47 protein-coding genes, 2 tRNA genes and 4 pseudogenes (1 of these 53 running past the window's edge) are annotated in these 57,671 nt (G+C 57.7%); 30 read left to right on the top strand and 23 right to left on the bottom strand.

All coding sequences use genetic code 11. From position 1 onward, the window contains the following. Positions 1-125 precede the first annotated feature (125 nt). The gene (locus CK911_RS02340; RefSeq protein WP_098968845.1) at positions 126-830 is read right to left on the bottom strand and encodes a tRNA/rRNA methyltransferase; all 705 of its coding nucleotides are present in this window, start codon (positions 828-830) and stop codon (positions 126-128) included. Between the two features lie 206 nt (positions 831-1,036). On the opposite strand from CK911_RS02340, the gene aceK reads away from it, so the two are divergent. Next, positions 1,037-2,764 carry a bifunctional isocitrate dehydrogenase kinase/phosphatase gene (gene aceK, locus CK911_RS02335; protein ID WP_098968844.1) on the top strand — a complete coding sequence of 576 codons (1,728 nt, stop codon included), beginning with the start codon at positions 1,037-1,039 and terminating at the stop codon, positions 2,762-2,764. A gap of 76 nt (positions 2,765-2,840) precedes the next feature. On the opposite strand, the gene tesB is transcribed toward aceK, so the two are convergent. The 6 genes from tesB to CK911_RS02305 all read right to left on the bottom strand — a co-directional run bounded on the left by tesB (position 2,841) and on the right by CK911_RS02305 (position 8,141). Continuing rightward, positions 2,841-3,707, bottom strand: a complete 867-nt coding sequence (gene tesB / locus CK911_RS02330) for an acyl-CoA thioesterase II (protein ID WP_042020670.1) — start codon at positions 3,705-3,707, stop codon at positions 2,841-2,843. Positions 3,708-3,941: 234 nt separating this feature from the next. Beyond that, positions 3,942-4,865, bottom strand: coding sequence for a 23S rRNA pseudouridine(2605) synthase RluB (rluB, locus tag CK911_RS02325; protein ID WP_042020669.1), 924 nt, complete (start codon positions 4,863-4,865; stop codon positions 3,942-3,944). Then, positions 4,858-5,454, bottom strand: a complete 597-nt coding sequence (gene scpB / locus CK911_RS02320) for an SMC-Scp complex subunit ScpB (RefSeq protein WP_068977071.1) — start codon at positions 5,452-5,454, stop codon at positions 4,858-4,860. Before scpB ends, rluB begins: the two co-directional genes overlap by 8 nt. A 35-nt stretch (positions 5,455-5,489) precedes the next feature. Then, positions 5,490-6,344 carry a ScpA family protein gene (locus tag CK911_RS02315; protein ID WP_241658120.1) on the bottom strand — a complete coding sequence of 285 codons (855 nt, stop codon included), beginning with the start codon at positions 6,342-6,344 and terminating at the stop codon, positions 5,490-5,492. Positions 6,345-6,393: 49 nt separating this feature from the next. Beyond that, positions 6,394-7,014 (bottom strand): L-threonylcarbamoyladenylate synthase, encoded by a 621-nt coding sequence (locus CK911_RS02310; RefSeq protein ID WP_042020663.1) that lies wholly within the window; start codon positions 7,012-7,014, stop codon positions 6,394-6,396. A 245-nt stretch (positions 7,015-7,259) separates the two neighbouring features. Continuing rightward, positions 7,260-8,141 carry a PHP domain-containing protein gene (locus tag CK911_RS02305; RefSeq protein WP_098968842.1) on the bottom strand — a complete coding sequence of 294 codons (882 nt, stop codon included), beginning with the start codon at positions 8,139-8,141 and terminating at the stop codon, positions 7,260-7,262. A 438-nt stretch (positions 8,142-8,579) separates the two neighbouring features. Here CK911_RS02305 and CK911_RS02300 point away from each other — a divergent pair, with 438 nt between their 5' ends. The 9 genes from CK911_RS02300 to CK911_RS02260 all read left to right on the top strand — a co-directional run bounded on the left by CK911_RS02300 (position 8,580) and on the right by CK911_RS02260 (position 18,800). Beyond that, on the top strand, positions 8,580-10,214 hold the full coding sequence (locus tag CK911_RS02300; protein WP_098968841.1) for an anthranilate synthase component 1: 1,635 nt from the start codon (positions 8,580-8,582) through the stop codon (positions 10,212-10,214). Beyond that, on the top strand, positions 10,207-10,806 hold the full coding sequence (locus tag CK911_RS02295; RefSeq protein WP_098968840.1) for an aminodeoxychorismate/anthranilate synthase component II: 600 nt from the start codon (positions 10,207-10,209) through the stop codon (positions 10,804-10,806). The genes CK911_RS02300 and CK911_RS02295 overlap by 8 nt, the downstream gene beginning before the upstream one ends. 15 nt (positions 10,807-10,821) lie before the next feature. After that, positions 10,822-11,850: an anthranilate phosphoribosyltransferase gene (trpD, locus tag CK911_RS02290; RefSeq protein WP_098968839.1), complete on the top strand. Its 1,029-nt coding sequence runs from the start codon at positions 10,822-10,824 to the stop codon at positions 11,848-11,850. Beyond that, positions 11,850-13,358: a bifunctional indole-3-glycerol-phosphate synthase TrpC/phosphoribosylanthranilate isomerase TrpF gene (trpCF, locus tag CK911_RS02285; protein ID WP_172953940.1), complete on the top strand. Its 1,509-nt coding sequence runs from the start codon at positions 11,850-11,852 to the stop codon at positions 13,356-13,358. Before trpD ends, trpCF begins: the two co-directional genes overlap by 1 nt. Before the next feature lie 85 nt (positions 13,359-13,443). Continuing rightward, positions 13,444-14,637: a tryptophan synthase subunit beta gene (trpB, locus tag CK911_RS02280; protein WP_068977078.1), complete on the top strand. Its 1,194-nt coding sequence runs from the start codon at positions 13,444-13,446 to the stop codon at positions 14,635-14,637. Further along, on the top strand, positions 14,634-15,440 hold the full coding sequence (gene trpA / locus CK911_RS02275) for a tryptophan synthase subunit alpha (RefSeq protein ID WP_098968838.1): 807 nt from the start codon (positions 14,634-14,636) through the stop codon (positions 15,438-15,440). The genes trpB and trpA overlap by 4 nt, the downstream gene beginning before the upstream one ends. 1,083 nt (positions 15,441-16,523) lie before the next feature. After that, positions 16,524-17,462, top strand: a complete 939-nt coding sequence (locus CK911_RS02270) for a restriction endonuclease (RefSeq protein ID WP_098968837.1) — start codon at positions 16,524-16,526, stop codon at positions 17,460-17,462. Positions 17,463-17,596: 134 nt separating this feature from the next. After that, entirely contained in the window at positions 17,597-18,340 is a 744-nt protein-coding gene (locus CK911_RS02265; RefSeq protein ID WP_098968836.1) for a hypothetical protein, read from the top strand. A 133-nt stretch (positions 18,341-18,473) separates the two neighbouring features. Further along, entirely contained in the window at positions 18,474-18,800 is a 327-nt protein-coding gene (locus CK911_RS02260) for a hypothetical protein (RefSeq protein ID WP_098968835.1), read from the top strand. Here CK911_RS02260 and CK911_RS02255 read toward each other — a convergent pair. The 3 genes and pseudogenes from CK911_RS02255 to CK911_RS02245 all read right to left on the bottom strand — a co-directional run bounded on the left by CK911_RS02255 (position 18,787) and on the right by CK911_RS02245 (position 21,835). Further along, a pseudogene (locus CK911_RS02255) lies at positions 18,787-19,229 on the bottom strand (metal-dependent hydrolase). The gene CK911_RS02260 and the pseudogene CK911_RS02255 sit on opposite strands and share 14 nt — an antisense overlap. A 186-nt stretch (positions 19,230-19,415) precedes the next feature. Further along, on the bottom strand, positions 19,416-20,627 hold the full coding sequence (locus tag CK911_RS02250; protein WP_042020650.1) for a NupC/NupG family nucleoside CNT transporter: 1,212 nt from the start codon (positions 20,625-20,627) through the stop codon (positions 19,416-19,418). Between the two features lie 467 nt (positions 20,628-21,094). Further along, the gene (locus CK911_RS02245; protein WP_042020648.1) at positions 21,095-21,835 is read right to left on the bottom strand and encodes a phosphatase; all 741 of its coding nucleotides are present in this window, start codon (positions 21,833-21,835) and stop codon (positions 21,095-21,097) included. Between the two features lie 466 nt (positions 21,836-22,301). Here CK911_RS02245 and CK911_RS02240 point away from each other — a divergent pair, with 466 nt between their 5' ends. From CK911_RS02240 to ruvC, 3 genes are all read left to right on the top strand, one after another. Then, the gene (locus CK911_RS02240; RefSeq protein WP_042020647.1) at positions 22,302-22,955 is read left to right on the top strand and encodes a TetR/AcrR family transcriptional regulator; all 654 of its coding nucleotides are present in this window, start codon (positions 22,302-22,304) and stop codon (positions 22,953-22,955) included. A gap of 48 nt (positions 22,956-23,003) precedes the next feature. Then, positions 23,004-25,328: an acyl-CoA dehydrogenase gene (locus tag CK911_RS02235; protein ID WP_098968834.1), complete on the top strand. Its 2,325-nt coding sequence runs from the start codon at positions 23,004-23,006 to the stop codon at positions 25,326-25,328. 156 nt (positions 25,329-25,484) lie between these two features. Next, positions 25,485-26,006: a crossover junction endodeoxyribonuclease RuvC gene (gene ruvC / locus CK911_RS02230; protein ID WP_098968833.1), complete on the top strand. Its 522-nt coding sequence runs from the start codon at positions 25,485-25,487 to the stop codon at positions 26,004-26,006. 143 nt (positions 26,007-26,149) lie between these two features. Here the strand turns inward: ruvC and CK911_RS02225 are convergent, their stop codons facing one another. Further along, positions 26,150-27,340: a MalY/PatB family protein gene (locus CK911_RS02225; RefSeq protein WP_098968832.1), complete on the bottom strand. Its 1,191-nt coding sequence runs from the start codon at positions 27,338-27,340 to the stop codon at positions 26,150-26,152. Between the two features lie 88 nt (positions 27,341-27,428). Beyond that, on the bottom strand, positions 27,429-29,000 hold the full coding sequence (gene malX / locus CK911_RS02220) for a maltose/glucose-specific PTS transporter subunit IIBC (protein ID WP_098968831.1): 1,572 nt from the start codon (positions 28,998-29,000) through the stop codon (positions 27,429-27,431). Positions 29,001-29,283: 283 nt separating this feature from the next. On the opposite strand from malX, the gene CK911_RS02215 reads away from it, so the two are divergent. The 5 genes and pseudogenes from CK911_RS02215 to CK911_RS21630 form a co-directional block, all read left to right on the top strand. Beyond that, positions 29,284-30,321, top strand: coding sequence for a Mal regulon transcriptional regulator MalI (locus CK911_RS02215; RefSeq protein ID WP_098968830.1), 1,038 nt, complete (start codon positions 29,284-29,286; stop codon positions 30,319-30,321). Positions 30,322-30,443: 122 nt separating this feature from the next. Then, a complete protein-coding gene (locus tag CK911_RS02210; RefSeq protein WP_098968829.1) occupies positions 30,444-30,707 on the top strand; it encodes a hypothetical protein in 264 nt (87 codons plus the stop codon). Positions 30,708-31,471: 764 nt separating this feature from the next. Further along, complete coding sequence (locus CK911_RS21070; protein ID WP_157774516.1) at positions 31,472-32,935, top strand: hypothetical protein; 1,464 nt, start codon at positions 31,472-31,474, stop codon at positions 32,933-32,935. Between the two features lie 167 nt (positions 32,936-33,102). Further along, positions 33,103-33,639 (top strand): GNAT family N-acetyltransferase, encoded by a 537-nt coding sequence (locus CK911_RS02200; RefSeq protein ID WP_098968827.1) that lies wholly within the window; start codon positions 33,103-33,105, stop codon positions 33,637-33,639. Between the two features lie 36 nt (positions 33,640-33,675). Beyond that, positions 33,676-33,762, top strand: a pseudogene (locus CK911_RS21630) (AAA family ATPase); the annotation flags it as partial. 57 nt (positions 33,763-33,819) lie between these two features. Here the strand turns inward: CK911_RS21630 and CK911_RS02195 are convergent. Beyond that, positions 33,820-34,737, bottom strand: a complete 918-nt coding sequence (locus CK911_RS02195; RefSeq protein WP_098968826.1) for an IS5-like element ISAs4 family transposase — start codon at positions 34,735-34,737, stop codon at positions 33,820-33,822. Here CK911_RS02195 and CK911_RS02190 point away from each other — a divergent pair. Continuing rightward, positions 34,624-35,262, top strand: a complete 639-nt coding sequence (locus tag CK911_RS02190; RefSeq protein WP_253860362.1) for an AAA family ATPase — start codon at positions 34,624-34,626, stop codon at positions 35,260-35,262. The two genes, CK911_RS02195 and CK911_RS02190, sit on opposite strands and share 114 nt — an antisense overlap. Before the next feature lie 217 nt (positions 35,263-35,479). On the opposite strand, the gene CK911_RS02185 is transcribed toward CK911_RS02190, so the two are convergent. Both CK911_RS02185 and CK911_RS02180 read right to left on the bottom strand, forming a co-directional pair. Further along, positions 35,480-35,962 (bottom strand): GNAT family N-acetyltransferase, encoded by a 483-nt coding sequence (locus CK911_RS02185; protein WP_098968825.1) that lies wholly within the window; start codon positions 35,960-35,962, stop codon positions 35,480-35,482. A 320-nt stretch (positions 35,963-36,282) separates the two neighbouring features. After that, a complete protein-coding gene (locus CK911_RS02180) occupies positions 36,283-38,307 on the bottom strand; it encodes a bifunctional 2',3'-cyclic-nucleotide 2'-phosphodiesterase/3'-nucleotidase (RefSeq protein WP_098968824.1) in 2,025 nt (674 codons plus the stop codon). 583 nt (positions 38,308-38,890) lie between these two features. Between CK911_RS02180 and CK911_RS02175 the strand changes: the two are divergent. Next, positions 38,891-39,121 (top strand): annotated as a pseudogene (locus CK911_RS02175) (transposase domain-containing protein); the annotation flags it as partial. Here the strand turns inward: CK911_RS02175 and CK911_RS02170 are convergent. From CK911_RS02170 to CK911_RS02145, 6 genes and pseudogenes are all read right to left on the bottom strand, one after another. Further along, positions 39,121-39,503 (bottom strand): annotated as a pseudogene (locus CK911_RS02170) (N-acetyltransferase family protein); the annotation flags it as partial. The pseudogenes CK911_RS02175 and CK911_RS02170 overlap by 1 nt on opposite strands. 97 nt (positions 39,504-39,600) lie before the next feature. Next, positions 39,601-40,044, bottom strand: a complete 444-nt coding sequence (locus tag CK911_RS02165; RefSeq protein WP_098968823.1) for a DoxX family protein — start codon at positions 40,042-40,044, stop codon at positions 39,601-39,603. Beyond that, a complete protein-coding gene (locus tag CK911_RS02160) occupies positions 40,041-40,793 on the bottom strand; it encodes a DNA-binding domain-containing protein (RefSeq protein WP_098968822.1) in 753 nt (250 codons plus the stop codon). The genes CK911_RS02165 and CK911_RS02160 overlap by 4 nt, the downstream gene beginning before the upstream one ends. Beyond that, on the bottom strand, positions 40,786-41,634 hold the full coding sequence (locus tag CK911_RS02155; RefSeq protein WP_098968821.1) for a DUF692 domain-containing protein: 849 nt from the start codon (positions 41,632-41,634) through the stop codon (positions 40,786-40,788). The genes CK911_RS02160 and CK911_RS02155 overlap by 8 nt, the downstream gene beginning before the upstream one ends. 72 nt (positions 41,635-41,706) lie before the next feature. Further along, the gene (locus CK911_RS02150) at positions 41,707-41,970 is read right to left on the bottom strand and encodes a DUF2282 domain-containing protein (protein WP_005334862.1); all 264 of its coding nucleotides are present in this window, start codon (positions 41,968-41,970) and stop codon (positions 41,707-41,709) included. 441 nt (positions 41,971-42,411) lie between these two features. Further along, positions 42,412-42,612 (bottom strand): YbfA family protein, encoded by a 201-nt coding sequence (locus tag CK911_RS02145; protein ID WP_042020622.1) that lies wholly within the window; start codon positions 42,610-42,612, stop codon positions 42,412-42,414. Positions 42,613-42,822: 210 nt separating this feature from the next. Between CK911_RS02145 and CK911_RS02140 the strand changes: the two genes are divergently transcribed. Further along, the gene (locus CK911_RS02140) at positions 42,823-43,116 is read left to right on the top strand and encodes a hypothetical protein (protein WP_042020621.1); all 294 of its coding nucleotides are present in this window, start codon (positions 42,823-42,825) and stop codon (positions 43,114-43,116) included. Positions 43,117-43,163: 47 nt separating this feature from the next. On the opposite strand, the gene CK911_RS02135 is transcribed toward CK911_RS02140, so the two are convergent. Together CK911_RS02135 and CK911_RS02130 are read right to left on the bottom strand one after the other, a co-directional pair. Then, positions 43,164-43,237: transfer RNA gene (locus CK911_RS02135), tRNA-Cys, on the bottom strand. Positions 43,238-43,294: 57 nt separating this feature from the next. Next, positions 43,295-43,370 (bottom strand) — tRNA-Gly (locus tag CK911_RS02130). 248 nt (positions 43,371-43,618) lie between these two features. On the opposite strand from CK911_RS02130, the gene CK911_RS02125 reads away from it, so the two are divergent. The 9 genes from CK911_RS02125 to CK911_RS02085 all read left to right on the top strand — a co-directional run. Continuing rightward, complete coding sequence (locus CK911_RS02125; RefSeq protein ID WP_172953939.1) at positions 43,619-47,056, top strand: ATP-binding protein; 3,438 nt, start codon at positions 43,619-43,621, stop codon at positions 47,054-47,056. A gap of 416 nt (positions 47,057-47,472) precedes the next feature. After that, complete coding sequence (locus CK911_RS02120; protein ID WP_098968819.1) at positions 47,473-49,158, top strand: ABC transporter substrate-binding protein; 1,686 nt, start codon at positions 47,473-47,475, stop codon at positions 49,156-49,158. A gap of 118 nt (positions 49,159-49,276) precedes the next feature. Further along, positions 49,277-50,260 carry an ABC transporter permease gene (locus CK911_RS02115; protein WP_098968818.1) on the top strand — a complete coding sequence of 328 codons (984 nt, stop codon included), beginning with the start codon at positions 49,277-49,279 and terminating at the stop codon, positions 50,258-50,260. A gap of 1 nt (position 50,261) precedes the next feature. Continuing rightward, positions 50,262-51,182, top strand: coding sequence for an ABC transporter permease (locus tag CK911_RS02110; protein ID WP_042020613.1), 921 nt, complete (start codon positions 50,262-50,264; stop codon positions 51,180-51,182). After that, positions 51,179-52,198, top strand: coding sequence for an ABC transporter ATP-binding protein (locus tag CK911_RS02105; RefSeq protein ID WP_098968817.1), 1,020 nt, complete (start codon positions 51,179-51,181; stop codon positions 52,196-52,198). Before CK911_RS02110 ends, CK911_RS02105 begins: the two co-directional genes overlap by 4 nt. Positions 52,199-52,209: 11 nt before the next feature. Further along, positions 52,210-53,202 carry an ABC transporter ATP-binding protein gene (locus CK911_RS02100; protein ID WP_098968816.1) on the top strand — a complete coding sequence of 331 codons (993 nt, stop codon included), beginning with the start codon at positions 52,210-52,212 and terminating at the stop codon, positions 53,200-53,202. A 114-nt stretch (positions 53,203-53,316) separates the two neighbouring features. After that, the gene (locus tag CK911_RS02095) at positions 53,317-55,074 is read left to right on the top strand and encodes a glycoside hydrolase family 9 protein (protein WP_098968815.1); all 1,758 of its coding nucleotides are present in this window, start codon (positions 53,317-53,319) and stop codon (positions 55,072-55,074) included. Further along, positions 55,067-55,939 carry a BadF/BadG/BcrA/BcrD ATPase family protein gene (locus tag CK911_RS02090; protein ID WP_098968814.1) on the top strand — a complete coding sequence of 291 codons (873 nt, stop codon included), beginning with the start codon at positions 55,067-55,069 and terminating at the stop codon, positions 55,937-55,939. The genes CK911_RS02095 and CK911_RS02090 overlap by 8 nt, the downstream gene beginning before the upstream one ends. After that, a protein-coding gene (locus CK911_RS02085; protein WP_098968813.1) for a beta-N-acetylhexosaminidase crosses the window boundary here: on the top strand, positions 55,924-57,671 show its 5' portion. The gene runs 133 nt beyond the window's last position; 1,748 of the gene's 1,881 nt are visible here — the first part of the coding sequence; it begins with the start codon at positions 55,924-55,926; the stop codon falls past the right edge of the window. Before CK911_RS02090 ends, CK911_RS02085 begins: the two co-directional genes overlap by 16 nt.

The raw sequence follows: 57,671 nt of genomic DNA, 5'->3' as shown, positions 1-57,671 counted from the left end.
GTGGTACCGGTAATAATGGTGGTGGTGATGACGTTGGTGAATAACTGCATGACGAACACTCGTTGACGAAGCTGGCTTTTAGCAATACCGCGGCGGGCGATGGGCTGTCAACTTAAACCTCTTCGCTACTCACGCCCAAAGCGGCGCGCAAGGTCTTTGCAGAGCAGGTGGAGCATGTTCAAATCCCGCTGCGGCAGCATGGGCACCCGGTCCATCACCCATTGATGCAGTTTTTCATCCTGCGAAACTCCGAGTTCACCCAGCAATTCTGCTGTTTTGCTTTTCAGCACCCGAACCTGCCCGGCGTTATCAAAATTTTCTGCTACCGCAGCGGCACCATCGGCGTTCAGCTCATCCATCAGCTGACTCATCTCGTAGGCGTAGAGCATGATCGCCTGCCCCAGATTGAGAGACGGGTAGCTCACCTTGAGGGGCAGATAGCTGATGAGATCGACCTCGGCCAGCTGCTCGTTGGAGAGCCCCGACTCCTCGCAGCCAAAGACGATGGCCACCTTGTTGAGTGAAGGTTTGCTGCGGATCTGCTCGCGGATCTCCCCCGGCGTGAGGTAGTGCTGGTAGCGACCGCGCTCACGGGCAGTGGTGGCGATCACCAGATCCATGTCCGCCAGCGCCTCGGACAGGGTGTCAAACGCCTCGGCCTGGGTCAGGATCTCCTGGGCGCCGTGGGCCACCCAGCTCGCCTCCTCCTCTTCATGTACCCGGCTCGCCACCAGTCGCATGGCATCGAATCCCATGGTTTTCATGGCGCGGGCAGCAGCCCCCACATTCGCAGGACGGGCAGGTGCCACCAGGACAAAATAGAGCTTCATCGGGTTTCCTCACAGGCCAAACGGCCTCTCAAACAGACAGCAAACAGTCGCTAAACCATCAGCAAAACAGGGGCGCAATCTACCGTTTATCCCCGAAAATTGCCACTTGAACAGACGTTTGAATGTTGCGATAGTGGCCAGACGTGTGAACAAATTACACCCAATCCTTCGCGCTATCGGCCCGACAGATCACAAGGAAGAGAGAGATGCAGCAGCCATTGGAACAGGCCGTCGCCGAGACGATTCTGCAACGCTTCGAGTCGTTTTACAGCCGGTTTCTCGAAATCACCCAGGGCAGCAAGAGCCGCTTCGAGAACAGTGACTGGCTGGGGGTGCAGCTCGCCGGACGGGAGCGCATTCGCCTCTATGACCACCATGTGGGGGCCACCGCCAGCTCCATCCGCCAGATGATGGGGGAGCACCACGCCACTCAGGAGCTGCTCAAGCGGGTTAAAAGCGCCTTCAGCGATCTGCTGCCCCGTTGTGACAACTTCGAGGTGGCAGAGTCCTTCTTCAACTCCGTCTATCGCCGGATCTTTCGCCATCGTAATATCCGCGACGAGAACCTCTATATCCACCCCTTTGTCAGCCGTGGCGAAAAACCTGACTTGAGCGCATTGCTGCGGGTCTATCGCACCGATCTGGCTCACTTGCCGCAGACCTTGAGCCAGCTTTTGGGGGACTACAGCTTCACCCTCCCCTACGAGGACAAGCAGCGGGATATTGTCGACATCCACCGTCATCTTGCGGAGAACGGCCCGCAAATCATCCATGACGAGCCGTTTGCCATCGAACTGTTGAAAGAGGTGTTCTACCGCAACAAGGGGGCCTATCTGGTGGGGCTGATCCGGGCTCGGGATCAGGTCTTCCCCTTTATCCTGCCCCTGCTCAGCACCGGCCACAGCATCTACGTGGACACCGTCATCTTCGAGCCGGATCTCGCCTCCATCGTGTTTGGCTTCGCCCGCGCCTACTTCATGGTCTATGCCCGCGAACCGGCGCTGTTTGTCGCCTTCCTGCGCCAAATCATGCCCCACAAGCCCGATTACGAGATCTACAACGCCATCGGCTGCCAGAAGCATGGCAAGACCGAGCTCTATCGCCACTACCGCCACCATCTGGCCCAAAGTCGGGATCAGTTCATCATCGCCCCCGGCATCAAGGGGATGGTGATGAGCGTGTTTACCCTCCCCTCCTATGATGTGGTGTTCAAGGTGATAAAAGACGAGTTCACTCCCCCCAAGGATGTGAGCCACGAGCAGGTGAAGGCGAAGTACCGGCTGGTTAAACAGCACGATCGGGTTGGCCGCATGGCCGATACCCAGGAGTTCACCAACTTCGAGTTTCCACTGGATCGCATCTCGCCGGAACTCCTTGCCGAGCTCAAGACGGTGGCGCCCTCGGCCCTCACCATCAACGACGACAAACTGGTGATCAAGCACCTCTACACCGAGCGCAAGATGATCCCCCTCAACCTCTATCTCGACAAGGCGGACGAGCAGCAGACCCGCCTCGCACTGGAGGAATACGGCAACGCCATCAAGCAGCTGGCGGCGGCCAACATCTTCCCGGGGGACATGCTGTTCAAGAACTTTGGCGTCACCCGTCACGGCCGGGTGGTGTTCTACGACTACGACGAGATCTGCTACATGACGGAGTGCAACTTCCGCCAGATCCCACCGCCGCGCTACCCCGAGGATGAGCTGTGCGCCGAGCCCTGGTACTCGGTGGCCCCCAACGACATCTTCCCCGAGGAGTTCGCCACCTTCCTGCTGCAAAAGCCACTGGTGCGGGAGATCATGTTGCAACTGCACAAGGAGATGTTCGACGCTAACTACTGGAAGATGCTGCAGAGCAACATCAAGGTGGGGGTGTTCGAGGATGTCTATCCCTACCGGCGCAAAAAACGCTTCAAGTACCAGCGCGGCGGCTGACCGGCATCGCCAGCGCAATAGCAAAAATAAAAACGGGGTGGCCCAAGCCACCCCGTTTTGCTATCCGCTTTGCGCCTTAACTGCCGCGACGGCGGATCACTCCTTCCTGCATGGTGCTCGCCACCAGCATGCCATCACGGGTAAAGAACTGGCCGCGCACCAGACCGCGACCGCCGCTGGCGCTCGGGCTGTCTACCACGTAGAGCAGCCAGTCGTCGAAGCGGAAATCCCGGTGGAACCACATGGAGTGGTCGATGGTGGCCACCTGCATCCCCGGCTCCCAGTACGACACCCCGTGGGGCTGCAGGGAGGTGAGCAGGAAGTTGAAGTCGGAGGCATAGGCCAGCAGGTATTTGTGGATCCGCAGATCGTCAGGCATCTGGCCATTGGCCTTGAACCAGACGTGACGCACCGGATCCTGCACCGTCGGCCGAATAGGATCGACCAAAGTGACCGGGCGCATCTCGATGGGCTGCTCGCAGAGGATCTTGTCCCGCAGGGAGGCCGGGATCAGGTTCTCGTAGGGGCGCACCAGCTCCAACTCGCTCTTGAGCTCTTCCGGCGGGGTGATGCCGGTGGGCATCTGCGCCTGATGTTCGAAGCCGTCGGCCGGCACCTGAAACGAGGCGTTGAGATAGAAAATGGGCTTGCCGCCCTGAATCGCCTTGACCCGGCGGGTGGAGACGGTCTGGCCGTCGCGGATATTCTCCACGTCATAGACGATGGGGCGGGTCACATCCCCCGGACGCAGGAAGTAGGAGTGAAAACTGTGAACCTGACGGCCGCTCTCGACCGTCTGCTTGGCGGCTGACAAGGCCTGCCCCATTACCTGTCCGCCAAACACGGCCCGCAGACCGAGATCCTGGCTCTGGCCCCGAAACAGGCCCTCCTCGATTTTTTCCAGCGCCAGCAACGCCAGCAGCTCATCAAGTACCTTACTCATCGTTCACTCCTCTATCAGAGCCGCACAGGCTAGCAAGCCAGCTCGGGCAGGGCAACCACGGCGGCGCCTCTGCGGACGAAGAAGTGACATAAAGGCCACTGCCCCCCTTCCCGACGCACTTGCAAGAGACCGGGTCGTCGTCACAGCTAAAAAAAAGCCCGCACCATAAGGTGCGGGCTTTGATGGCGAGGGTGGCACCGGTTGAGGGTGAACCCACTGCGCAATAACGGCCGCTTACTTGCTGCCGGTACCGGAGTTGCGGGTAGAGGCTTGCGGCTTGCGACGGGCCGTGGTGCTGCGAGCGCGCGGCTCCATGCCTTGCATATCCTTGTGACGCTTGACGGCGCGGCGGATCTGGGCGGCCTGCTTGTGACGGCTGGTTTTGCCATCTTGTTGCAGGTCAACCTTGGATTCGGTCTCCGGCTGCAGATGCACCAGACCACGCAGGTAGTTCACTTCCGGCAGTTTCAGCTCCTGCCAGCCACCACGGGGGATGCCACGATCCAGGGTCACGTCACCGTAACGGATCCGCATCAGGCGGCTCACCTGCACTTCCTGTGATTCCCACAGACGGCGCACTTCACGGTTGCGACCTTCGGTCAGGGTGACGTTGAACCACTGGTTCAGACCTTCGCCGCCAGCCGGTTTGATCTTGTTGAACTTGGCGGTGCCATCTTCCAGCTGCACGCCTTTGCGCAGGCGCTGCAGCATGGCTTCGGTGATTTCGCCAAACACACGTACCGCGTATTCGCGCTCTACCTGGTGGCTCGGGTGCATCAGGCGGTTGGCCAGCTCACCGTCGGTGGTGAACAGCAACAGACCGGAGGTGTTGACGTCAAGGCGGCCAACCGCAATCCAGCGGGCACCTTCCATCTTGGGCAGACGATCAAACACGGTGGGACGACCTTCCGGATCGTGACGGGTACACATCTCCCCTTCCGGCTTGTGATAAGCCAGCACGCGGCAGATGACCTCTTCCGCGGCACGGGTCTTGATCTGGTGACCATCTACCCGGATCACGGCGTTCACTTCGACGCGATCCCCCAGTGTGGCGACCTTGCCATCCACACTGACCCGACCTGCGGTGATCAGGGCCTCCATCTCACGACGGGAGCCGTGACCCGCGCGGGCCAACACTTTTTGCAGTTTTTCACTCATCGGGGTTACCTGATTGTTGATCGCTGCCACCCTCCGCCATTGGCATGGGGGGCAACGGGGGTTGCAGATCCGGATCCAGCTCGGGGAGCTGTTCCAGACTCTGCAGATTAAAATAATCCAGAAACTCTCTGGTGGTGGCGAGCAGCTCGGGGCGGCCTGCTACCTCTTTGTGGCCGATGCTGCGCACCCAACCACGCTCTTTCAAGGTATTCACTATCTGGCTCGACACCGCCACCCCGCGGATCGCTTCGATCTCGGCACGGGTGATGGGCTGGCGATAGGCGATCAACGTCAGCGTCTCCATCACGGCGCGGGAATAGCGGGGCGCCCGCTCGCTCCAGAGCCTTGACAGCTCCTCGGCATACTCCTGACGCGCCTGAAAACGCCAACCGGAGGCGACCTCTTTGAGCTCGACTCCACGCGTACTGTAATCTTGCCTGATCTCGGCCAACAGCAGCTGAACATAGCGGCTGGTCACCGGGTAATCCGCCAGCACGCTGCTTTTCAGCTCGCTGACGTTGAGCGGACGACCGGCCACGAACAACGCCGCCTCGATCAGGGTCTTTAATCGTTCAGCAGGGAGTGCCATTACACGCCCCTCCCTGCATCAGGGTCTTGAGCCGTTCAGTGGGCAGCGCCATGGTTGCCCTCCTCACTCTGGCTGGCCAATGCAAAATAGATTTGGCCCAAAGGTTGGGCTTGCAGGACCCAGATCAGCTGTTCCTTGCACAGCTCCAGCAGGGCCAAAAACGTCACCAACACGCCCATGCGCCCCTCTTCGGCACGCAGCACCTGTTCTAGCCGCAAGGTCTGGCCCAACGAGAGCATGGCGAGGATCTCCGCCATGCGCACCCGGGTCGGGATCTGTTCGCGGCGGATCTGGTGATGTTCGAAATGAGTCGCGCGTTTTACCACACTTTGCATATAAAGAGCGAGCTCAACCAGCGAAACATCGGGCGCCAGTGGTTTGAGAGTGCCAAAATCGGGGGGCAAGGCGGTGGCGATAAAAATCTCCCGCTCCACCCGTGGCAGCTCATTGAGCCGCTCGCCCCCCACTTTGAACCGCTCGTACTCCTGCAGGCGACGAATAAGGGTAACCCGCGGGTCTTCCCCCTCCTCCTCATCTTCCAGCTCCGGCGCTTTGGGCAGCAGCAGGCGGGATTTGATCTCCGCCAGCCAAGCCGCCATCAGCAGATACTCTGCCGCCAGCTCAAGGTTGAGCCCCTGCATCAGCTCCACGTACTCCATGTACTGGGCGGTGATCTGCAGGATCGGCAGGTTGAGGATATCAAGCTGCTGACGCCGGATGAGGTAGAGCAGCAGATCGAGCGGCCCCTCGAAGGTATCGAGGAACACCTCAAGCGCATCGGGCGGGATGAACAAGTCCTGGGGCAGCTCGTGATAGGGCTGCCCCAGTACCCGCGCGATGGGGGATGGGATGGCTTGGGGGAGAACGGACTCCCCCGCTGCCTCCGCGATATGTGCGCCCGCCTGGGGCGTGGCCGTCACGGAGACAGGATCGGCAGACTCACTCAAACGGGGTCGGATCTCCGGCACCGCGACGACGCAGCACCGGCTCGTCGTCAGAGAAATCCACCACTGTGGTGGGCTGCTCGCCCAGATAACCGCCGTTGACCACCAGATCGATCTGCTTGCCCAGCTTGTCGAAGATCTCTTCCGGATCGAACTCGGCCATCTCGGAGTCCGGCAGGATCAGGGTAGTGGAGAGCAGCGGCTCGCCGAGCGCCTCCAGCAATGCTTGGGCAATCAGGTTATCCGGCACCCGAATACCAATGGTCTTCTTCTTCTCGTTCATCAGGCGACGTGGCACCTCTTTGGTCGCCTTGAAGATGAAGGTGTAGGCGCCCGGGGTGTTGTTCTTGATCAGGCGAAACGCGCCGTTGTCCACTTTGGCGTAGGTGGCGATCTCGGAGAGATCACGGCACACCAGGGTGAAGTCGTGGTTGGCATCGAGGCGACGGATGCGGCAGATGCGCTCCAGCGCCCCCTTATCGCCCATCTGACAACCCAGCGCATAGCCGGAATCGGTCGGATAGACGATGACGCCACCGTTCTGGATGATCTGTACCGCCTGACTGATCAGACGGGCCTGGGGATTTTCCGGATGTACGTAAAAATGCTGACTCATAGCTTGTTCTCGCAATGGGGGCAGCAATACCTGCCCGCTCGTATGGCCACGGGTTCCAGACCCATGACACTACCTTAACCTGTTTGTGGCCACTTCACCTGCTTGCGGCCACTTCGCTAGCGTCGTTAGCGGCTCGCCAGCAGCTCTGCGTGTTGCTCGGTGGTAAGCCCAAAGTGGCCGGGATAGGCCAGCCACACTATGGCCATTCCCTCTTGCCCGGTTTGTTCCCTATTTCGCTGACGCCGTTAGCGGCTCGCCAGCAGCTCTGTGTGTTGCTCGGTGGTGAGCCCAAAGTGATCGGGATAGGCCAACCAGACCGGCATGCCCTCTTTGGGCAACCAGAGGTGGCGGCCCAGCTCGGTCCAGTTGGAAGGGAAGTGAAAATCCGATCCCACCGAAATACACAGGTCGTGATCCTTGGCCCACTGACCGAGGTTGGCCCGCTCCTGCGGGCTCTGCTGGGGCAATGACACCTCCATGGCATCACCACCGGCCGCCTTGAAAGCCACCAGCAAACGCTTAATCCACTTGGCGGTGAGACCATAGCGGCTGGGGTGAGCCAGAACCGCCAGCCCGCCAGCGGCGTGAATGGCGCTGATCGCCTCGCTCATCTCTGGCCATTCGGCCGGAACATAGCCTTTATTGCCCCGGCTCAGGTACTTCTTGAATACCTTCTGCATGTTGTCGGCCACCCCGCGCGCCACCAGCACCCGGGCAAAGTGAGCCCGGGTCACGGCGGCCTCACCGGCCAGCGCCTTGGCCTCTTCATAGGTGCCGGGGATCAGGCACTTCTCCAGACGACGCCCAATTTCCAGTGCCCGCGCCTCGCGACGGGCCCGTTGGCCAGCTAAAAATGCCACCAGCAGCGGATTTTTTTCATCCACCCCCAGCGCCACGATATGAATTTCGTGGTGCTCCCAGCCGGTGGAGATCTCGACCCCGCTCACCAGTCGCAGCGGCAGTTGCTCAGCTTCGATGGTGTGGCGCACTTCATCAAGGCCATCAAGGGTGTCGTGGTCAGTGACTGCTAACACCTCGACCTGTTTTTCAGCGGCGCGGCGCACCAGGTCGGCTGGGCTCAGCACCCCGTCGGAGGCAGTAGTATGGCAGTGCAGATCGAATCTCATCAGGTAATTCCGCTCTCGTGGTCAGGTCACCATTCATGGCAAATCGGTGAAAGAAGGCTAAAAAGCGACTTGACTTGGCCGCGGCTTTATCGTTTTCTGTAGGCACTTCATTGCAAACATCTTTTTACAGGATTTTATCATGCAAACGACAATCACCCTGAAAGCAAGCTGGTGGTGGCACACTCCCTGACATGCGGGCGTGTGGTCGTTGCTGTATCTGTAATCTGACAGCAAATTAAGAACCCAAATAAAAAGCCCGCTGACCCCAGCGGGCTTTTTTATTATCCGGCAAATGGACCTGTGATGAAACCGAGAATTCAGACAAGAACACTGACCTGGCGATGGCGCCCCTGATGAAACCGCCTAAACCAATTTAATTTTCAAGGAATTCAATGTCATGAACATCGGTAAAACGCATCACACGCAAGGGAACGCACTATGACAGCCACACATCGCCTTCCTCTGGGTGAATTCGATACCCTCAAGCTCAACGCCCCTTATGTAGCTGACCCGCTGGCGCTCTACACCCGACTCTGCCAAGGGCGCCCCAACAACCTGCTGCTGGAATCAGTCGAGATAGACTCCAAGGCGGGCAAGCAGAGCCTGCTGCTGGTAGATGCCTGCCTGCGCATCGAGTGCCGTGGTCGCACCGTGCGGGTGCGCACCCTCAACGACAACGGCGACCAGCTGCAGAGCCTGCTGGCCGAGCGGCTGCCTGCGGTGGTTGCCCGCTCGCTGGTAGATGGCGAATTGCAGCTCGACTTCCCGGCCTCCGATCGGGAGCAGGATGAAGATTCTCGCCTCAAGGGGAGCAGCGTGCTGGACGTGCTGCGCACCCTGCAACAGGAGCTGCAGTGCCAGCTAGGTAAAGAGGCTCTGTTTATGGCGGGCAGCTTCGCCTACGACCTGATCGCTTCCTTCGAGGATCTGCCAGAGGTGCCGGAGGGGAGTAACAACTGCCCCGACTACTGCTTCTATGTGGCCGAGACCCTGATCACCATCGACCATATCGAGCGCTCTACCCAACTGCTGGCCTGCATCTTCGGCGGCGATAGCGACCAGAGCCAGGTAGACGACAGATACACCCGCTTGAGCGAACGGCTCACCGACTTCAAACAACTTTGCCAGCAACCCCTCTGCGCCGAGCTGGCCACTGCGGCCCTCACCGGCGGCATGAGTGTGGACAAGAGCGACAAGCAGTTCTGCGCCGAGGTGGAGAAGCTCAAGGGCTTTATCCGCCGTGGCGACATCTTTCAGGTGGTGCCGTCCCGCTGCTTCTCCCTGCCCTGCCCAAGCCCGCTGGCCGCCTATCGCCGCCTCAAGCAGACCAACCCCAGCCCCTACATGTTCTACGTGCAGGATGAAAACTTCACCCTGTTTGGCGCCTCGCCGGAAAGCGCGGTGAAATTCTGCGCCGCCAGCCGCGAGGTGGAGATGTACCCCATCGCCGGTACCCGCCGCCGTGGCTTGAACCCGGACGGCAGCATCAACCGGGATCTCGACGGTCGTATCGAGCTGGAGCTGCGTCAGGACGAAAAAGAGGTGGCCGAACACTTGATGCTGGTGGATCTGGGCCGTAACGACATCGCCCGTATCTCTGAACCCGGTACCCGCTACGTCAAGGAGCTGCTCAAGGTGGATCGCTACAGCCACGTGATGCATCTGGTCTCCAAGGTGGTCGGCACCTTGCGCTCGGACCTTGACGCCCTGCACGCCTATCAGGCCTGCATGAACATGGGCACCCTCACCGGCGCCCCCAAGATCCGCGCCAGTGAGCTTATTCGCATGGTGGAAGGCAAACGCCGTGGCAGCTACGGCGGCGCCGTCGGCTATATCAACGGCGCAGGCGAGATGGATACCTGCATCGTGATCCGCTCGGCGTTTGTCAAAGATGGCGTGGCCCATGTGCAGGCCGGTGCCGGGGTGGTCTATGACTCCAAACCCCAGGCCGAAGCGGATGAAACCCGCGCCAAGGCAGCAGCCGTATTGGCCGCCATCGCCGCCAGCCATGGCACCTCACTGCAAGCCCTGAGCGCCCAGCAGGAGCAACATAAGGACGTGAGCCATGACTAACATTTTCCTGCTCGATAACTTCGACTCCTTTACTTACAACCTGGTGGATCAGTTCCGCTCCCTCGGTTATCCGGTGCGGATCTACCGCAACAGCCTGCCGGCCAGCCGCATCATGAGCGAAATCGCTGCCTGCGAAGGGGATGCGGTGCTGGTGCTCTCGCCGGGGCCGGGCGCCCCCCATGAAGCTGGTTGCCTGATTGACCTTATCAAGCTGGCCCGTGGTCAGGTGCCGATCCTCGGTATCTGCCTCGGCCATCAGGCCCTGTGCGAAGCCTACGACGGCACCGTCGGTGCGGCGGGCGAAATCGTCCACGGCAAGCGCTCCCTGATTGAGCACAACGGCCACGGCGCCTTCGCCGGTCTGCCGAGCCCGCTGCCGGTGGCCCGCTACCACTCGCTGGTCGCCACCTATGTGCCGGAAGAGCTGACGGTGATTGCCCACTATCAGGGCATGCCCATGGCCATCGAGCAGCAGGATGAGCGGGTGCTGGGTTTCCAGTTCCACCCGGAATCCATCATGACCTCGGAAGGGGCCCGCCTGCTGACTCAGGCGCTCGCCCATATCACCCGCCCAGAAAGCAGCGTGCGTTAAGGTAAGGAGACCAACATGCATCAACATCTCAACACCCTTTATCAGGGTCAGTCTCTGAGCCGTGAAAGTACCCGCGACGCCTTCGGGCAAGTGGTACGTGGCGAAGTGGATCCCATAGTGCTGGCAAGCCTTTTGACCGCCCTCAAGATCAAGGGAGAGACCCCGGAGGAGATCGCCGGCGCCGCCGAGGCCCTGCTGGCGGAAGCGCGCGACTTCCCGCGTCCAGACTACGAGTTCTGCGACATCGTCGGCACCGGTGGCGATGGCCTCAACACCATCAACGTCTCCACCACCTCGGCGCTGGTCGCCGCCGCCTGCGGCCTAAAAGTGGCCAAGCACGGCAACCGCTCGGTCTCGAGCAAGTCGGGTTCGAGCGACCTGCTGGACAAGATGGGGATCAAGCTCGACATGAGCCCGACGCAGGCGCGCCATTGTCTGGACGAGCTTGGCATCTGCTTCCTGTTCGCCCCCCAGTATCACGCCGGGGTGCGCCACGCCATGCCGGTGCGTCAGGCCCTCAAGACCCGCACCCTGTTCAACGTGCTGGGGCCGCTCATCAACCCCGCCCGCCCCACCTATCAGCTGATGGGGGTCTATGCCCCCGAGCTGGTGCGCCCCATCGCAGAAACCCTGCTGGCACTGGGGCTGAAAACCGGTATGGTGGTTCACGGCGCCGGGCTCGATGAGATTGCCATCCACGGCCCGACCCAGGTGGCCCAGATCCGTGACGGCGAGATCCGCGAATTTATGATCACCCCGGCTGACTTTGGCCTCGAGACCTATCCGGTCAGCGCCATTCAAGGGGGCGAGCCCGAAGAGAACCGCGCCATCACCGCCGCCATTCTGGCAGGACAAGGCACTCCGGCCCACAACGCCGCCATCGCCGCCAACGTGGCGCCGCTGCTGCTGATGGCGGGCAAGGCGGCGGATCTCAAGAGCGCAGCGGCCGAGGTGCTGGCAGTGCTGGCGAGCGGCAAGGCAGCGGATCTGGCCGCCCGGTTGGCCACTTTGAGCCATCAGGAAGCGGGCCATCAGGAGGCATGATGTCAGCCACGACTCTGCACAGCAGTCATTCAGAACGCCCACAGGGCAAGAGCCAGTTTCGCAAGGATAACGAGATGTCAGACCTTATTGCCCCCCATGCTTTTCTGAACATGGGCTCCATCAGCCAGACCATCCTCGGCAAAATCGTGGCGGCCAAGCAGGCGTGGGTTGCCGCCCGCAAGCTGGCCCAGCCGCTGGAGAGCTTCCAGAGCGCGCTGACCCCCAGCGATCGGGATTTCGTCGGCGCCCTCAAGGCCGGTTCCACCCGCTTTATTCTGGAGTGCAAGAAGGCCTCCCCCTCCAAGGGGCTGATCCGCGATGATTTCAGCCCGGAGGCCATCGCCGACATCTATGGCAAATACGCCACCGCCATCTCGGTGCTGACCGACGAGAAATTCTTTCAGGGGGATTTCGCCTTTTTGCCGCGGGTACGCAGCCGCGTCAGCCAGCCGGTGCTCTGCAAGGATTTCATGATTGACCCCTATCAGGTCTATCTGGCCCGCCACTATCAGGCGGATGCCATCCTCTTGATGCTCTCGGTGCTCACCGACGAAGGCTATCGCGTCCTGTTTGCGGTGGCCAAAGAACTGGGCCTTGGCGTGCTCACCGAGGTGAGCAATGAAGAGGAGCTGACCCGCGCCATCGCGCTGGGCGCGCCGGTGATAGGCATCAACAACCGGGATCTGCGGGACTTGAGCGTGGATCTGAACCGCACCAAACAGCTGGCCAACATCTTGTCACAAAAAGCTCCGGGCGATCGGGTAGTGATCAGCGAATCCGGCATCAATCACCGCGCTCAGGTGGCGGATCTGCGCCCCTACGCCAAGGGCTTTCTGGTGGGCTCATCCCTGATGGCCGAGCCGGATCTGGAGGCGGCAGTGCGCAAGCTGGTGTTGGGTCAGAACAAGGTGTGCGGCCTGACCCGCGCCGACGATGCCGCCGCCGCCCATCAGGCTGGCGCCGTATTCGGCGGACTTATCTTTGTGGCGAAGAGCCCGCGCTATGTGGACATTCCCACCGCCCGTACCGTGATGGCAGGTGCGCCGCTCGCCTATGTCGGAGTGTTTCGCAACGCCCAGCCCGCCACCATAGTCCAGACGGTGGAGGCGCTGGGACTGGCCGCGGTGCAACTGCATGGGGATGAGGATGCCGCCTATATCGAGGAGCTGCGTCCGCAACTGCCGACTAGCTGCCAGATCTGGAAGGCAGTCGGCATCACAAGCGGCGAGCCGCTGCCCGCCCTCGACTATCCGGCGGATCGGCTGTTGCTGGATACAAAAGTGGGCAGCCAGAGCGGCGGCACCGGTCAGGCGTTCGACTGGGCCATGCTGGCCACGCTCGACAAGAGCAAACTGATGCTAGCGGGCGGCCTTAACCCCGACAACGCCCTGCAGGCGGCGCAAGTTGGCTGCCTCGGCCTTGATTTCAACTCCGGGGTGGAGAGTGCCCCGGGCCAGAAAGAACCACACAAGCTAGCTGCGGCCTTTAGCGCCCTGCGCGGCGTGTAACAGTGCCCTTCGCCTCTTTGAAAGCGCAGAGCGATAACACCGAATTTAATAATGTCTTTTTGATTCAAGGTATAAGGAAGAAACCATGACCCTGCTTAACCCGTTTTTTGGTGAATTTGGTGGCATGTACGTGCCCCAAATCCTCATCCCCGCCCTGCTTCAGCTGGAAAAAGCCTTTGTCGATGCCCAGGAAGACCCGGCCTTTATCGCCGAATTTCAGGAGCTGCTGACCGAGTATGCCGGTCGCCCGACCCCGCTCACCCTGACTCGCAATCTGACCAAGGGCACCAAGACCCGCCTCTACCTCAAGCGTGAAGACCTGCTGCACGGCGGCGCCCACAAGACCAACCAGGTGCTGGGTCAGGCGCTGCTCGCCAAGCGGATGGGCAAAACCGAGATCATCGCCGAGACCGGCGCCGGTCAACATGGCGTCGCCACCGCACTGGCCTGCGCCCTGCTCGGCCTCAAGTGCCGGGTCTACATGGGGGCCAAGGATTGTGAGCGCCAGAAGCCCAACGTATTTCGCATGAAGTTGATGGGCGCTACCGTGATCCCGGTGCACTCCGGCTCCAGCACCCTGAAAGATGCCTGCAACGAGGCGCTGCGCGACTGGGCTGCCAACTACGACTCCGCCCACTACCTGCTGGGCACAGCCGCCGGTCCGCACCCCTTCCCCACTATCGTGCGGGAGTTCCAGAAGATGATCGGTGAAGAGGCCAAGGCCCAGTGCTTCAAGAAAGAGGAGCGCCTGCCCGATGCGGTGATCGCCTGCGTCGGCGGCGGTTCTAACGCCATCGGCATGTTTGCCGACTTTATCGACAACAAAGAGGTGCGTCTGATCGGGGTCGAGCCGGGTGGTCACGGCATCGAGAGTGGCGAGCACGGTGCGCCGCTGGGTCACGGCAGCAAGGGGGTCTTCTTTGGCATGCACTCCTACCTGATGCAGGACAAGCAGGGCCAGATTCAGGAGTCCTACTCCGTCTCGGCGGGGCTCGACTTCCCCTCCGTCGGCCCGCAGCACGCCCATCTGGCCTCCATCGGCCGCGCCGAGTATGTCTCCATCACCGACAAGGAGGCGCTGGACGCCTTCCAGGAGCTGGCCAAATCCGAAGGGATCATCCCGGCGCTGGAGTCCTCCCACGCCCTGGCTCACGCCCTCAAAATGGCCCGCAGTGAACCGGAAAAAGAGCAGGTGCTCATCGTCAACCTCTCCGGCCGTGGCGACAAAGATATTTTCACCGTGGCAGACATTTTTGAAAAAGAAGGAACCTTGTCATGAACCGTTACGCACAACTTTTCTCCCGTCTGGATGCGGTCAATCAGGGCGCCTTTGTGCCGTTCGTGATGCTGGGTGACCCCACCCCCGAATTGTCACTGGCCATCGTCGATGCGCTGGTCGAAGGGGGCGCCGATGCCCTCGAACTCGGCATTCCCTTCTCCGATCCGGTGGCGGATGGCCCCACCATTCAGGGCGCCGCCCTGCGCGCCTTCGAGAGCCACACCACCCCGGACGACTGCTTCGAACTGCTCGGCCGCATCCGCGCCAAGTACCCGCAGCTGCCCATTGGCCTCTTGGTCTACGCCAACCTGGTCTATGTGCGCCACATCGATGGCTTCTATGAGAAGTGCCAGCAGGCGGGGGTGGATTCGGTGCTGGTCGCCGATGTGCCGGTGCAGATGTGCGCCCCCTACAAGGCGGCGGCCGACAAGTTCGGCATCGACAGCATCTTTATCGCCCCGCCCAATGGCGATGCAGAGACCCTGAAACAGGTGGCGGAGCTCGGCAGTGGTTACACCTACCTAGTGAGCCGCGCCGGTGTGACCGGCGCCGAGACCAAGGCTGGCATGCCGGTGGATGGCCTGATCAATACCCTGCGCGAGTTCAATGCGCCCCCCGCCCTGCTCGGCTTTGGCATCAGCGAACCGGCTCAGGTACGGGAAGCGATCGCCGCTGGCGCTGCCGGTGCCATCTCCGGCTCCGCCGTGGTGAAGATCATCGAGACCCACCACCAGAACCCGGAACATATGCTCACTCGTCTTAAAGAGTTTGTGGAAGGGATGAAGGCGGCGACCCTGCGCTAAGCGTTCAGTCAAACGCCCACCCCCATGACAAGCAAGGGAGCCCAAGCGGGCTCCCTTTTGTTATCCACCATCCCTGGTTGGTGCCACCCTTGTAGGTCTGATTAGCGAAGCGTAATCAGACGTTCGCGGAATTGATGCTGATGCTATGGCGCGGCTTCGCCACGCAGGACACGAGGGCGCCGCCCTCGACGGGGTTTCGCCCGCCCTTCGGGCCTGGGCGAGTGACTTTGGAAAGACCCAAAGTCACCAAAGGTCTTCTCCCCCGCTTATTCGCCCGACTGACGTCGGGTACCTTCGGCTCATCCTCTTGTCCAACGGCACGCGCCGATGGGCCGTCCATGGCCCAGCGCCGCTCGCTCGGCGTCCTGCCTCGCGGCCTGGACAAGAGGACTCGCCTCAGCGAACAAGAGGGGGATCAAAACCGTGCCCGTCTGAGGCTACCGTGCAACAGTGAACAAGCACCCTCTCCCCTTGGGAGAGGGTTGGGGTGAGGGTAACTTTGCATTCCCTGCAAAATCAGTTGCTCACTCAGCGCACGTTTGAATGACTAATTTATTGATCCAACACAGATTCCCGCCAAAACACGCTTCTCAACACGCCACCAGCCCCTTAAGATACCCGAATGACAATCAACCTCTCGGAAGAACGCCATGACAGCGATTGTTGCTATCTCGCAGGTTAACAGCAGCGAACTGGGAGCTGTCACTCAGGGGCGGTAGCGTGGTTTTTTTATTACGCCAACCGGATCGGGATAAACAAGGATGTGGCAGATCCGCAAAACGGAATTACCGATATATTTCGCGGTAAACGTTGGGCTTCACTTCGTTCAGCACTGACCTACGATATTTAGCCAAATATACAATATATGGAGATGGTAGAACGAAAGAGAAAAGCGAACGAATACATTCAGGAATCAGAGTCAGAGTCAGAGTCAGAGTCAGAGTCAGACTGATATTATTCAATTTTATTTTTTCGTGGCAACTATCAGGACAGAACGGAATTATATGGAAAGCTCTGCTATCGGATTAGTACCGCCTTCTATCTAATCACTGTTAGAAGCCAAGCGGTCATTGGAGTCAACCTTTGAAAGCACTATTAAATTGGGCAATTAAAAACGCATGGAATTTGTTTGGCGCCATAGGGGTTGCAGGGACATTTTATTTTTCCTTGATGTATGTACCTGACTACGTAACTGAGATTACAAAGGGGAAAGTTAATGTCATTCATGAAAGTCTAATAGATGACATTCAAGAAATAGCTTTCAATGAAAGAACATTATCACTAAAATATGTTGACACACTAATTCATGGCAGGGAGTTAAGCCAAGGGACTGCTTACCCCTACACGTCAGATGAATTGCTTATGCAGGTACAAGAGCGCTTTATGGGGAATAAATTTATCCCCCTAGAAAAAAGAGAAGAAATATTTAAGGCTGTAGATGCAGTAAGGTCACAATATAAGCCTACACAAATTAGAGCAAAGTCAGAGAGCTATTGGCCGCAAATTATTCCATGGCTATTTTCAGCATTTGGAGTCTTCATCGCTGCAATCGGTGCAACTAGCCTAGCTAAGAAACTTAAAATAGATCAAGAAACAGAAATTGACATAATGGCAGGAGATATAACCATCAATGAGCGCGCCGGCTCAATGACAATGGCTGCATTCGAGTTTGAGCGAATGGTTGGCGAGGTTCTCTCCGAGATTGGAATACTGAAATCAGATGAAACCCAGAACATTGATGCTGGCTATGACTTTTTAGCAGTGAGTAAAGATGTAGAGTTTATTGTCGAAGCTAAAAGATATAGAAAGTTGCTTGGCCTAAGCACCGCACGCGATTTTTTAAATAAACTTTCCACATTCGGAAAAGGGGGCGTTCTAGTTGTATCTTCTGGCGCCACACAAAGAACTAAAGAATTATTTTCCGAACACAACAAATTAACCGATAACCAAAAAGCATTCTTAGTCTTCGGAGATTCAAAAGAATCAATTAAAAAGCAGCTCGTTAATATTTTCGAGGTGTAGGTATTCTAACATTTCGCTCAAATAGTTAGCTTCGCTCACAGGAACTGGTTAAAGCCTGCCCTTAGCTTAATTGTTATGTGCCGGAGTCTCTCAACAAGTAGGTTCATCAAGTTGAATAGATATGAAGAAAGAATATGAAAACTGATACAAAAGAAATACAAGTATCAAAAGCTGACACTCAGCAATTTAAGATTCAAATTATTATTACGCTCTTTGCGTCAATTATTACGCCAATTTTGACTATCTTGGGGGTTAGTTATCAATTGGCTCAAGAACAGAAAAATTGGCATTTGCAGCGTGAAGTTGTGATGTATGAAAAACTTCAAGATCAGAAGTTGGAAAGCTTCAAGGAAATTAATAGACTATTAGCGAAATATAAACAAGCTTATCAAAATTACATGTTTGCAAAATATTTCAGCTCCATTGCCCCTGGCATATACAGTAAAAATTTGGAGCTCGCAAAACTGATTCCAGAACGCAAACATGAGTTGGAATTAGATGCTGTAGAATTTAGTAAAGGAGAACTTTGGAAATATTCAATTAAAAGTACCTCTGATGCTATTGAGGCGTACCGTTTAGCGTATGATGAGCTTACTACACATATTCAGTACTCTATCTTTTTCTTTAGCCCTGAATCCAGAGGGCATATGAAAAAATTCTCTGAATATATTTCAACTTCGTTTGTTCAAACTTGGCCGAGATTAAATTATGACCTGTTACTCGAAAAAGTTACAGAAGGCGCTCATCCATCGGAAGCTCTTGATAGCTTAACCAAACATGATCTCGACCAATTCTCACCGACCGAGTTCAATAAGCTGCAAGAAATGATGATTATGCAAATGGTGCATGACATCTACCATGCAAAAAATTTTGATTGATTTAAATGACCAAAATTTCGGACACCCACCTTTCTGAGCCAGACATGGCATAGCCAACATTCAAAATGATGGATGTCCCAGCTCTGCTGCATCTCTGTCCCAGAAATTAACGTTGGAAGACTTGAGAAATTGCATGACAGAAATCAGCCGAAAAACAAAGCAACTGGCAACCCTCTGCTTTTCTCTGTTTCTGATCAGACTCGGATTTCGCGCCTTTGGCTATGACCTGCTTTATCACAATCCAAATGACCCCTCTGGCACATCAGATTTGATTGAAGGGGTGTTAGCCATCATTTATCTGGCCAGTCTGGGTCTTTGCATACTGCATGCCCTGTGGATATTACTCCGGCACTGGGATCAAGGTGCCTTGGGAGCGTCAGCCCTGCTAGCTCTCTGTGCCACCCAGTGGCATAGCTATGACTATCTTCATCACTTGGCCGCCAGTCTCAGCATCTCCTAGGACCCCTGCACCACACCCGCCATCCCATCAATACCAGCATCAATACAACCCCCGGCAGCCAGACCCAGTAGAGCTCGGAGAGGATCACCGCTTCACTCCCTTGCCGCCGGTGGTGAGCGAATCGAGCAGGCTGTGAGAGAGCAAAGAGACCAGCAGAAACGACCAGACGGTGGCGGCACTGGCCCTTAACTGGCGGTGAAACAGCATGGCCAGAGTAGGCAGGGCAAAGGCGAACAGCAGTGAGTGGGTAAAGCCGCGGTGGCCAAAGACATGGCCGTAGGCGACCCCCAGTTTGAAGGCGAGCACATCGGCATCGGGCAGCATGGCGATGGCAACCCCCGCCAGCAGCAGGCGCGGCGGAATAATCCGGCTGCCAAGCCCCAGTCCAAGGCAGAGAGGAATGGCGGCGTGGGTGACTATGGTGGGCATAGGGTGAAGCTCCAACTGAAAACGTGAGCCTACCCTATACCCGCTCGGTGAAGTGAACGTGAAGTGCTCTGCCGAATCGATAGCGCCCTCTTGTCACTCTCAACCAGCCATAAAAAGACCCCTCTGCCCAACGGCAAGAGGGGGTCTTTTGTTTGAGCCGCTGACTAACCGGCTATCGGGTCACCATCAGGCCAGTGAGACAAAAATCCCGGCCAGGGTGGCGCTCATCAGGTTGGCCAGGGTGGCGGCCAGCACCGCCTTTAACCCCATATTGGCCACATCGTGGCGGCGCTCCGGTGCCATGGTGCCGATAGAACCAATTTGCACCGCAATAGAGCCCAAATTGGTGAAACCACAGAGCGCGAAGGTGATGATGATCTGGGTATGGGCACTCAAGCCATCCTTGATCTGGACAAAGTCCAGATAGGCGACGAACTCGTTCATGATCACCTTCTGACCAATCAGCGAACCTGCCGCCATCATCTCGCTGGCGGGCACCCCAATCAGCCAGGCCACCGGGGCAAACAGATAACCCAGCAGCTGCTGCAAGGAGAGATCGGCCCAGCCGAACCAATCACCCACGGTGGTGAGACCGGCGTTGATCATGGTGATCACGCTGACAAAAGCCAGCAGGATGGTACCGATGGCCACGGCGATCTTCATGCCGTTCATTGCACCACCCGCCAGCGCATCGATGGCGTTGCTGTAATCGCTCTTGTCCAACGGGATCTCCTCTTGATCGCACACTTGCTGCTGCTCGGGCACCAGCAGTTTTGCCATCAAGAGACCACCCGGCGCCGCCATAAAGGAGGCAGCAATCAGGTATTTGAGATCTACGCCCAGCGCGGCGTAACCGCCCAGCACCGAGCCAGCCACCGAGGCCATGCCGCAGGTCATCACCGCAAACAGTTCGGAGCGAGTCATGCTGGCGAGAAAGGGGCGAATAAGCAGTGGTGACTCCCCCTGCGAGAGGACGATATTGCCGGTGGCCACCAGGGATTCAGCACGGCTGGTGCCGAGCAGGCGGTGAATACCGCCCCCCAACACCCGGATCACCCACTGCATGATGCCGAAGTGGTAGAGCACGGCGATCAGGGAGCTGATAAAGATCACCAGCGGCAGCACCCGCACCGCGAAGATAAAGCCGTTGCTGGCCAGATCGCCAAACACGAAGCTTATCCCGCTATCGGCAAAGCCGAGCAGGGCGGATACGCCATTGCTCATGGCACCAAGAATGGCTTGTCCGGGGGGGAAATAAAGTACCAGTGCGGCAAAGCCGGTCTGCAGGGCGAGCGCACCCAATACCGTGCGCCAGCGGATAGCGCGGCGGTTTTCACTGGCCAGCCAGGCAATAAACATCAGGGCCAGTATACCGACCAGACTCAATAACAGTGTCATCTTGCACCTATGAAGAGAGGAGTTTCATATGGCAAGTCTGCAGACAGGTATCGCGGAAGATCGGACGGGAGAGGTGCCGACCCACGCGACACGCAGACCACAAACCTACAGGTTAGTGGCGGGTCCCATCCTGGGGTCATTCACGTTCCGGGTGACAGCATGTATCGGGTGACGCCAGCGCCGTCGCAGGGGGAGATGCGACCGGGTGGCAGGTCGGGCGGCGATGGTACAGTGATCTCCATCACATAAAAAGCGGAAAACGCTGGGATAGCTGAAATTTTTAAAACCAAAAAAACCTGACTTACCGAGAGCGAGGCTTGCCTCAGCCCCTTCCTGCCAAGGGGCTGGGATGAACAAGGCATTCCTCATTGTCCTCCCAGCCATCTCATCCCAGCTATTTGCAGATGGCGCCAGCCACTACTGCACCAATCCTGTTTTATCTATTGGCTCAATGTGTTAGCGAATATCTACAGGTCTGCAAACTCGGGGATATGGGCACGGCCACGGCTTTCGAGAAATTCGAGCAGGGCGCGGGGGGAGCGCACCAGGATCCGATCCAGCGGAAAGCCCGCCTCGGTCACCAGACGGTGGCAGTGGTCAAAATCACCGAGGCTGAAGGCAACGTGGGAGTCGGAGCCAAAGGTGAGATAGGCCCCCAGATCCCGCGCGGCTTCGACGATGGCGCGGCAGTTACCTTCGCTACCCGGGCGCGAATGAATGAAGGAGGAGTTGTTGATCTCCAGCGCCACCCGATAGTCGGCCGCCGCCTTGACCACCGCCTGAATGTCGATGGGAAATGAGGGATTGCCCGGGTGGCTGATCATGTCGACCCGGCCACTCTTGATGGCGTTGATCATCGCCTGGGTGTGGGCGGCCTGATCGCAGGGAGGGAATACCTGCTCATGAAAGCCCGCCATGATCATGTCGAGGCGCGACTCGTACCGCTCGGGAAAGTCGATCTCCCCCTCCAGGTTTTTGATGTTGGCCTCGATACCCCGCAGGATCCCGACTCCATCCACCACTCTTGGCAGTATTGGCAAGTTGGCAAAGTGCCAGACATGAGGGGCATCCGCCATCTCGGGGCCGTGATCCGTGGTGGCAAACAGCTTGATGCCCTTGGCTTTGGCTATCGGCAGATAGTCGTGGATGGTGCTGTAGGCGTGGGTGCTGGCAATGGTGTGAGTGTGGGTATCGACCGGGTACTTCATCTTATCTCCCCTCAGATATTGAAGGGGCAGCATAACAAAGTGAGGGGGATTGAGCCACGCCAGTGCTTGCCACACTTTGTCACAAAATACCGCGAAGCTGACATAGTCTGAGGGGCCCTGGCTGGCATACTGCCCCCGTCGATACAGCCTGAACTCGCATCGATAGTTTGCCGTCAGGATGACGCGAACTCACTTTCCCCACCGTCGCGCCCTGCGGCGGTTTTTTTTGCCTGCAAACCGCAAACCGGTAACAAACGCGCAAAAAAAGGCCCAACTAGCATGGTGCAGGTTGGGCGAGACTTAATGTTTAATTGCAGTGGCATAGATATAGAGTCCGGCTTTTTGACTAAGTTCCGCCTACTTTGCTTTTTCATCGAAAAACATTCCGCTAACACTCATTCACATTCTCTTGACACTTCACGTTATGAAACGTACTTTTTAAACATTCGTTTAAGTGAGGTGTCCAGTGAGTAAAATCGATACCAAAAACCGTATTCTCGATGCCGCTGAAGTGCTGTTTGCCGAGCGGGGATTCGCCGATACCTCTTTGCGTCTGATCACCAGTGAGGCCGACGTCAATCTGGCTTCCGTGAACTATCACTTCGGCTCCAAGAAGGAGCTGATCCAGGCGGTGCTCGACCGTTACCTGAGCCTGTTTATGCCCGATCTCGATGCCCGCCTGCGGGTGCTGATGGAGCAGGAACAGCTTACTCTGCTGCAACTGTTTGAAAGCTTTGTCGAGCCGCTGATGAAACTCTCGGCGGTGCGGGCCAACGGCCCGGCCATCTTCATGCAGCTGCTGGGACGCGGCTATATCGACAGCCAGGGCCACCTGCGCCGCTTTATCACCGCCCACTACGGCCCCATTCTGATGCGGATCACCCAAGCGATCTCCAAGGCCAATCCGGCCCTGTCGCCAGCGGATCTCTTCTGGCGCCTGCACTTCACCTTGGGCACCGTCGTGTTCACTATGGCCTCCGCCGATGCGCTACGCGACATCGCCCTGGCCGACTTTGGCCAACAGCTCGATGTGGAAGGGCTGGTGCGCAACGTTATTCCTTATCTGGCGTCCGGAGTCGGGGCGCCCGTGGAGTCGACCAGGCTCTCCCTGGCTGTGTAACAACCAACAACAAATCAACGGAAACAGTGAAATAGAAGGAACTTCGGTATGATCACATTGCTTGTCCTGCTGGTGCTGGCGATAGCCGTTGTACTCGGCGTGCCCTCCATCCGTAAAAAGGTGGTAACCCGTCCGGTGTTCGGCATCTTCAAAAAGATACTGCCGCCCTTGTCAGCTACCGAGCGGGAGGCCATGGAAGCCGGCTCCGTCTGGTGGGATGGCGAGTTGTTTCGCGGCAACCCCGACTGGAAAAAACTGCACGGTTACGGCAAGGCCGAACTGAGCGCCGAAGAGCAGGCCTTTATCGACAATCAGGTCGAAACCCTGCTCGCCATGGTAGATGACTTCAAGATCGTCAACGAAACTAAAGACCTGCCGGAGCCGGTGTGGGACTATCTGAAGAAGGAAGGCTTCTTCTCCCTGATCATTCCGAAATCCTACGGCGGCCGCGAATTCTCGGCGATTGCCAACTCCACCATCGTCACCCGTATTGCCACCAAGAGCCTGAGCGTGGCGGTCACCGTCATGGTGCCCAACTCCCTCGGCCCGGGCGAGCTGCTGATGCACTACGGCACCCAGGCCCAGAAAGATTTCTGGCTGCCGGGGCTGGCCAACGGCAAAGAGGTGCCCTGCTTCGCCCTGACCGGGCCGGAAGCGGGCTCTGATGCGGGCGCCATTCCCGACAAGGGGATCGTCTGCAAGGGGATGCACAAGGGTGAAGAGGTGCTGGGTATTCGCCTCAACTGGAACAAGCGCTACATCACCCTGGCGCCCCGCGCCACCGTGCTGGGGCTGGCGTTCAAACTCTATGACCCGGAAAAACTGCTGGGTGACAAGGAAGAGCTCGGCATCACCTGCGCGCTCATCCCCACCAGCCACCCGGGCGTGCGCGTTGGCGATCGCCACTACCCCATGGGTCTGGCGTTCCTGAACGGCCCGACCTTCGGCAAGGATGTGTTCATTCCGCTCGACTGGATCATCGGCGGTCCGGATTACGCCGGCCGTGGCTGGCGCATGCTGGTGGAGTGCCTCTCCGCTGGTCGCGGCATCTCGCTGCCTGCCTTGGGCACCGCCTGTGGTCACATGGCGAGCCGCACCGTGGGCGCCTACTCCTACGTGCGCAAGCAGTTCGGCATGTCCATCGGCAAGTTTGAAGGGGTGCAAGAGGCGCTGGCTCGCATTGGCGGCCTCACCTATCAGCTGGAAGGGGCCCGCCGCATGACCGCAGGTTCCCTGGACTTGGGTCAGGCACCGGCCATCGTCACCGCCATCTCCAAGTACCACATGACCGAAATGGCGCGCCAGATCATGGATGACTCCATGGACATCCACGCCGGTCGTGCCATCCAGCTCGGTCCGAAAAACTACACCGGCTACGCCTACATGGGCATTCCGGTCGCCATCACGGTGGAAGGGGCCAACATCCTGACCCGTAACCTGATGATCTTCGGACAAGGGGCCACCCGCTGCCACCCTTACGTGTTTGCCGAGCTGGAAGCAGCGGCCGACTCCGACGTGGAGCGCGGTCTCGAGAAGTTTGACGCCCTGCTGATGAAGCACATCGCCTTCGGCACCGGCAACTTCTTCGGTTCCCTGTTCCAGGGACTGACCCTGGGTCAGTTCAACAGCGCGCCGGTGGCTGGCGAAACCGCCCGCTACTACAAGCAGCTGTCCCGCATGAGTAAAGGGCTGGCCCTGTGCGCCGACGTCTCCATGCTGATGCTGGGTGGCGATCTCAAGCGCAAGGAGATGATCTCCGCCCGTCTGGGTGACGTGCTGAGCCACCTCTATCTGGCCTCCTCTACCCTCAAGCACTACGAGGATCAGGGCCGCATGGTCTCCGATCTGCCGTTCGTGCAGTACGCGGTGGAGCGCAACCTCTACCTGATTGGCAAGGCGTTCGAGGGCTTCTTCCAGAACTTCCCGAACAAGGTAGTGGGTGCCGTACTCAAGCGGGTGGTGTTCCCGTTCGGCGTCGGATACAAGATGCCGGCAGACGATCGTTGCCACGCCATCTGTCTGGCCATGATGAAGCCGGGTGAGTTCCGCGACCGTCTGACCGCCCTCTGTTATGTGGGCAAGGACGACGCGGATCCGGTCGGTCTGATGGAGCGCGCCTTCCAGGCCATGGTCTCGGTACAGCCTTACGAGAAGAAGCTGGTGCAGGCCCAGAAAGAGGGCAAACTGCCCCGCAAGATGGCCCTGCCGGAGCTGGTTGCCGCCGCGCTGGCCGCTTCCATCCTGAGCAAGGACGAAGCGGACAAACTGCTGGCCGCCGATGCCCTGCGCTACGAAGCAATCCAGGTAGACAACTTCGCCCCGGGCGAGCTGGAAGGATTCTCCCAGCCACACAAGGTCGATCACGCAGCCTGATCCTGACCGCACTCTGTTATGACGCAACGGCCTTTAGGGGCCGTTTTTGTCATATTAAAGCCCTCTTTTTACTGTTCGTACATACAGTGTGCAGCCAAACTGGCCGCAGTTTGCTATCTTGGCGACCATCACTCGCCTTTAGAGCAATCAACACCCATGAGCATTATTTTGGGCATAGATCCGGGATCGCGGATCACCGGATACGGGGTTATCCGGGTCGTGGGCGGCAAGGCCGAATACCTTGGCTCTGGCTGCATCCGCACCGATTGCGGCGAACTGCCAGCGCGCCTCAAGCAGGTCTATGACGGGGTCTGCGAGATCATCACCCAGTTCAAACCCACCGAGTTTGCCATCGAGCGAGTCTTTATGGCCCGCAACGCCGACTCGGCCCTGAAACTGGGGCAGGCCCGGGGTAGCGCCATCGTCGCCGCGGTCAACGCCTATCTGCCGGTGAGCGAATACTCCGCCACCCAGATCAAGCAGGCGGTGGTCGGCACCGGCGGCGCCGCCAAGGAGCAGGTGCAGCATATGGTGACCCATCTGCTGAAACTCTCCGCCACCCCGCAGGCGGATGCGGCAGATGCCCTCGGCGTCGCACTGTGCCACCTGCACACCCGCCAGAGCCTGATCAAGCTGGCCGGCCGCGCCAGCAGCTCGGTACGCGGCCGCTATCGCTGAGCCCTTGTGTCCCCCACGGCTCATCTCGGTATCGCTAAATAAAAACCCGCCCCGGATATCCGGGGCGGGTTTTTTGATATTCCCCCACAAAACAGGGCCATCATTGATGGCCCTGTTTTGTTTCTCATATTGAATGAATTTGCCTACACCACCTCTCCCAGCGCGCCGATCAGGGCGTCGAGCCCCTGATCAACCTTCGAGCGCGGACAGCCGACGTTGAGGCGGATATAACCTGTGCCTTCCGGGCCATAGGTGTCGCCGCGCATGATGGCGACCCGGTATTTCTCCACCAGCAAGGTTTGCAATTCATTCATCCGTTCGGTGGTGTCGATACCAAGGCCGCGCAGATCAATCCAGGCGAGATAGGTTCCCTCAGGCACCCGATAGTCGATGGCGGGGAAGGCGGCGTTGAGCCGCGCCGCCACATGGGTGAGGTTGCAGTGCAGGTAGGCTTTCAGGGCATCGAGCCAGGCAGCCCCATCCCGATAGGCGCTGATATGGGCCAGCACCCCGAGAATGGGGGGCGATGAGAGGCCGTGGGCCGCCTTGAGCCGTTGCAGATAGGCGGCCCGAGCATCACCGTTGGCGATAAAGGCGTAGGCGCCGCCAAGGGCGGGAATATTGAAGGATTTGGAGCCCGAGCTCACCAGCGCCCAGTGATCATCCGGCGCTACCTCGCTCCACGGCAGGTAGCGGGCAAAACTCACATCCATATGGATGTCGTCCGAGATCACCTTGACCCCATGACACTGGCAGATGGCGGCCATCCGGCCGAGTTCATCCCGCGTCCAGACCCGACCGGTGGGGTTGTGGGGGCTGCAGAGCAGCAAAATCCGGCAATCGGGGCGGGCCGCTTGCTGCTCGAAGCAGGCCCAGTCGATCTGGTAACTCCCCTCCTCTTTTTTAAGCGGGCATGGCAGCAGCACCCTGTCGTTGGCAGCCAGCATATTGCCGAAGGCGTCGTAGGCGGGGGTATGCACCAGCACCCCCTCACCCGGCGCCGACCAGAGGCTCACCAGCTGGGCAATCACATAGATGACCGAGGGGCCGTAGACCAGCGTCTCGGGTTCGAGGCTCGCCCCGTAACGGCTGGCAAACCAGTCGCTCACCGCCCCCTTGAAGTCGTCGTGATTCCAGCGGCTGTAGCCAAATACCCCGTGCTCAAGGCGGGCTGCCAGGGTCTGGCGAATGCAGGGGGCGGTCGCGAAATCCATGTCGGAGATGGTAAAGGGAAGCAGATCGGCATGGCCAAAACGGTCGGCCACATAGTCCCACTGGGTGCAGTAGGTGCCATGGCGGTCGACCACGTGGTCGAAATCATAAATATCGTGCATGAAGTTTCTCCCTCCATAAACAGGAGACATATTGGGAGAGGCAAATGTAAGAGGGCTTGCGCCCCCCGTTCGGATTTTATTGACCGGTTCAGGCCCCCATCAGGCTCTGCAGCTGGTTTTTCACCAGATGCACCTGCGGGCCGATCACCACCTGCAGGTTGTGCTCGTCGAGCTTGATCACCCCGATGGCGCCGTTCGCTTTCAATACCTTGTCATCGACCCGGCTCATGTCCTGCACCGACATCCGCAGGCGGGTGATGCAGTTATCGAGCGCAAGGATGTTATCGGCGCCGCCCAAGGCGTTAAGGATGATTTCACCGTTGTAACCGCTGTTGCCTGCCTTCTTGCCTGCTGGCTGGGCAGCCTCGCTGGTTTCGATTTCACGGCCCGGGGTTTTCAGGTTAAAGCGCACGATGGCGAAGCGGAACACGCTGTAGTAGATGGCAAACCAGATGGCGGCCGCGACCGGCACCAGATACCACTTGGTGGCGGTGCCTTGCAGCACGCCGAACACCAGAAAATCGATGAGGTTACCGTCGGTGTTACCGATGGTGACGCCGAGCAGCCCCATGGTCATAAAGCCGAGCCCGGTCAGGATGGCGTGAATGACGTAGAGCACCGGCGCCACGAACAGGAACAGGAACTCCAGCGGCTCTGTGATACCACCGATGACGCAGGCCACCACACCAGAGACCAGCAGCGCCTTGATCTTGCCGCGATTTTCCGGGCGAGCGCAGTGATACATGGCGAGCGCCGCACCCGGCAAACCGCCGAGGAAGGCAGGCATCTTGCCCTGCGAGAGGAAGGAGGTGGCAGAGACCGAGAAGCCAGTGGTATCGGCGCAGGCGAGCTCGGAGTAAAAAATATTGAGCGCGCCACTCACCTCGTTGCCGCACACCAGTTGAGTGCCACCCGCTTCGGTAAAGCGGATAAGTGCCACCAGAATGTGGTGCAGGCCAAGCGGCAGCAGCAGACGCTCGCCAGTACCGAACAGGAAGGGGCCGAAGGGACCAGCGTGGGAGATCAGCGCACCGATACCGTTGATGCCAGCGGCAAACCAGGGCCAGGCGAACGGCACTACCAGACCGACCACCCCCAACACCAGCACTGTGATGATGGGCACGAAGCGGGCACCGCCGAAGAAGGCGAGCGCATCGGGCATCCGGTAGGTGTAGAAACGGGCGTGCAGCTTGGCGACGATCACCCCGACGATGATGGCCCCCAGAATACCGGTGTCGATGGAGCTGATGCCGAGGATCGATTTCACCCCGTAGGCCTTCTCCGCTGCCGCGTCACCGATGACGTTGGCCACGGTCAGGTAGAAGTTGATGGAAAGGTTGAGCGCTGCATAGCCGACGAAACCGGCAAAGGCCGCGACCCCCTTCTCTTCCCTCGCCAACCCCAGCGGAATGGCCACCGCAAACATCACCGGCAGGTAGATAAAGGCCACCAGACCTACCTTGGTCATCCAGAGGAACAGCAGTTGCAGCACGGTATTGTCGAGGAAGGGCATGCTCTGCTTGACCGCATCGCTGGTGAGCGAGCTGCCGACACCGAGCAAAATACCCGAGAAGGCCAGCAGAGCGACCGGCAGCATAAAGGTCTTGCCGAGGCTCTGCAGGAACTCCCAGATGGTGGATTTGGCTTGAGGCTTGGCCATGAAACGGCTCCTTGTGAATAAACAGCAATGTCTGTGGCTGCCCTCCCTCAGCTCGAAGCAATGTCGAAGCAGAGGCGCGGGTCAGCATCAGGTTTTGCTGGATGATAAATCGTTTTATCAACTTGCAAGTGCCGACAGGATCACAGAATGAAAGGGCTGGCTGGCAGGGAAATCCAAATTTGTGAGCCGGATCGGCCCAACAGTGATGTAACGTTTCACTTGAGCATCTGAGCAGGTATGCTGGTGCCTCGCACTCAACCAGCCATCGCACCCCGTTCGCCCTATGCCATCCAAATCGCTCGTCTCGAAAAACGTCAAGATCACCGATGTCGCCCAGCTGGCGGGGGTCTCGGTCACCACCGTCTCCATGGTACTCAACGGCAAAGGGCGCATCTCCCCGGCCACCGCCGAGCGGGTGCAGCAGGCGATCAAGCAGCTCGACTACGTGCCCAACAGCGCCGCCGCCAACCTGCGCAGCCAGCAATCCAATCTGGTGGGGCTGATCCTGCGCGACATCACCGACCCCTTCTATACCGAAGTGACCGCCGGGGTGAGCGAGGTACTGGAGCAGCAGGGCTACCTGCTGTTTCTGACCCAGTGCGGCCACAGCCCGGAGCGGTTGCAGCAAAGCATCCAGTCCCTGTCGCGCCAAGGGGTGGCGGGCATCATCTTCAATCCGGTGCGCGGCGCGGCGGCCAAAACCCTGGAAACCCTGCTCGATTCAGAGCTACCGGTGGTGTGTGCCGCCCGCTCCTACTATCGGGATGACGTGGACTTTATCGGCCCCGACAACACCCACGCCGCCAAGCAGGCCACCACTTATCTCATCGAACAGGGCCACCGCCATATCGCCTATGTAGGCGGGCGGGCCGACTCCCTCACCCGCGCCGAGCGCATCGGCGGCTATTGCGCCAGCCTGCTGCAATACGGCCTCCCCTTCAAACCAGAGTGGGTACTGGAGTGCGAGCGCACCCAGCGCAGCGCCGCCGACACCATCGCCCAGCTGCTGCACCAGCACCCCAAGGTGACCGCCGTGCTCTGCCACTATCCCGAAGTGGCCCTCGGCGGTATTTATGGGGTGGAGGCAAGCGGACGCACCGTGGGCAAAGACAACTACATCGGCCAGCAGGTGGCCCTGCTCGGCTTTGACGATGTGGCGGAAGCCGAACTCACCACCCCCGCCCTCACCTTCGTCAGCTCACCGGCGCGGGAGATTGGCCGTCAGGCGGCAAGGCGACTGCTGACCCGGATGCAACAACCCGATCTCGCCCCCAACCGCCATATCATCACCCCCAATCTGCAAAAGCGGGAGTCGGCCTGAGATGGCTGGGCAGACCTGCAGCAGCGCAAAATGTGAGGCTGCTCACTGCGCTGGCAAGGAGAGATTGAGAGCCAAGTGGAGAGGAATATGATGAGCGCCTCCCTCTCTTCACGAGCCCCTGTATGAGCAACCCGCACGACCAGAACCCGCCAAGTGAAATCCATCGCTGTGACAAATGCAGAGAGCGTACCCGCCATATCGTGGTGCTGGTGGCGCGCGACCACAGTCAGGATGTAATGCCCAAAGAACCGCGTAAAGCCTTCTGGCAAGCCTTTCGCTCCAGCAGTCTGACCAATGCGGTATTCGGCCAGACCCTCGCCTATCAGACCACTCATGTGCGGCATCTGATCTGCGAACGCTGCGGGGAGAAGTTTCTTGAGTATTGAGTGGCTGTTGCCCCCGGCAAGGGGCGAAGTTCTGCCTGCGGTCACTGTACCAAGTGGGCGGATATCAGGAGCTTAATGAGTAATTTGTTGATCTTTGGCAGGTTTTTGCCCGACAGCGGTTTTACCCTGCCCCTCTCTCGACTAATATGCTCCACTTGGCAACCACTCTTGCAGAGATAACCCTGTACAGCCGTTTCGCCATCCACCACATCGCCGGATGACCGCAGCAGGCTGGAGGCTGTAATCCACGGGCGGTAGCGTGGGGTTTGTAGGTTGGCGCAGAGCATAGCGAAGCCCAACAAGCGAGATATTGATAAAACATTCGCGAACGTCCGATTACGCTGCGCTAATCTACAGGTCTGGCACAAGAAGTCACATCGCTTATATTCTCCAACCAAAATATAAATGGCTTTAATAACGACGATGTTTACCGCTATTTTCAGGGGCGGTTGAAGTCGATGTAAGCAATTAGAATTTTGTCGCGGTAAACGTTGGGCTTCACTTCGTTCAGCACCAACCTACGATGTTTGCCCCACATACGAGATGTACAACTTATAAAAACTATAGTGACACAACGCCTGCATAACATATTTTCACTTAGACCCTATAAAATTCATATGTCCAAAAAATAAAGATGAACCTTATTGTAAAGGTTTCTAGGTCAACTATCTTATACGGCAACTACGATGAATTTTTAGGAAGCGAGGATTATAGCCAAACGCTCATCTTAGTGATATTTAACATTGTAAAATAGGAGATGGTTCGTGGGTAGCTATACCAATTTCATGACAGCTATAATATGCAGAGTGGTTAATATTGCCCCTGTGTTTTTTAGCAAAAAAATGAACCTTGCCAGCAAGTTCTACTACGAAGCAAAAGAATATCAAGAACAGAATACAGAACGTAAAACCAATAACATGATCACTCATTACAGCCTACTCAACCCACAACTAAAATGGAAAGCAAAAGCTATCAGTAGTTTTTGTTCAATCACTCAAGACAACGCAATAAAATTAAAAACATGGAAAGTTAAAAATAATTATCTAGATGATTCCTACGCCAAAAACTCCATGTTTAACAATGGTTTTTTAAATGTAGGTTTTTTTAATATCGGAAGCACATCAAAAAGATATCATGTTGATGGATACATTCATCATCAAAGTGATTACATAGAAGCTTGCTCGATACAAATAATTCATATAGATGGAGGGTTAGCCTTTTTGGCTCTGTACTGGATATTATCCGACAAAGCTACCGAATTATTAAAAGACATTAATGTGACAGATATTGAACCCGAGCAGATAAAATATTTAAGCTGTAACCCATTTAGCGCACAATTCGTAGCCTCAACCGTATCAGATCGATTCAGCTTATCTGAAGAACGTTTATCATCAAGACTTGAATTTTTACATAAAGAAATACAATTGGCAGAAAGCCAGTTGTACAAGTTTTTTGGTATAAGTCAAACCGAAGTACCTGTATATACAATGGATATCCATATAGATGATATAAATCCATACTTTATTGAAAAAGCACAACTTCCAAAAGAAATATATAATGATAACTGTGACACACACTTTATTAAAAATTTCGATAGCTTTAATTTATCATTTAAAAGTGATGATTTAAAAAGATGCTTATTCTCCCTTCGTTATTTTAGGCCAAGATCAACCCCTCCTAAAATATCTCATCTATATATTGCATCCCAAACATCTGAAGAAATAGATGAACATCGATTTAATGACTTCTCAGTTCGTTTTTTTTCACCAATAAACTCGCACCACATCTATCAATTCTTCCATATTTGTGATGCCAGATTTAAACGTCTTGATCAAAACTATTGCCAGTCAATTATAGACACCTATAATGAAAGCCCTGATAAAAGTTACAATAATATTTATGATTCATACGTGGAACTATTGAAGATAGAGGAGTTACTTACTGCTATAATCGCGTCAAAACTTGATTTCATGCATTACCAAGGTGGTGACACGTTGAACTATGAACAGTTTTTTAAAAAGGCTGATTCATATTTGAACAACGTTCAAAAAATAAAGGCAAATTTAGAATTAAAAAAGCAAGCTTCCAATGAAAAAGTTCAATCTGCAAACTTATCATATCAAAAGAGAATGTCTTGGTTCGTCGCCGTTCTAGCAATCATACAAATATGGCTAGCTGTTAGCTTCCAACAAATTTCAAACTTCATCAATTGGATTTCATCATTGTAAATTTTTTAGATCTGTAGGTTCGAATAGCAAAGCGTATTCGTACATTCGCGTCATCATCTCTACCTTCCTGTCATCACATTTTCTGTAACCAAACAAGCGGTGCAATTCACTTCGTTCTTTGCACCCTACGGCACTGAATACACATATCAGAGATTAACAAGGAAGTTATGTTCCAGCTTGAAACCACACACCTTATCCTGCGCGATATGCAGCCAGCGGATGAAGCAACTTTTGTCGCCATCTCGCAAGAGAGCAAATATCAGCGCTTTTACAGCGAATCAGATTGCGACCCGGATAAATATCGACAGCTCACCCGACTGTTTATCGAGCAGGCGAGCGAACAGCCTCGCACCGCCTATCAATTAGCCATCGAGTACAAAGCGACCGGGGAATTTATTGGCACGGTTTGCCTGCGTCTGGAAGCGAATAATCAGGCATCGATGGGATGTGGCATGGCCCGCGAATATCAGGGGCATGGACTCATACATGAAGCCGCATACGCCTTGATGAACCTTGGTTTCCGCGAATTGGGTGTACACCGGATCTATGCAGAAATCATCAGCCAGAATCGCGCTGCGATTCGGTTATGCAAGGCGTTGGGTATGAGACAAGAGGGATATTTTCGCGAACACCGTTTCTTCAAAGATCAGTGGTGGGATACCGTAGTCTTGGCAGTCCTCCTGAGCGAGTGGAAACAGATATAGTCACCAGCCAATTGGGTATTTAAAGAGCACTCAGAGATGAAACGAATTCTAATTATTGGCAACTCGGGATCGGGCAAGAGCTGGTTGGCGGCGCAGCTGGCTGAGCTGTTAACTATCCACGAGGGGCGTTGTTTCCCAAATCAGCCAGCAAGTCATGACTTCCCCAGCCCCGGGTGACCGCTACACTCGGGGCTTTCTGACAGGTAAGCCAAGGGTGTTCAGTTTGTTTATCGCGCTCACATACGCCATCACTTCTCCCACTTGACCATTGTATTTTCGCAGGGTGATTTGGCCTGCCATTAACTGTTTGAACCGGAACATAGCGGTCTCTGCCAGCGAACGACGGTGATACCCCGATATCTTCTTCCAGTGCGCCAGCCCTTCCTTGCGCATCACCTGCACCGCCTCATTTCTCGGATGGCCCTTTTTCCATAGCCCTGCGTTCTTGCGAGGCGGGATACACGCCGTCGCCCCTTTACGCGCAATCAACCGATGGCTGGCTTTGCTGTCATAGGCGCCATCCGCGTAAACACGCCCCAGCTTGCGACGCAGAGGATTGAGCAAGGTCGGCAACACCTCAGCGTCATGCACATTCTCCAGCGACACTTCTGCCGCCACGATATCGTGAGTCACCGGATCTACCGCCAGATGCAACTTGCGCCAGACTCGACGTTTCTCAGCGCCGTGTTTTCTGACTTTCCACTCGCCTTCACCAAACACTTTCAGACCCGTCGAGTCGATAACCAGGTCGGTAATGCGCCCCTTGGGGGGCTGCCGATAGGCCACCTTCACTGTGCGTGCGCGCTTGCTGACACAGCTGTAGTCCGGGGCACACAGCGGCACATTCATCAGCTCGAACAGGGAGTCGAGTAGCCCCTGAGTGGCTCGCAGCGTGAGGCTGAAAATCCCTTTGAGCATCAGAACGGTACAGATGCTCTGGTCGGTGTAGAGCTGGCTGCGTCCCCGTTTTCCGTGATGGTCTTGGTGAAACCAGTTATCCATGGCCTCGGCATCAACCCAGAAAGTGAGAGAGCCACGGTTGATCAAAGACCTGTTGTATTGAGGCCAATTGGTGATGGGGTGAAGCACTTTACCCATGATGCAGACTTGAGGGGGATGGTGGTGATCAGAGCACTGGGTTTTCAATTAGTTCCATTCAAGCTGCATCGATTTAGGAAACAACGCCTCCACGAGGTCAATCTGGACACCATTGTCTGGCAGCCGGGCGGGTTTAACCAAAAACGGCCCCAGCATGAAATTGACCATGCCATTCAAACACTTGCTCAAGAACCCTCATGGGTGGTCGAAGGGGTATTTGGCGCCCTGGCCGAGCAACTGCTTGATGCCGCCGATACCCTGCTATTTCTGGATCTCGACTGGTCTGTATGCCGTGATTCACTACTATTGCGCTGTTCACAAAGCGCCAGGCAGCGGGATGCAATGGCAGCCGAAGAGAACTTTCAAAAGCTGCTGGTGTGGGCATCGGAATATGAGCAGCGAGCCAGCAAAAGCTCCCGCCAATTCCATCGCGAGCTGTTTGAACGATTCCCAAACGATAAGCGCCGTTTCACGACTCGCGCAGAGGTAAATAGCTATCTCACTCAACTGGCCGCTCACAGCTAACGGGGTACTGGATGACGCAACACGAGCTGGCAAGGATGGCGATCACGTAGGTTCGAATAGCAGAGCGTATTCGGACATCCGCGTAATCACCTCGACCTTCCAGACGCCACTCTTTCTGTTACCAAACAAGCGGTGCAATTCACTTCGTTCATTGCACCCTACGGCACTTTTGATAGCGGCCTCACGAACGTCCGATTACGCTGCGCTAATCTACGGGCTAGCCTGCACCAGGTCTCCACTCCAGATAGTCCGGATTGGTGACAAAACCGATCCGTTCATAGAGGGGACGCCCCTCATCGCTGGCATGCAGCCACACCTTGCCCAGCTCACGAGCCTTGGCATAAGCAGTAATTGCATCGAGTAAGGCGGTGGCGAGCCCCTGCTGACGCCATTCCGGTAGGGTATACATGTTGAGCAGATACCCCTCGACCCCCGCCAGATTGCCGGGATAGGGTGGCCGCACAAACAGCGCCAGGGTGCCCGCCGCCACAATCTGCTTGCCACCCTCCTGCTTATCAGCCTCAGCCAACCAGGAAAATGCGCTCTCGTCTCCCGCAGCCCGGGTAAAGTAATCAAAGGTCGCCTGCCACAAAGCCGGGTCTGCCTGTGGGTGGTCCAGCTCCCCCACTTCGCAAAAAAGCCTCATGCGCAATTCCACCAACGCGGGAATATCTGCGGCCCTTGCCTGACGAATAATCATCGGTTGTTCCTTACTCTCTGTGATGGGGGTAACGTGGGCTACTATATATGACAAAGAGCGCCTTATGGCGCTCTTTGTCATTGGACAAATCACTGATAAATCAATGGCTGCGACGTGTCAGCCAGTGATCCATGCTCAGGGCCACAAGTTCAAATAGCGAGGCGCATTCGAACATTCGCGTAATCACCTCGACCTTCCAGCCATCACACTTCCTGTTACCAAATCAGCGGTGCAATTCACTTCGTTCATTGCCCCCTACGGCATCGTGATCGGCACCACAGGGGCAGAAAAAGAAAAGGCGGCCCGCAGGCCGCCCGGCATTACTGACCTAACAGCTGGTAGATCGCATGATTGGCAAACTTGGGATCGTTGGGCACCACGCCTTGCACGTGCTTGAGCTCAGAGCCTGCCAGCTTCTCGACCTCGGGGTTTGGCGAGGAGTAGAAGTAGACCTTGGTCTTGGCGGATAATGGCTTCAGATGCCAGTTGTTATCGGCTTTGACCTCAAAACCGGCCGGGTTGGCCCTAGTCAGCTCTTTCACATAGGCAGAGAGCACTTCACGTGTTTCCATCGGATCTTCGTGTACCAGCACCTTGCCGTTGATCCCCGGGAAGCTGCCACCACCGCTGCCACGGTAGTTGTTGGTGACCACATAGAAGTTCTGCTTCGGATCAATCGGTTGACCCTTGTAGGTGAGTTGGCTAATCCGCTCACCGTCGCTGACCTTCTTGCCATCCTGGTTATAGCGAGCGGGCTGGGTAACATCCACCTCGTAGCGCACCCCTTTGATGGTATCGAGGTTGTAGGGACGGAAATCATCAACCACCAGCCACTGCGCTTGGTCGGAGTTCGGGTCGATCTGACGATACTGGACGGCACTCTTCTCCAGCCACTCTTTCACGGTGGCGCCATCGACTTTCACTACCTGCACGGTATTGGGGAAGACATAAAGATCCGCAACGTTGCGCCCTGAGATGTCACCCGCCTGCACCCAGGTGTAGTCGTTAGGACCGTTGCGCCCGCCACGGAACGGCGCCGCCGCCGACAGCACCGGCAGGTCTTCCTTGAGGCCGCAATTAAGCCCGTTCTGCTTCAGGCACTCTGCTTTAATCTGCTCGACGTGCCACTGCTGGGCATCGCTCACGATTTGAATGGAGGCATCATCCCGTGCGACAGAGAAGAAACTCTGGATCGGGGAGATCAACTTACCGATGGGCAGGCTCAGCCATTCGATGGTCTCATCGTGGACGGTCTGGATCAGATTCACGACGCCCTGATCCTCCTCACCGCTTGGCAGCGTTTTGATCTTGCGCAGTTCGGAGTGGCTATCGGCCACCAGCCAACGCCCATCCTTGTGGGTCAGCTTGAGATCAATGATGCCAAGGTGGTTACCGGTCACGCCGGGCATAACCGCCGGGACACCGGCAATCTTGCCTGTTTTGTTATCCACGTTCTCGATATCGGGATACTCACCTGGGAAGGCTTTGTGGGCATGGCCCAGCAGCAGGGCGTCCAGCCCCTTCACCTGAGCAAGATAGATAGCGGCATTCTCCATCAAGGGCTCTTGCGGTGTGCCGGTAATACCGGAGTGCGCTGCAATCACCACCAGATCGGCTCCCTTGGCACGCATCTCGGGAATATAGTGCTCGGCGGTCTCCACCATGTCAGCCACGACTACCTTACCCTCGAGGTTGTGCTTATCCCACTGGAGGATCTGGGGCGGGTTCACCCCCAACACACCGACCTTGATGGTCTGCATATTGCCGTTGGCATCTTTTACCTGACGATCCAGCAACACATAGGGTTTGAAGTGATGGGGCATGGCATTCCAGTCGATCTTGCCGTCACTGCCGCGCTTGAGGGTGTTGCCATCGAACACGTTGGCGTTCACGACCTGGTAGTTGGCCGCGGAGAGGGTTTTCGCCAGATACTCAAGGCCATAGTTGAATTCGTGGTTGCCGAGGTTGCCCACGTCATATTTCAGTTCGTTGAGTACCTTGATGGCGGGGTGACCTGCCGACTTGTTCAGATAATCAGGATCGCCCTTGTATTGGGCAAAGACATAATCAGACAGGGGAGTACCCTGGATCAGGTCACCGTTGTCGATCAGCAGGTTGTTGCTGTTCTCGTCACGGGCCGTTTTGATCAACAAGGCCGTGCGGGCAAGACCCAGTGAGTCATCTCGTTTGTTCTGGTAGTAGTCGAAGCTCAGCAGGTTGGAGTGAATGTCGGAGGTCTCCATCAGCCGCAGATTGACATCACCGGGGGTACTGTCGTCACTGCTTTGGCATCCGGAGAGCGCAAGCAGTACTGCCACCGCGCTCAGTTTGAGAGTGAAGTGCATGGTTATTTTTCTCGCTTATTGTTAGTGCCAGTCGAGGCATCCTACCGCCTGCTGGCGTGTATATCTGTGATCTATGTGGATTTATAACCATGTTAACCACATTAAAATTCACAGTTTCTGATATGCGCAGGATTTTAAACTAACAGGTGCAATGGTTACCCTACGCAACAGGCTCCATTCAGCACCAACCGGCACATATAGCCAATCCTGACCATCTCCCTTCCCTGCGACCCGACGACACACTTTACTAGGCTGATTGCCTCCTGCGTCTTTGCCTCTTTTTGCTTGTGCAGTTACTCCACGCCTCCGTCACTCCTTCTCCTCAGTCGCCATAGCTGGTGCCGCATACCTACCCCCTAAGCGCGTTTAATACATGAAAAAGCCCTACCAACAGGCAGGGCCAAGTACAAGATGTGAACAACATCCGGCTAGCAAGATGGCTCAAATGTGGTGCGCCTGCTGGCCGCAGACAGATAAAAAAAGAGAGACCACCGCAGCAGTAATGCCGATCAGTTAAGGATCCATTGACCGATCCTCCTGATGTGTAAAAATCCGAAACCTGTTGATTGGTTTCGGATTTTTTATGCGTATCGCACAGGCTCTCGACTTCCTCCACGCCAGCAAGGCTGCCCAGTTTGAGTCACTCTCCGACCTCATTCCCAACGAGCTCATCACCACTCTGCTCGACGAAGAGGGGGTCGCTACCCTGCGCCGTCGCCGTATGCCCATGGAGCGACTGGTCTGGACCATCATCGGCATGGCCATCTTCCGCCACGTCCCCATGACTCAGCTGGTCAATCAGCTCGATATCCTCTTTCCCAGCTCACGAGCCTTGGCATAAGCAGTAATAGCATCGAATAAGGCGGTGGCGAGCCCATGCCGACGCCATTCCGGTAGGATATACATGTTGAGCAGATACCCCTCCACCCCGCCAGATTGCCGGGATAGGGCGGCCGTTCAAACAATGCCAGCGTCCCGGCCGCCACGATCTGTTTGCCGCCCTCCTGCGTATCGGCCTCAGCCAGCCAGGATAAAGCACTCTCTTCACTCATCGCCCGGGTGAAATAGTCAAGGGTGGCCTGCCACAAGGCCGGGTCTGCCTGCTGCGTCACCAGCTCACCGACCTCACAAAACAGCTCCATGCGCAACGCCACCAGTGCGGGAATATCTGCGGCCCTTGCCTGACGAATGATCATGGGTTGCTCCTTTTCTCTCATGGGAAATTTCGCCGGTCGTCATTATGACAAAGAGCGCCTTGTGGCGCTCTTTGTCATTGGGGAAATCACTGATAAATCAATGGCTGCGACGTGTCAGCCAGTGATCCAGGCTCAGCACACCGCCGCCCCAGATGATCAGGGTCAGCAGCATCCAGCCCCACAACTGGTGATCGTAAAAGCCACCCGCCCAGAGGGTCGGGTAGGAGATCACCGCCATGATATTGAAGCCAAACAGCAGCAAGGCGGCCGGGCGAGTAAAAAGCCCCGCCAGCAGGAAGAGCGGCAGCAACAACTCGATCGCCGTACCCAGATAAGCAGCCCACAACCAGGGCAGCAGGGGCACCTGATACTCGGATTCAAACAGATAGAGAGTGGAATCCCACGCCGTCAGCTTGAGCCAGCCTGAAGTGAAAAAAACCGAGGCGACCCAAAGCCGCGCCAGCAACAGGACACCGGCACTGCTCCAGCGCGGCAAATCACCACTTGAGCTGGCCAGCGCCAGCCATTTATTTGCCATCATGGCATCACCTCCATATCCACCAGCAGGCCAAGGGTTATCAGGCGAGTGAGATGTTCTCTGGCCGCAGGGTCGGCCGCCAGCAGATCGACCAGCGTCGTACCAGCGAGAAAACCCTGTAGCAGCGCCCACTCACCCGCAGTCAGGGGCAAGGGGGCAACCCGGCAATCCGGCTGTTTCTTCAATGCCAGCCAGACGGGGGCATCAAGCACCTCCACCGCTTCACCACCGTGCAGCGCCATCTGCCACAGGGCCAGCACCGGATAATCGCTGGCAACCAGCAGCAGATCCGTGGCTGGCAACAGCCGCAGCCGCTCCCATTGTTGCGGCGATAATGCGGCCAGACGCTCGGCTGGCCAGCAGCGTGATTCCAGCGGCAGCAGACTGGCACGCTCAAGCTGCCATTCGAACTGAGCCAGCTCCTCCAGCCAGGGCAGTCCGGTTGTAGTCGGCAAGCGGGCCAACCATTGGCCAAATCCGGCGCCATAGTGCATGACGCTCCCTTCCCTGAGCGGCTCGGCCAATACGAAGCCACGGGCCGCCGCTGCAAAAAAGTCCTCCCCGACCATAGCCTTGACGGCGGGATAACTGCTCGCCAGCACCTCGCCAAGGCTCAGGATGAAGTGGTTGCGATAGACCTGCAGCACAGATTCGGCAGAAAAGAGCCGGGAGCTGATGTGAGGGGCAATAGCGTCAGGCGCCCCCAGCAGACCATCGGCAAAATGCTGTTGCAGCTGTGTCAGTTCAGCCATGGGCCACCTCCCGTGGTGCACTCATGGCACGCGCCTCATCCAGAATGGCACTGGCCTGCGCCGCCTCTGCCAGCAAGACCGGCAGCAGCGGGATCTCGAGGTCCCACTCAATCAGGGTCGGAATGGCCTGCTTGCGGCAGATCTGGCGATAGAGTTCCCAGACCGGTGCCACCACAGGGGCGCTGTGGGTGTCGATATAGAGAGAGCCTTCCGGCAGCTGCTTCTCGGTATAACCGGCCAGATGGATTTCCCCGACGGTGGCGAGATCGATCGCCGCCAGATACTCATCGCAAGAGAAGCCGTGATTGAAGGCACTGACATAGAGATTGTTGAGGTCGAGCAGGATGCCGCACTCGCTGCGCTGCTGCAGCTCGGCCAGAAATTCCCACTCGCTCATCTCCCCGGGCAGTTGCAGATAGGAGGAGGGATTCTCAATCAACATGCGGCAACCCAGGGTCTGTTGTACCTGCTGGATCTTGTCGCTCATGTTGCGCAGGGAGGCGCGGGTATAGGGCACCGGCAGCAGATCGTTGAAGTAACGCCCACCAATGCTGCCCCAGCTGAGATGTTCGGAGATCCGTACCGGTTTGATCGCCGCGGCCAGTGTCGACAACTGCTGCAGATGGTGCGGATCGAGCGGGTCGGCAGAACCGAGGGACATGCCAACGCCGTGAAGACTGACGGGGTAGTGTTGCGCCAGTTCGGCGAGCACCTGAAAACCGTGACTGTGCCGTTCGAAGTAATTTTCACTGTGCACCTCCAGCCAACCGACTGCCGGCAGGGTTTGCCGGATCTCATCGTAATGGGGAGTGCGTAATCCGATACCAATCAAAGGGTTCATCGCAAGACTCGCTTTCGCCAATCAGAGAAGATGCAGGGGGCGACCCATTGGCCATCCCCTGCCCGATGTCTCTTACTTGGGTTGCAGCGAACCGCCGACCAGCTTCTCGCACAGCCCTTTGGGCATCACCACAAAGGCATCACCCTGAGCATCTTCCTTGGCGGTACCGGCGCAGGAGCTGCTCTTGGTCGCACAGTCATTTTTGCTGGCCTTGACCACGCCGTAGCACTTCTCCTTTTCATCGGCAGCCATTGCTGGTGCCGCGATAAATTGGGCGCCCAGCGCCAGCAGACCGGTCATGGCGGAGGCGATAGCAGTGCTTTTTTTAACATTCATGTTCATGTTCCTTTTGATGTCGTTGGATGTTGCTGATATCCCCGATTTGTCGCAACCGGGTACCTGCAATAGAACCGGCAAACGGGGCGTTTCCTTTCAAAAAAAACACAAAAAAGAATTAAAAAGCTCAAAAAACATTTGTAAACTGTTGATTTAAAATACCTATTATCCAGGTAAACTTTTTCATTCCGACCACCAATTCATGAACAAGAAAAGCGCCATATGACGCATTTCATCCCGTTACTCTTCTTTACCGCCACCATCAAAAGAGGTGCTTCAGACATAAAAAAGCCCCGCCAACAGGCAGGGCCAAGTACAAGATGTGAACAATGTCCGGCTAGCAAGATGGCTCAAATGTGGTGCGCCTGCTGGCCGTAGACAGATAAAAAAAGAGAGACCGCCGCAGCTGTCTCTCTTTTTTTTGAATAGCGTGAAGGGGATTTAGTAGAAGATCCGCTCGCCGCGTTCGCTCATTTTGAGCCACACCGGTTTGGTGCTGGTTTTGTTCCAGATCCGGTGCAGATAACTGTAAAAACGGGCGCGATCACTGCGAAACAGCATCACGGGGAAAGCCAGAGTCCCCACCAGCAGTACATAGATGCGACGAAGAATAATCTGAGTCAGGGAAAAGGGATGAAACATGATGCAACTCCTACTGGTAAGACCACTGAGTAAAGATTACTCCTCCCCATGTAGGATTACTACAGAAATGACCTCTTTTTTCATAAAAAAGGGCGCTTTGATGGATTTTATGAAAAGAATTTACGTCATTAACCAACAATTAACACATTTGCGAAAATCGTGCGCTTTGCCACAGTTATCACTGGAGAAACATGGTGAAGGGATACACAGATGAAACTGACAGAAGTAGCAATGCTGGCGCTGATGGCAGCCCTGAGCTGGACCCAACTGGAGGAGTGGCAACTCAATAGAGACGATGCCATCGTGTTGGCCGAACGGGGCGTGCCCACCGTCAGTCTGTGGCAATGCGGTGCACTGAAACAACAGATGGCAGATCTCAACCAACGCAATACCGAAGTGCAGTTTCAATATCGGGGGCAAAACATGACTGATGTCAGCCACTATCTTGAGCGGGAGTGGAAACAGGCAGGATGCGAACAACTGCTGGTTCAGCAAGGATACTGACCACGAGGAACCGATAAAGGATTTTATTACAAAGGAGAGGAAAAATATGGAGGCACGTTCCGGAGTCGAACCGGACTAAACGGATTTGCAATCCGCTGCATAACCGCTTTGCTAACGCGCCATGCTGACAAGACTGATTGTCTTGAAAGTGATATCCATCGTTGGTGCGATGGAAAATTGGAGCGGGAAACGAGACTCGAACTCGCGACCCCGACCTTGGCAAGGTCGTGCTCTACCAACTGAGCTATTCCCGCTTTATTGCCGCGTGCCAGTTGCCTGACAACGAGGCGAATTATACGTATCACGAGCGCCAGCACAACCCTTTTTTGTCATTTTAAGCCCCCTGGCCAACTGTTTGCTCAGGGTTTAAACGGTTTGCTGTAAATTTCCTCACCCAGCTGTGACCAACCAAGCGAATTTGGGATAAAGTCATTGAAATGATTAGGCTTTAGTTCGAAACTTGAACGGCTTAATAACCGGATTCTCAATTGAAAATCACAAGATGAAATGGATCTTCAAGCTTCGTGGACTCAGGCCGCAGCTAATGCTGGCTTTTTTCATGTTGGGGATGGTGCCATTCCTGGTCATCACCCTCTTCTTCCTCTACAGCCACGGCAAGGACCTCACCACCCAGACCTCCAACCATCTGGTCTCGGTCCGTAATATCAAGAAGAGTCAGCTCGAGGATTATTTCAACAACCTCAAAGAGCAGATTATCAACTTCTCCCAACAGGATTTTGCCGGTAACAGTATCGGCCGCTTCTACGGTTTCACCGGCGCCTTCGAACAGCTCGGCACCACACCACAGGAAGCTCGCTCCCGCGCCCAGGCCCGCTATCTGCCCGGCTCCTGGGATCAACTGCAAAAACCGGAACCACAGGTGGAGATCGAGCCCTCCATCAGTGCCGTGATCCTGGCTGATGAAATGTATGGCCGGGTCCATCAGCGCTTTCATCGCGGCTATGCCGATATGGTGCGCAAGTCCAACTACAGCGACATCTTTCTGGTGGATCTCAACGGTGACGTGGTCTATTCGGTCACCAAGCACCCTAACTTTGCCACCAATCTGCTCTCCGGCCCCTATCAGGGCAGTGGCTTGGGCCAGACCTTCGCCAAGATCAAGCGCCGCCTCGATGGTGGCCAAAAGCCACAGCAGATTTTCGAATTTACCGATTTTGGCCGCAATGAACTGACTGGCCAGATAGTGGCCTACATGGCGGCGCCCGTGATGCAGTACGACTATGTACGCGGGGTGGTGATTTTCGAACTGCTGCCAGACAAGCTCAACCAGATCATGGCGGAGCGGGAAGGACTGGGAGAAACCGGCGAGACCATTTTGATTGGCTCCGACAAACGGATGCGCGCCGATGCCTGGCTGGCACCGGAGTTCAGCGTCGAGAACAGCTTCAACCCCAATTTCAGGCCATTACAAACCCCGCTGATCACCAAAACACTATCGGGTGAGCAAGGGGTCGGACTGTTCAGATCCTATCAGGATGACGAGGTGCTGGCCGCCTACACCCAGGTCAAGGTGTTCGACACCGAGTGGGCCTTTATCGCCGAGATCTCCACCCGGGAAGCCTATGCCCCGATCCGTCAGCTGGAAACCCTGGTGATCGTGCTGGGGGCGGGCTCGGTACTGCTGCTGATCCTCTTCTCCCGCTGGCTCTCCCACTCCATCACCGCTCCGCTGCGCTCCCTGACTGCGGCGGCCGAGCAGGTGGCTGACGGCGCGCTGGATCACCCCATCGCCATCGAGCGTACCGGCGATGACATCGACCGGCTGGCGGAAGCGTTTCGCCATATGCAGCGCTCGGTGAAGGATAAAATCGAACTGATCGAGCAGCAGACCCAGGAGTTGCAACAACAGGTCAAGCTGACCCACAAGCAGAACCTCAGCCTGCAACAGGCAGACAAGCTCAAAGATGAACTGCTGGCCAACACCTCCCACGAGCTGCGCACCCCCATTCACGGCATCAAGGGAATGGCAGAGTCGATGCTAGCCAGCCAGCAGAGCCTCACGGAAGGGCAGCAAAAGCAGCTTGGCCTCATCATCAAGAGTGCCGACGGCCTGGCCCGTCTGGTGGACGATCTGCTCGACTACCACCAGATGCGTTACGGCCAGCTGGAGATCCATCCCCAGCCAGTCTCATCCAAAGGGGTCATCCGGCTGGTACTGGATCTCTGCCAGCATCTGGTGCAGGCCAAACCCCTCACGCTGGTGGATATCAGCCCGGCCGAACTGCCGCCGGTACAGGCCGACGAACAGCGGCTCGAACAGGTGCTCTACAACCTGGTGGGCAACGCCATCAAGTACACACCGCAAGGCAAGGTGGTACTCAGTGCCATCGTCGAGAACAACTTCCTGCGCATCAAGGTGACCGACACCGGCATCGGCATCGCCCCGGAGTATCTGGAACACATCTTCGAACCGCTGGTACAGATGAGCCCGGAGGTGAGCAAGCAGGGGGCTGGCCTTGGCCTCTCCATCACCCGCCAGCTGGTGCATCTGATGGGAGGCGAACTGTTTGTGGAGAGCGAACCGAGCGTCGGCTCCACCTTCGCCTTTACCCTGCCGCTGGCCACCGGCAAAGCCGCCAATCTGACCCTCGACAGCCGCCAGATCGAGCATCAACTGGTGCGCCAGCAGCCGCTGATCCTGCCGGACTGGGAGAGCGACGATCTGCCCCCTCCCCCCGAAGGTGCACCGCTCATTCTGGTGGTGGATGACGAGCCCATCAACCTGCACATTCTGCGCCATCTGCTGCAGCCCTGCGGTTACCGCATTCTGCCCAGTAGCGACGGCCACGATGCACTGGCCAAACTGGCCGAGGAGCCGGTCGATCTCATTCTGCTCGATGTGATGATGCCGACCCTCTCCGGTTTTGACGTCTGCCGCCGCCTGCGCCAGCAGCACCCGAAAGAGATGCTGCCGGTGCTGCTGCTCACCGCCCTCAACCAGCCCAAGGATATCGAAGAGGGCTTTGATGCCGGTGCCAACGACTATCTGGTCAAACCCTTCTGCAAGGAGGAGCTGTTTGCCCGGGTCAAGGCGCTGCTGGAGGCCAAGGCTGGCCGCGCTTCACTGGTGGAAAACCGGCTGCTGAAACAGGAGATCGAACATCGCCTTACCTTGCAGGATCGGCTCCATCAGGATCAGCAGCGGCTGCTGGCCCTGCTCGGCGAAGGGGCCGACCCCATGATCTTCATCGACGAGCAGGGCACAGTGCTGTTTGCCTCCCGGGTGTTGGCGCGCTTGCTGGGCCAGCAGCCGACAGCCATGGAGGGGCAACGCCTTGATGAGTGGCTGGCCACTCCGCTGCAACAGCAGTGGCCCAACCTCACCAGTGAGCGGGAGCACAATCTGGAGTTTCTGGTGGCCGGGCAGAAAGACGTGCTCAATGCCCGCGCCCTGCCCATCTCACTGGGGGGACAGGCGGCCTTTGCCCTCACCCTGACCACCGAGCTGCGTCAGGATGAGAACCGGGTGATGGCGCTGGAAAATGCCCTCAAGAACCTCTCCAGGCAGGCCATCATCGAAGATGAGCAGCTGCTGGGCGAGTTAAGCCGCCTTGGCGGCGAGTTCCGCTCGCTGGCCGATGACCTCATTCGTCAGCAGGATGACGAGCCGCTGCGCCGGGCGCTGGTAGAGACCATGCAGCTCACCCTGGATGCCTGGCAGCAGGGCACTGGCAAAGGCAAACTGGTGCTGGCAGAGAAGAGCAAGCTGTGGCGGGTCTATATGGACAGGTCCAGCCCGCAGACCCGCACCCTCGATAAATACCTGAGTCTGGATACCCTGCCAAAATCACCGCGCTGGAAGACAGTAGTGGCCACCACCGAGTACGTGCTGGGTCACTGCCCGCTCAATGACCACCAGCGCCAGCAGCTGCAACACAGCGCCCAAACCCTGCGTCAACTCGCCAATCGCAAGGTGTGACCCTGTGCCCTAAACGGGCGCTGGGTCACAATTGGCAAGCCGGTTTCTTTTTGCGCAAAACAAAGCCTCGTAAAGCCCTGCAACAGCGAGCAGATCCAATTCACAAATTTGTCATCTACCGCTTTTTTACAGCCACTTCTTACGCAAAGGCAAATAACATAAGTCCATGACTTTAAACTGATAAAAATGGATTTTGACGAATTTGACGTAACCTCGTCGATTTTTACGGAAACAACGAAATCAATAGTTGTTGTTTTTCTGTTAAGTCTGGTTTGCTAAGGGCGTTGGAAAACAGAACGACAAAGGTTAGACACCTGACCAACACCGAGGGCCGACCTCCTCAGCATGCGACGTCGGTGCTCACACAAAACAAGGCGAATCCCTCAGGAATGCCAAAAAATAAGAAAGGAAAACATATGCTTGCCAAAGTATCCAAAATCTCTACCGCTGTAATGCTGGGAACCATGATGCTTGCCGGCGCTGCCAGCAACGTCATGGCCGCAGACAACAAAACCGTACTGACCATGGTCGCGCAACAAGAGACCGCCTGGGTTAAGAACTTCAACCCCTTCCTGCAAGCGGGCCTGCTGCACACTACCCGCCACTTCATCTATGAACCGCTGGTGATCTTCAACGATATGCAAGGGGGCAAACCCGTCTATCGTCTGGCCACCAACTATGCGTTCAGCGATGACCTGAAATCCGTCACCTTTGATCTGCGTGACGGCGTGAAGTGGTCTGACGGCGAAGCCTTTGATGCCGATGACATCATCTTCTCCTTCAATCTGGTCAAGGCCAACAAGGCGCTGGATGAGCGCTCAATCTGGACCCAGATCAAGAGCGTCGAGAAGCTGGCCCCCAACAAGGTCAAGTTCGACCTGACCGAGGTCAACACCAACGTGGTGAATGATCTGGTGCTGGTGCCCATAGTGCCGGAGCATCAGTGGAAATCGGTGAAAGACCCGGTTGCCTTCACCAACGACAAACCGGTCGGTACCGGCCCATTCACCGAAGTGGACAACTTCTCCGCCCAGCTCTATACCCAGTGCCGCAACCCGCATTACTGGGATAACGCCAACCTGGCCATCGACTGCCTGCGCATGCCACAAATGGCCACCAACGACCAGGTGCTGGCAGCGGTCATGAAGGGTGACATCGACTGGTTCGGCTCCTTCGTACCGGATATCGAGCGCCTCTATGTCGGCAACGATCCGAAGAACAACAAATACTGGTTCCCGGCCTCCGGCACAGTCGCCTTCAACGTCAACTTCCAGACCAAGAACCCGGGCAACAACGAAGCCTTCAACGACATCAACTTCCGTCGCGCCTTCTCCATGGCGATGGACCGCCAGTCCATGGTGGATATCGCGGGCTATGGCTACCCCACCGTCAACGAATACCCGTCAGGTCTGGGCAAAGCCTTCGACTCCTGGAACAACCCGGAAGTGGACAAGAAGTACGGCAAGTACAACAAGTTCGATCTGGAAGCCGCCAAGGCCATGCTGAAAGAGGCCGGTTACAAGGATTGTGACGGCGACAAGTTCCTCGACACCCCGAGCTGCAAAAAGATCGAGTTCAAGGTACTGGTTCCGAACGGCTGGACTGACTGGGTCAACACAGTGCAGATCGGCGTAGAGGGGCTGCAGGCGCTGGGTCTGAACGCCAAGACCTCCACCCCGGAAGCAACCGTCTGGACCGAGAACCTGATCACTGGTGACTTTGACGTGGCGCTGCAGGGCTACTTTGCCGGTGCCAACCCGCACAAGTACTTCGAGACCGCGTTCCACTCCCGCAACATGGGTGACCGTGGCAACCGCTTCGCCGCCCCCCGTTACAAGGATCCGGCCCTCGACCAGCTGATCGATGACTTTACCCAGACCGCCGATGCGGCCAAGCAGAAGGAGATCATGTTCGCCATCCAGGATCGTGTTGGTGCCAACCAGACCATCATTCCGGTCTTCAACAACCCGACCTGGTATGAGTACAGCACCAAGCGCTTCAACGGCTGGTTCAGTGCTGATAACCCGGTAGCCAAACCTCAGCTCCACCCGGACACCCCTGAGCGTCTGCTGCACGTGTTGTCCCTCAAGCCAAACAGCTAAACAATCCCGGCCCCCTGCGGGGGGCCATCTTCCCCGTTAATCCCCTTCTTGCCCGGCTCTGCCGGGGTTGGGGTAGCTATACCCGACGCGGGGCAGGCTTGCAGTAAAAGGTACTATCATGGGATTCATACTGAGACGCTTTTCCTTCTACCTGGTTGCCTTTCTGGTAGCCGCCACCATCAACTTCCTGTTACCCCGAGCCATGCCTGGGGATCCTGTCTCCGTGATGTTTGCCCGCGCTGGCGCCATGATGGAACCCGCCGCCCTGGAAGCCCTCAAAGCCACCTTCGGTTTTGTTGACGGCCCCATCGGCACCCAATTTCTCGCCTATGTGAAGAGCGTCTTCACCTGGGATCTCGGCACCTCGGTGCGTTTCTACCCGCAGCAGGTCTCTGACGTGCTGGGCCGTGCCATTGGCTGGACCCTGTTTCTGGTCGGCACCTCCACCATTCTGAGCTTCTCCATCGGTTCCATCGTCGGCATCTTCGCCGCCTGGTATCGCGGTGGCCGGATGGACAGTATTCTCTCCCCGCTCACCCTGGTGATGCAGGCCATTCCGCCGGTAGTGGTATCCCTGCTCGCCCTGTTCCTGTTCGGGGTCAGCCTGGAGTGGCTGCCCATCGGTTATGCCTACAGCCCGGAGATCCCGGCTGACTGGGGCTGGGAGCACATCAAGAGCATCATGACCCACGCCATCATGCCGGTGCTGACCCTGGCCATCGTGCAGGTGGGGGGCTTTCTCATCACCATGCGCAACAACATGATCAACCTGCTCGGTGAGGATTACATCACCATGGCCAAGGCCAAGGGGCTCTCCAGCAACCGGGTGATCTTCAACTACGGCGCCCGCAACGCCATTCTGCCCAGCGTCACCGCCCTCTCCATGGCGCTCGGTTTCGTCATCGGTGGCTCCCTCATCACCGAGGTTATTTTCAACTACCCGGGGCTGGGACTGACCCTCTATCAGGGCATTCTGGCGCGCGACTACCCGCTGATTCAGGGGCAGCTGCTCATCATGACCATCACCATGCTCACCTTTAACTTCCTGGCCGACGTGCTCTACGTCTTCCTGGATCCCCGTCTGCGTTCAGGAGGCAAATAAGATGCGTATGCCGACTATTCTGAAAATCTTGTTGGGCAACCGCAAAGCCGCCTGTGGCCTCGCCATAGTAGTAGCCTTCGTGTTGATGGCCATCTTTGCCCCGATACTGGCCAGCAACGAGCCGACCAAACGGGTGGCTCGCCCGCACCAGCCGCCCAGTGCCGAGTTCGTGATGGGATCCACCCGCATGGGCCACGATATCTGGGCCCAGTTCACCAACGGCGCACGGGTCTCGCTGCTGGTTGGTTTCAGTGCCGGTATCCTGGTCTGCACCCTGGCGGTGGCGATTGGCATCACTGCCGGTTACTTCGGCGGCATGATCGATGAATGCCTCACCTTTTTGATGAACGTGGTGCTGGTGATCCCCAACCTCCCCTTGCTACTGGTGCTGGCGAGCTTTATCGGGGAGGCGTCACCGACGGTGATTGCCGTGATAATAGGGTTGACCTCGTGGGCCTATGGCGCGCGGGTCATCCGTGCCCAGACCCTGGCCCTGCGGGAAAAAGAGTTCGTCATCGCCGCCGAAGTGCTGGGGGAGCCGGCCTGGCGCATCATTCTGGTGGAGATCCTGCCCAACCTCATCTCCATTATCGGGGTGAGCTTTATCGGCTCGATCATCTACGCCATCGTCACCGAAGCGACCCTGGAATTCCTCGGTCTTGGCGATCCGACCGTAGTGAGCTGGGGCATCATGCTCTACAACGCCCAGACCTCCAGTGCCATCCTGATCGGCGCCTGGTGGGAGATCCTCGCCCCCTGCTTCGCCATCGCCACCCTGGGGGCTGGCCTCGCCCTGCTCAACTTTGCCATCGACGAGATAGCCAACCCGCAGCTGCGCTCCCACAAAGGGCTCAACCGCTGGAAGAAACTGGCCGCTCCGGTCGCAACACCGCTCTCTGCCGCACAGGAGAAGACAGCATGAACAAGCATCCCCTGCTGTCAGTACGCAATCTTTGCGTCGACTACATCACCGAAAATGGCGACGTGCGCGCCGTCAACTCGGTGAGCTTCGATATCAGACAGGGCGAGATCTTCGGTCTCGCCGGTGAGTCGGGCTGTGGCAAATCCACCGTCGCCTTCTCGGTGGCCCGGCTGCACAAGCCGCCCGCTTACATCAGCGGCGGCGAGATCCTGTTCAAGGGGGAAAACATCCTCCACTACAACGAGGAGCGGCTGCGCTCCTACCGCTGGCAGCAAGTATCAGTGGTGTTCCAGTCTGCCATGAACGCCTTGAACCCGGTGCTGCGGATGGAAGAGCAGTTCTGCGACGTGCTGCTGGCCCACAATCCCGGCATGACCCGCTACGAAGCGATCAAGCGCGCCCAAGAGCTGCTCACCATCGTCGATATCCACCCGAGCCGACTAAAGGATTACCCGCACCAGTTCTCCGGCGGCATGCGCCAGCGGCTGGTGATCGCCATCGCCATGGCGCTCAACCCAGAGCTCTTGATCATGGACGAGCCGACTACAGCGCTGGATGTGGTGGTGCAGCGGGAGATCCTGCAGAAGGTCTACGCCCTGAAAGAGAAGTTCAACTTCTCCATTCTGTTCATCACCCACGACCTCTCCTTGATGGTGGAGTTCTGCGATCGCATCGGCATCATGTATGCGGGTGAACTGATTGAGGTGGCCCCCTCCAAGGCGATCCTGACCGCGCCGCTACACCCCTATACCAAAGGGCTCGGCAACTCCTTCCCGCCCCTGCACGGCCCGAAAACCGTGCTGGAAGGGATCCCCGGCACCCCGCTCAATCTGCTGGAGGTGCCGGTCGGCTGCCGCTTTCAAGCCCGCTGCAACAAGGTGCACGATCGCTGCCGTCAGGAGTACACAGTCCTCACCGAGATCCGCCCTGGGCAACAGACCGCCTGCCACCTCTATGAGGAGCAGGGGCGGCAACAAGATTCCGTGATCTATCTGGACAAGGCCGCTGGCTGTTAAGGATGTCTGTCATGCAAATCGCCAAAACCGATGCACCCATCATCGAAGTCCAGCACCTCTACAAGGACTTCCCCATCAACTCCAATGCCATCAAGAGTGGCAAGATGCGGGCACTGTCCGACATCACCTTCAACCTGCACCGGAGCCGCGCCCTGGCGGTGGTCGGTGAGTCAGGCTCCGGCAAGAGCACCATCGCCAAGATCATCGCCAAGATGTACAAGCTCAGTGCCGGGCGCATTCTCTATCGCGGCCACGATCTGGAGGAGTTCAACAAGGGCACCGCCCTGCTGGACTATCGCCAGAGCGTGCAGATGGTGTGGCAAGATCCGTTCGGTTCGCTCAACCCGACCCACACCATCTACCACCACATCGCCCGTCCCCTGCTGCTGCACAGCAAGGTGATCGATAAAAAAGATCTGCCGGAGATGGTTTACACCCTGCTGGAGAAGGTGGGGTTGACCCCCGCCAAGGCAACGGCGGCCAAGTATCCGCACCAGCTCTCCGGCGGCCAGCGCCAGCGGGTCAACATCGCCCGCAATCTGGCGGTGGAGGCGGAAGTGGTGCTGGCGGACGAGCCGACTTCCATGCTCGACGTATCCATTCGCATCGGCATCCTCAACCTGATGGAGCAGATGAAGAACGAGCTGGGGGTCTCCATGCTCTACATCACCCACGACATCGCCACCGCCCGCTATGTGGCGGAAGATCTGGCGGTCATGTATGTGGGGCACATGGTGGAGTGGGGTGAGGTGGACGAGATTCTGCATCACCCGCAGCATCCCTACACCCAACTGCTCATCTCGGCGGTGCCTGACCCCGAGAAGAGCATCCACGCCGAGCTGGAGGGTGGCCGCAGGGGGGAGATCCCGCTCTGGACGCCGGAATCCTGCGGTTGCCCGTTTGCCGGACGCTGCAATCAGGCGATGCCCCGCTGCAAGGAGAGCCTGCCAGCTATCACCAAGCTTGCCGACAACCACTTCGTGCGCTGCTACCTCTACGAGTGATGGTGCACCTTAGACCGGCCGGACAGCCCTGTCCGGCCATGCCTCGATACGGGGCGGCCACAGCCCCGTGATGTGCCTCACCGTCCGTCGGTGAACCACAGGAGTAAGAAGTTGATGGAACTCTTGATCAATCAGGTGGGCTACGAGTGCGACGGGCACAAGGTCGCCCTGCTGCAAACCTCCCACGCCCATGATCTCGGCGGCTATGTCAGGCTGCTGCGCCAGGATGATGGCCAGATCCTGTTTGAAACCCCACTGCAAGCGGCTGGCAGCGTCCCCGGCTGGCAGGGCCGAGCTTATTGGCGCGCCGACTTCTCCGCCTTCAAGGAGCCCGGCCACTATCGGCTGGAGGCGATCACTGCCCCCATAGGCGCAGCCGCTACGGAGCAGCGCATTGTCCGCTCTACCCGCTTTGCCATCGGCCAGGATCTGCTGGCCAGTCGCTGCCTCTCCGATGTCATTCACTACTTCAAGGGCCAGCGCGCCAGCGGCACCTTCGATCGGGCCGACCGCAGCGCCCGCCTGTTTGGCACCGACCAGCACAAAGATGTGCACGGCGGCTGGTTCGATGCCAGCGGCGACATGAGCAAGTACCTGAGCCACCTCTCCTACGCCAACTACCTCAACCCCCAGCAGACCCCCATGGTGGTGTGGGCCCTGCTCAAGTGCCGCGAACTGCTGGCCCCGCGCCGCGATATCGACGGGGTGAACCTCTGCAAGCGGCTCAATGACGAGGCGCTGCATGGCGCCGATTTCCTCTGCCGGATGCAGGATGAGTCGGGCTTCTTCTTCATGACCCTGTTCGACAAGTGGAGCAAGGATCCGGAGCAGCGCGAGCTGTGCGCCTATGCCACCCAACAGGGGATCAAGTCTGCCAACTGGCAGGCCGGTTTCCGCCAAGGGGGCGGCATGGCCATCGCCGCGCTGGCCCGCGCCGCCCGCGAGAGCGTCAGCGGCGACTTCGATGCCAGCCGCTATGCCGAAGCGGCCAAACGCGGCTACCAGCACCTGTGCGAGCACAACCTCGCCTATCTGGACGATGGTTGCGAAAACATCATCGACGACTACTGCGCCCTGCTGGCGGCGGTGGAGCTGACCCGCACCTTCGGCGCCGAGTGGCTGACCGAGGCTAGAGCCCGCGCCAGCAAACTGTGCGCTCGCCAGCGCATTCATCCGGAGCTGGGTCACTACTGGTCGGCCAACGAGGATGGCTCGCGCCCCTACTACCACGCCGCCGAAGCGGGCCTGCCGGTGCTAGCGCTGCTGGAATATTTAGGCGTAGAGTCGGATCAGGGGCACAAGGCTCAGGTGCAAACCGTGGTGGAGCAGGCACTGGCCGCCGAGCTGGCGCTGTGCGCCCGGGCGGGCAACCCCTTCTCCCTCGCCCGCCAATATGTCAAAGGGGTGGATGAAGCGCCGCGCGTCAGCTTCTTTATCCCCCACCACAACGAATCGGGTTACTGGTGGCAGGGGGAGAACGCCCGCCTCGCGTCGCTGGCGACCATGGCCTTTGCCGCCGCTCACCACTTCCCCCGCCAGAGCCAGCCGCTGAACACGTATGGCCAGCGCCAGCTCGACTGGATCCTCGGGCAAAACCCGTTCAACGCCTGCATGCTGGCGGGCCACGGCATCAACAACCCCGCCTATACCGCCGGTTATCCCAATGCGCAGGGGGGCATCTGCAACGGCATCACCGCCGGATTCGATGACGAAAATGAGGTGGCCTTTATCCCGCAGGAGTACAAGGATCGACTGGATCAGAACTGGCGCTGGGGTGAGCAGTGGATCCCCCACGCCGCCTGGTTTGCTCTGGCCATCAGCTGGCAAAGTGCCCTGAGTGCTCGAAATGAGCAGGGAGGTCGCCATGATTGAGTACTGGGTCGGGGTCGATGGCGGGGGCACCCACACCCGCGCCCGCATTCGGGATCGGGCGGGCAAGCTGCTCGGCGAGGGGCGCGCCGCCGGCTCCAATCTGGAGCTGGGTATTGCCCACGCCCACGCCAATGTGCTGGCCGCCATCGCCAGCGCCCGGATCACTGCCGGGCTCGGAATAGAGTGCGAACAACAGATGGGTGTCGGGCTGGCGCTCGCCTCCGCCGAGCTGGCCGACTGCTACCACGCCATGCTCGCCATGCCCTTCCCCTTTGCCAGCGTCAAGCTCACCTCCGATGCCTTCGGTGCCTGCCTCGGCGCCTTTGGTGGCCGTGAAGGAGCCATTCTGATCGCCGGTACCGGTTCGGCGGGGCTGGTCTATCAGGATGGGCAGATCCGCACCTGCTCCGGCCGCGGCTTCCCTATTTCAGACATAGGCAGCGGCGCCTGGCTGGGGCTGCGCGCCATCCAGCAATCCCTGCTCTGCCACGACGGCATTCTGCCCCCCAGCACCCTGGCGGTGCGGCTGCTTGATCGCTTCAAGCGGGATCAGGCGGAGGTGGTGCGCTGGGCCGCCCGCGCCATTCCGGCGGACTATGGCCACTTTGCCCCCTGGGTGTTCGATGCCGCCAGCGATGGTGACGAGCTCGCCAACCAGCTGCTGGACGAAACCTGCGAACAGCTGCGGATCCTGCTGGAGGGGATGACCCAGCTCGGTGCCAGACAAATCGCCCTGCTGGGGGGAATTGGCACCCGCCTCGCTCCCCGTCTCGGCCAGCTCAACCTGATCCCCCCCCAGGCAGATGCACTCGATGGTGCCATCCTGTTTGCCCAATCAGAGGATTTTCCATGTCTACACCCCTGATCCACACCCAGGTCGCCCGACGTGACGGCGAGGATGTCTGGTTCACCTTCGCCTTGTCCAGCTTGCCGGGCACCCGGTGGAAGCTGCACTTCTGTCTGGCCCGCCATATCGACCCCGACTCTTTGCAAGGGGGCGAGCTGGAGCGCCAAAGCGGCAGCTACAAAGTGATTGTCCCGAACGCTGGCAGCTGCGAGCTGCGCTTTTGCTGCCGCCAGACCCCCATCAAGAAGCTCTCCGACATGCCGCAGGGGTTCTTTCTCAGCTTGCCGGAAGCCACTACCGGCGCCCAGCTGCTGCCGGTGACGCTGGCAGCGCAGGAGCTCGGGCTGGAAAACCCGCCGGTCACCCGCCCCGACCTGCCTGAGGTCGACCCCCAGTGCGACGAACCTCTCTACGGCATAGTGCCGCAACCAGCCCATCTGGTGCTGCTGGAGGGGAACTTCCGACTGGCCGAACGGGCCCATGTCAGCGCCCCCCGCGATGTGCCGAAGCTGCTGGCCCACTTCAACGAGCTGACATCGCTGGCGCTGGAGCAGGATCACGACGCTGAAATCCGGCTGACCGAGGCCAAACTGGCCCCCGAAGCCTACCATCTCACCATCACGCCGCAGGAGGTGGTGATTGCCGCCGCCGACGACGCGGGCTGGCGTCATGGGCTGGTAACCCTGGCCCAGTGGTATCTGCAACATGGCGAGAGCCTGCCCTGCGTCAGGCTGGAGGATGCCCCGCGCTTTGGCTTTCGCGGCATTTTTCTCGACTGCGCCCGCCACTTCCACACCCCGGCAACCATCAAGCGCCTGCTCAAGCTGATGAGTCTCTACAAGTTCAACCGCTTCCACTGGCACCTGACCGATGACGAGGGGTGGCGCATCGAGATCAAGGCCTTCCCGGCGCTGACCGACGTGGGCGCCTGGCGCGGCCACGATCTGGCGATCGGCCCCCAGCTTAGCGGCGGCGCCGAACCCTATGGCGGCTACTACACCCAGAGCGAGGTGAAGGAGCTGGTGAGCTATGCCGGTGAACTCGGCATCACCGTCATTCCCGAGATCGACATTCCGGGCCACTGCCACGCCGCCATCAAGGCGCTGCCCGAGCTGCTAGTGGAAACGGCGGATCACTCCCGCTACCTCTCGGTCCAGCATTTCGATGACAACGTGCTCAACCCCGCCCTGCCCGGCACCTACCGCTTTCTGGAGGCGGTGCTGGACGAAGTATGCGAGCTCTTCCCCGGCCCGCAGATCCACATGGGGGGAGATGAAGTTCCAAGCGGAGTCTGGACCGACAGCCCCGCCTGCCAGCAGTTGATGGCCGAGCAGGGCTACTCCGACTGCCGCGAGCTGCAGGGTCATCTGCTGCGCCACTGCCAGCGCTATCTAGCCGACAAGGGCAAGTGGATGATCGGCTGGGAGGAGATCCTGCACGGCGACAAGGTGAGCCGCAACGCTGCTGTCTGTGCCTGGACCAGCTTCCAGGCGGGGCTGGATGCCGCAGCGGCCGGTTATCCGGTGGTGATGGCGCCCGCCCAGTCCCTCTATCTGGATCTGGCCTGGAGCCAGGACATTCATGAACCCGGCCTCTACTGGGCGGGGACCCTCAATCTGGAGCAGGTCTATGCGTGCGATCCTGCGCCAGCCGATTTCCATGCCAACGATAACATCCTCGGGGTGTTGAGCCCCTTGTGGTCAGAATTGATCACCTCTCGTGATCGTCTCGACTACATGTTGTTCCCGCG

This window comes from Aeromonas sp. CU5, from assembly GCF_002586745.1.
Taxonomy (GTDB): Bacteria; Pseudomonadota; Gammaproteobacteria; order Enterobacterales; family Aeromonadaceae; genus Aeromonas; species Aeromonas sobria.
The sequence above is the reverse complement of the archived record's forward strand: the minus strand, read 5'-3'. Positions and strand labels throughout refer to the sequence as shown.

Bases quoted from the DNA above. Each gene is read 5' to 3' on its own strand.
- CK911_RS02340 (WP_098968845.1), bottom strand. From the start codon at position 830: ATGAAGCTCTATTTTGTCCTGGTGGCACCTGCCCGTCCTGCGAATGTG.
- aceK (WP_098968844.1), top strand. From the start codon at position 1,037: ATGCAGCAGCCATTGGAACAGGCCGTCGCCGAGACGATTCTGCAACGC.
- tesB (WP_042020670.1), bottom strand. From the start codon at position 3,707: ATGAGTAAGGTACTTGATGAGCTGCTGGCGTTGCTGGCGCTGGAAAAA.
- rluB (WP_042020669.1), bottom strand. From the start codon at position 4,865: ATGAGTGAAAAACTGCAAAAAGTGTTGGCCCGCGCGGGTCACGGCTCC.
- scpB (WP_068977071.1), bottom strand. From the start codon at position 5,454: ATGGCACTCCCTGCTGAACGATTAAAGACCCTGATCGAGGCGGCGTTG.
- CK911_RS02310 (WP_042020663.1), bottom strand. From the start codon at position 7,014: ATGAGTCAGCATTTTTACGTACATCCGGAAAATCCCCAGGCCCGTCTG.
- CK911_RS02305 (WP_098968842.1), bottom strand. From the start codon at position 8,141: ATGAGATTCGATCTGCACTGCCATACTACTGCCTCCGACGGGGTGCTG.
- CK911_RS02300 (WP_098968841.1), top strand. From the start codon at position 8,580: ATGACAGCCACACATCGCCTTCCTCTGGGTGAATTCGATACCCTCAAG.
- CK911_RS02295 (WP_098968840.1), top strand. From the start codon at position 10,207: ATGACTAACATTTTCCTGCTCGATAACTTCGACTCCTTTACTTACAAC.
- trpD (WP_098968839.1), top strand. From the start codon at position 10,822: ATGCATCAACATCTCAACACCCTTTATCAGGGTCAGTCTCTGAGCCGT.
- trpCF (WP_172953940.1), top strand. From the start codon at position 11,850: ATGTCAGCCACGACTCTGCACAGCAGTCATTCAGAACGCCCACAGGGC.
- trpB (WP_068977078.1), top strand. From the start codon at position 13,444: ATGACCCTGCTTAACCCGTTTTTTGGTGAATTTGGTGGCATGTACGTG.
- trpA (WP_098968838.1), top strand. From the start codon at position 14,634: ATGAACCGTTACGCACAACTTTTCTCCCGTCTGGATGCGGTCAATCAG.
- CK911_RS02265 (WP_098968836.1), top strand. From the start codon at position 17,597: ATGAAAACTGATACAAAAGAAATACAAGTATCAAAAGCTGACACTCAG.
- CK911_RS02260 (WP_098968835.1), top strand. From the start codon at position 18,474: ATGACAGAAATCAGCCGAAAAACAAAGCAACTGGCAACCCTCTGCTTT.
- CK911_RS02250 (WP_042020650.1), bottom strand. From the start codon at position 20,627: ATGACACTGTTATTGAGTCTGGTCGGTATACTGGCCCTGATGTTTATT.
- CK911_RS02245 (WP_042020648.1), bottom strand. From the start codon at position 21,835: ATGAAGTACCCGGTCGATACCCACACTCACACCATTGCCAGCACCCAC.
- CK911_RS02235 (WP_098968834.1), top strand. From the start codon at position 23,004: ATGATCACATTGCTTGTCCTGCTGGTGCTGGCGATAGCCGTTGTACTC.
- ruvC (WP_098968833.1), top strand. From the start codon at position 25,485: ATGAGCATTATTTTGGGCATAGATCCGGGATCGCGGATCACCGGATAC.
- CK911_RS02225 (WP_098968832.1), bottom strand. From the start codon at position 27,340: ATGCACGATATTTATGATTTCGACCACGTGGTCGACCGCCATGGCACC.
- malX (WP_098968831.1), bottom strand. From the start codon at position 29,000: ATGGCCAAGCCTCAAGCCAAATCCACCATCTGGGAGTTCCTGCAGAGC.
- CK911_RS02215 (WP_098968830.1), top strand. From the start codon at position 29,284: ATGCCATCCAAATCGCTCGTCTCGAAAAACGTCAAGATCACCGATGTC.
- CK911_RS02210 (WP_098968829.1), top strand. From the start codon at position 30,444: ATGAGCAACCCGCACGACCAGAACCCGCCAAGTGAAATCCATCGCTGT.
- CK911_RS02200 (WP_098968827.1), top strand. From the start codon at position 33,103: ATGTTCCAGCTTGAAACCACACACCTTATCCTGCGCGATATGCAGCCA.
- CK911_RS02195 (WP_098968826.1), bottom strand. From the start codon at position 34,737: ATGGGTAAAGTGCTTCACCCCATCACCAATTGGCCTCAATACAACAGG.
- CK911_RS02185 (WP_098968825.1), bottom strand. From the start codon at position 35,962: ATGATTATTCGTCAGGCAAGGGCCGCAGATATTCCCGCGTTGGTGGAA.
- CK911_RS02180 (WP_098968824.1), bottom strand. From the start codon at position 38,307: ATGCACTTCACTCTCAAACTGAGCGCGGTGGCAGTACTGCTTGCGCTC.
- CK911_RS02165 (WP_098968823.1), bottom strand. From the start codon at position 40,044: ATGATGGCAAATAAATGGCTGGCGCTGGCCAGCTCAAGTGGTGATTTG.
- CK911_RS02160 (WP_098968822.1), bottom strand. From the start codon at position 40,793: ATGGCTGAACTGACACAGCTGCAACAGCATTTTGCCGATGGTCTGCTG.
- CK911_RS02155 (WP_098968821.1), bottom strand. From the start codon at position 41,634: ATGAACCCTTTGATTGGTATCGGATTACGCACTCCCCATTACGATGAG.
- CK911_RS02150 (WP_005334862.1), bottom strand. From the start codon at position 41,970: ATGAATGTTAAAAAAAGCACTGCTATCGCCTCCGCCATGACCGGTCTG.
- CK911_RS02145 (WP_042020622.1), bottom strand. From the start codon at position 42,612: ATGTTTCATCCCTTTTCCCTGACTCAGATTATTCTTCGTCGCATCTAT.
- CK911_RS02140 (WP_042020621.1), top strand. From the start codon at position 42,823: ATGAAACTGACAGAAGTAGCAATGCTGGCGCTGATGGCAGCCCTGAGC.
- CK911_RS02125 (WP_172953939.1), top strand. From the start codon at position 43,619: ATGAAATGGATCTTCAAGCTTCGTGGACTCAGGCCGCAGCTAATGCTG.
- CK911_RS02120 (WP_098968819.1), top strand. From the start codon at position 47,473: ATGCTTGCCAAAGTATCCAAAATCTCTACCGCTGTAATGCTGGGAACC.
- CK911_RS02115 (WP_098968818.1), top strand. From the start codon at position 49,277: ATGGGATTCATACTGAGACGCTTTTCCTTCTACCTGGTTGCCTTTCTG.
- CK911_RS02110 (WP_042020613.1), top strand. From the start codon at position 50,262: ATGCGTATGCCGACTATTCTGAAAATCTTGTTGGGCAACCGCAAAGCC.
- CK911_RS02105 (WP_098968817.1), top strand. From the start codon at position 51,179: ATGAACAAGCATCCCCTGCTGTCAGTACGCAATCTTTGCGTCGACTAC.
- CK911_RS02100 (WP_098968816.1), top strand. From the start codon at position 52,210: ATGCAAATCGCCAAAACCGATGCACCCATCATCGAAGTCCAGCACCTC.
- CK911_RS02095 (WP_098968815.1), top strand. From the start codon at position 53,317: ATGGAACTCTTGATCAATCAGGTGGGCTACGAGTGCGACGGGCACAAG.
- CK911_RS02090 (WP_098968814.1), top strand. From the start codon at position 55,067: ATGATTGAGTACTGGGTCGGGGTCGATGGCGGGGGCACCCACACCCGC.